This window comes from Staphylococcus sp. GDY8P131P (assembly GCF_017891975.1).
Lineage (GTDB): Bacteria > Bacillota > Bacilli > Staphylococcales > Staphylococcaceae > Staphylococcus > Staphylococcus nepalensis.
In genome coordinates, this window is record NZ_JAESKF010000002.1 from 461370 (window position 1) to 519040 (window position 57671).

The 57671-nt window shown below is 32.2% G+C and carries 47 protein-coding genes and 2 pseudogenes (2 of these 49 cut by a window edge); 18 read left to right on the plus strand and 31 right to left on the minus strand.

Annotation, left to right across the window (positions count from 1 at the left end):
* A pseudogene (locus KA894_RS02840) lies at positions 1-1270 on the plus strand (solute:sodium symporter family transporter); it begins 458 nt to the left of the window's first position.
* 244 nt (positions 1271-1514) lie between these two features.
* Here KA894_RS02840 and KA894_RS02845 read toward each other — a convergent pair.
* On the minus strand, positions 1515-2222 hold the full coding sequence (locus tag KA894_RS02845; protein ID WP_096809803.1) for a peroxiredoxin: 708 nt from the start codon (positions 2220-2222) through the stop codon (positions 1515-1517).
* A gap of 307 nt (positions 2223-2529) precedes the next feature.
* Between KA894_RS02845 and KA894_RS02850 the strand changes: the two genes are divergently transcribed.
* The 7 genes and pseudogenes from KA894_RS02850 to KA894_RS02880 form a co-directional block, all read left to right on the plus strand.
* Entirely contained in the window at positions 2530-2967 is a 438-nt protein-coding gene (locus KA894_RS02850; RefSeq protein WP_115342171.1) for a cytochrome P450 family protein, read from the plus strand.
* Positions 2930-3274: a cytochrome P450 family protein gene (locus KA894_RS02855; protein ID WP_115342172.1), complete on the plus strand. Its 345-nt coding sequence runs from the start codon at positions 2930-2932 to the stop codon at positions 3272-3274. Before KA894_RS02850 ends, KA894_RS02855 begins: the two co-directional genes overlap by 38 nt.
* Positions 3275-3295: 21 nt before the next feature.
* Positions 3296-3775 carry a cytochrome P450 gene (locus KA894_RS02860; protein ID WP_119488090.1) on the plus strand — a complete coding sequence of 160 codons (480 nt, stop codon included), beginning with the start codon at positions 3296-3298 and terminating at the stop codon, positions 3773-3775.
* Between the two features lie 90 nt (positions 3776-3865).
* Entirely contained in the window at positions 3866-5185 is a 1320-nt protein-coding gene (locus KA894_RS02865) for an MFS transporter (protein ID WP_096809809.1), read from the plus strand.
* A 174-nt stretch (positions 5186-5359) separates the two neighbouring features.
* Positions 5360-6787, plus strand: a complete 1428-nt coding sequence (locus tag KA894_RS02870; protein ID WP_096809811.1) for an aldehyde dehydrogenase family protein — start codon at positions 5360-5362, stop codon at positions 6785-6787.
* A 256-nt stretch (positions 6788-7043) separates the two neighbouring features.
* Positions 7044-8123, plus strand: a complete 1080-nt coding sequence (locus KA894_RS02875; protein ID WP_115342174.1) for an aldo/keto reductase — start codon at positions 7044-7046, stop codon at positions 8121-8123.
* Between the two features lie 182 nt (positions 8124-8305).
* A pseudogene (locus KA894_RS02880) lies at positions 8306-8742 on the plus strand (BCCT family transporter); the annotation flags it as partial.
* Between the two features lie 250 nt (positions 8743-8992).
* Here KA894_RS02880 and KA894_RS02885 read toward each other — a convergent pair.
* From KA894_RS02885 to KA894_RS02895, 3 genes are read right to left on the minus strand one after another with little or no spacing between them, the layout of a single operon-like run.
* Positions 8993-9271, minus strand: a complete 279-nt coding sequence (locus KA894_RS02885) for a hypothetical protein (protein WP_207606216.1) — start codon at positions 9269-9271, stop codon at positions 8993-8995.
* A gap of 34 nt (positions 9272-9305) precedes the next feature.
* Positions 9306-10094: an MFS transporter gene (locus KA894_RS02890; protein ID WP_210133688.1), complete on the minus strand. Its 789-nt coding sequence runs from the start codon at positions 10092-10094 to the stop codon at positions 9306-9308.
* A gap of 20 nt (positions 10095-10114) precedes the next feature.
* Entirely contained in the window at positions 10115-11215 is a 1101-nt protein-coding gene (locus KA894_RS02895; RefSeq protein ID WP_115342176.1) for a hypothetical protein, read from the minus strand.
* Between the two features lie 152 nt (positions 11216-11367).
* Here KA894_RS02895 and KA894_RS02900 point away from each other — a divergent pair, with 152 nt between their 5' ends.
* Positions 11368-11994 (plus strand): flavodoxin family protein, encoded by a 627-nt coding sequence (locus tag KA894_RS02900; protein WP_182478050.1) that lies wholly within the window; start codon positions 11368-11370, stop codon positions 11992-11994.
* Positions 11995-12299: 305 nt separating this feature from the next.
* Complete coding sequence (locus tag KA894_RS02905; protein WP_119488087.1) at positions 12300-13448, plus strand: alcohol dehydrogenase catalytic domain-containing protein; 1149 nt, start codon at positions 12300-12302, stop codon at positions 13446-13448.
* 1208 nt (positions 13449-14656) lie between these two features.
* Here the strand turns inward: KA894_RS02905 and KA894_RS02910 are convergent.
* Positions 14657-15853 carry an SAM-dependent methyltransferase gene (locus KA894_RS02910; RefSeq protein ID WP_269668774.1) on the minus strand — a complete coding sequence of 399 codons (1197 nt, stop codon included), beginning with the start codon at positions 15851-15853 and terminating at the stop codon, positions 14657-14659.
* Between the two features lie 185 nt (positions 15854-16038).
* Here KA894_RS02910 and KA894_RS02915 point away from each other — a divergent pair, with 185 nt between their 5' ends.
* A complete protein-coding gene (locus KA894_RS02915; RefSeq protein WP_115342179.1) occupies positions 16039-16560 on the plus strand; it encodes a DUF308 domain-containing protein in 522 nt (173 codons plus the stop codon).
* 338 nt (positions 16561-16898) lie between these two features.
* On the opposite strand, the gene KA894_RS02920 is transcribed toward KA894_RS02915, so the two are convergent.
* The 10 genes from KA894_RS02920 to KA894_RS02965 form a co-directional block, all read right to left on the minus strand.
* The gene (locus tag KA894_RS02920; protein WP_096809830.1) at positions 16899-18158 is read right to left on the minus strand and encodes an aminoacyltransferase; all 1260 of its coding nucleotides are present in this window, start codon (positions 18156-18158) and stop codon (positions 16899-16901) included.
* A 30-nt stretch (positions 18159-18188) separates the two neighbouring features.
* Positions 18189-19451, minus strand: a complete 1263-nt coding sequence (locus KA894_RS02925) for an aminoacyltransferase (RefSeq protein ID WP_096809831.1) — start codon at positions 19449-19451, stop codon at positions 18189-18191.
* A 419-nt stretch (positions 19452-19870) separates the two neighbouring features.
* Entirely contained in the window at positions 19871-20530 is a 660-nt protein-coding gene (locus KA894_RS02930; RefSeq protein WP_096811215.1) for a type 1 glutamine amidotransferase domain-containing protein, read from the minus strand.
* A gap of 127 nt (positions 20531-20657) precedes the next feature.
* Entirely contained in the window at positions 20658-21386 is a 729-nt protein-coding gene (trpA, locus tag KA894_RS02935; RefSeq protein WP_096809833.1) for a tryptophan synthase subunit alpha, read from the minus strand.
* Entirely contained in the window at positions 21379-22593 is a 1215-nt protein-coding gene (trpB, locus tag KA894_RS02940; RefSeq protein WP_103373029.1) for a tryptophan synthase subunit beta, read from the minus strand. Before trpB ends, trpA begins: the two co-directional genes overlap by 8 nt.
* 2 nt (positions 22594-22595) lie before the next feature.
* The gene (locus KA894_RS02945; protein WP_096809837.1) at positions 22596-23225 is read right to left on the minus strand and encodes a phosphoribosylanthranilate isomerase; all 630 of its coding nucleotides are present in this window, start codon (positions 23223-23225) and stop codon (positions 22596-22598) included.
* Positions 23222-24004, minus strand: a complete 783-nt coding sequence (gene trpC / locus KA894_RS02950) for an indole-3-glycerol phosphate synthase TrpC (RefSeq protein WP_115342180.1) — start codon at positions 24002-24004, stop codon at positions 23222-23224. The genes KA894_RS02945 and trpC overlap by 4 nt, the downstream gene beginning before the upstream one ends.
* Complete coding sequence (trpD, locus tag KA894_RS02955; protein ID WP_103373028.1) at positions 23988-25004, minus strand: anthranilate phosphoribosyltransferase; 1017 nt, start codon at positions 25002-25004, stop codon at positions 23988-23990. The genes trpC and trpD overlap by 17 nt, the downstream gene beginning before the upstream one ends.
* On the minus strand, positions 24973-25569 hold the full coding sequence (locus KA894_RS02960) for an anthranilate synthase component II (protein WP_115342181.1): 597 nt from the start codon (positions 25567-25569) through the stop codon (positions 24973-24975). Before KA894_RS02960 ends, trpD begins: the two co-directional genes overlap by 32 nt.
* On the minus strand, positions 25566-26975 hold the full coding sequence (locus KA894_RS02965) for an anthranilate synthase component I (RefSeq protein WP_115342182.1): 1410 nt from the start codon (positions 26973-26975) through the stop codon (positions 25566-25568). Before KA894_RS02965 ends, KA894_RS02960 begins: the two co-directional genes overlap by 4 nt.
* A gap of 814 nt (positions 26976-27789) precedes the next feature.
* Between KA894_RS02965 and KA894_RS02970 the strand changes: the two genes are divergently transcribed.
* The 3 genes from KA894_RS02970 (at position 27790) to KA894_RS02980 (ending at position 31005) form a co-directional block, all read left to right on the plus strand.
* Positions 27790-28332 carry a TetR/AcrR family transcriptional regulator gene (locus tag KA894_RS02970; RefSeq protein WP_096809849.1) on the plus strand — a complete coding sequence of 181 codons (543 nt, stop codon included), beginning with the start codon at positions 27790-27792 and terminating at the stop codon, positions 28330-28332.
* Positions 28325-29455, plus strand: a complete 1131-nt coding sequence (locus KA894_RS02975; protein WP_115342183.1) for an MFS transporter — start codon at positions 28325-28327, stop codon at positions 29453-29455. The genes KA894_RS02970 and KA894_RS02975 overlap by 8 nt, the downstream gene beginning before the upstream one ends.
* 458 nt (positions 29456-29913) lie before the next feature.
* Positions 29914-31005 carry a prephenate dehydrogenase gene (locus KA894_RS02980; protein WP_096809853.1) on the plus strand — a complete coding sequence of 364 codons (1092 nt, stop codon included), beginning with the start codon at positions 29914-29916 and terminating at the stop codon, positions 31003-31005.
* Positions 31006-31311: 306 nt separating this feature from the next.
* Here KA894_RS02980 and KA894_RS02985 read toward each other — a convergent pair whose 3' ends face one another.
* A complete protein-coding gene (locus KA894_RS02985; protein ID WP_103373099.1) occupies positions 31312-32574 on the minus strand; it encodes a Y-family DNA polymerase in 1263 nt (420 codons plus the stop codon).
* Positions 32575-32722: 148 nt separating this feature from the next.
* Between KA894_RS02985 and KA894_RS02990 the strand changes: the two genes are divergently transcribed.
* Positions 32723-32908, plus strand: a complete 186-nt coding sequence (locus KA894_RS02990) for a 2-hydroxymuconate tautomerase (RefSeq protein ID WP_096809857.1) — start codon at positions 32723-32725, stop codon at positions 32906-32908.
* Positions 32909-33036: 128 nt separating this feature from the next.
* Here KA894_RS02990 and KA894_RS02995 read toward each other — a convergent pair whose 3' ends face one another.
* Positions 33037-34014, minus strand: coding sequence for an LCP family protein (locus tag KA894_RS02995; RefSeq protein WP_096809860.1), 978 nt, complete (start codon positions 34012-34014; stop codon positions 33037-33039).
* A 140-nt stretch (positions 34015-34154) separates the two neighbouring features.
* On the opposite strand from KA894_RS02995, the gene msrA reads away from it, so the two are divergent.
* The gene (gene msrA, locus KA894_RS03000) at positions 34155-34655 is read left to right on the plus strand and encodes a peptide-methionine (S)-S-oxide reductase MsrA (RefSeq protein WP_115342184.1); all 501 of its coding nucleotides are present in this window, start codon (positions 34155-34157) and stop codon (positions 34653-34655) included.
* A 69-nt stretch (positions 34656-34724) separates the two neighbouring features.
* Here the strand turns inward: msrA and KA894_RS03005 are convergent, their stop codons facing one another.
* From KA894_RS03005 to parE, 11 genes are all read right to left on the minus strand, one after another.
* Positions 34725-35639 (minus strand): D-ribose ABC transporter substrate-binding protein, encoded by a 915-nt coding sequence (locus tag KA894_RS03005; RefSeq protein ID WP_115342185.1) that lies wholly within the window; start codon positions 35637-35639, stop codon positions 34725-34727.
* 16 nt (positions 35640-35655) lie between these two features.
* Positions 35656-36603 (minus strand): ABC transporter permease, encoded by a 948-nt coding sequence (locus tag KA894_RS03010; RefSeq protein ID WP_096823809.1) that lies wholly within the window; start codon positions 36601-36603, stop codon positions 35656-35658.
* Positions 36590-38080: a sugar ABC transporter ATP-binding protein gene (locus tag KA894_RS03015; protein ID WP_103373102.1), complete on the minus strand. Its 1491-nt coding sequence runs from the start codon at positions 38078-38080 to the stop codon at positions 36590-36592. Before KA894_RS03015 ends, KA894_RS03010 begins: the two co-directional genes overlap by 14 nt.
* A gap of 13 nt (positions 38081-38093) precedes the next feature.
* Positions 38094-38483, minus strand: a complete 390-nt coding sequence (gene rbsD, locus KA894_RS03020) for a D-ribose pyranase (protein WP_096809870.1) — start codon at positions 38481-38483, stop codon at positions 38094-38096.
* 54 nt (positions 38484-38537) lie between these two features.
* Positions 38538-39527, minus strand: a complete 990-nt coding sequence (locus KA894_RS03025) for a LacI family DNA-binding transcriptional regulator (RefSeq protein ID WP_119488199.1) — start codon at positions 39525-39527, stop codon at positions 38538-38540.
* A 132-nt stretch (positions 39528-39659) separates the two neighbouring features.
* Positions 39660-40226, minus strand: a complete 567-nt coding sequence (locus KA894_RS03030) for a hypothetical protein (RefSeq protein ID WP_096809874.1) — start codon at positions 40224-40226, stop codon at positions 39660-39662.
* A 422-nt stretch (positions 40227-40648) separates the two neighbouring features.
* On the minus strand, positions 40649-43174 hold the full coding sequence (gene mprF, locus KA894_RS03035; protein WP_096809876.1) for a bifunctional lysylphosphatidylglycerol flippase/synthetase MprF: 2526 nt from the start codon (positions 43172-43174) through the stop codon (positions 40649-40651).
* Between the two features lie 237 nt (positions 43175-43411).
* Complete coding sequence (locus KA894_RS03040) at positions 43412-44638, minus strand: AI-2E family transporter (RefSeq protein WP_096809879.1); 1227 nt, start codon at positions 44636-44638, stop codon at positions 43412-43414.
* Positions 44639-45045: 407 nt separating this feature from the next.
* Entirely contained in the window at positions 45046-46491 is a 1446-nt protein-coding gene (alsT, locus tag KA894_RS03045) for a glutamine transporter AlsT (RefSeq protein ID WP_096809881.1), read from the minus strand.
* Positions 46492-46742: 251 nt separating this feature from the next.
* On the minus strand, positions 46743-49145 hold the full coding sequence (gene parC, locus KA894_RS03050) for a DNA topoisomerase IV subunit A (protein WP_210133689.1): 2403 nt from the start codon (positions 49143-49145) through the stop codon (positions 46743-46745).
* Entirely contained in the window at positions 49142-51136 is a 1995-nt protein-coding gene (parE, locus tag KA894_RS03055; RefSeq protein WP_170006944.1) for a DNA topoisomerase IV subunit B, read from the minus strand. The genes parC and parE overlap by 4 nt, the downstream gene beginning before the upstream one ends.
* A 202-nt stretch (positions 51137-51338) precedes the next feature.
* Here parE and plsY point away from each other — a divergent pair, with 202 nt between their 5' ends.
* Together plsY and KA894_RS03065 are read left to right on the plus strand one after the other, a co-directional pair.
* Entirely contained in the window at positions 51339-51947 is a 609-nt protein-coding gene (gene plsY / locus KA894_RS03060) for a glycerol-3-phosphate 1-O-acyltransferase PlsY (protein WP_210133697.1), read from the plus strand.
* Positions 51948-52347: 400 nt separating this feature from the next.
* Positions 52348-52644 (plus strand): HesB/YadR/YfhF family protein, encoded by a 297-nt coding sequence (locus KA894_RS03065; protein WP_096809887.1) that lies wholly within the window; start codon positions 52348-52350, stop codon positions 52642-52644.
* Positions 52645-52935: 291 nt separating this feature from the next.
* Here the strand turns inward: KA894_RS03065 and menI are convergent, their stop codons facing one another.
* From menI to KA894_RS03080, 3 genes are all read right to left on the minus strand, one after another.
* On the minus strand, positions 52936-53397 hold the full coding sequence (gene menI / locus KA894_RS03070; RefSeq protein ID WP_096809889.1) for a 1,4-dihydroxy-2-naphthoyl-CoA hydrolase MenI: 462 nt from the start codon (positions 53395-53397) through the stop codon (positions 52936-52938).
* Positions 53398-53686: 289 nt separating this feature from the next.
* Positions 53687-56392, minus strand: a complete 2706-nt coding sequence (gene acnA / locus KA894_RS03075) for an aconitate hydratase AcnA (RefSeq protein WP_096809892.1) — start codon at positions 56390-56392, stop codon at positions 53687-53689.
* Between the two features lie 308 nt (positions 56393-56700).
* Positions 56701-57671, minus strand: partial view of a BCCT family transporter gene (locus tag KA894_RS03080; protein ID WP_318270804.1) — the 3' portion only. The gene runs 673 nt beyond the window's last position; 971 of the gene's 1644 nt are visible here — the last part of the coding sequence; its start codon lies off the right edge, out of view — the gene reads right to left on this strand; its stop codon occupies positions 56701-56703.

Here is a 57671-nt window from a genome sequence, read left to right on the forward strand (position 1 = left end):
TTCTATGTTAGGTATCACCTTTGAACAATCTATGTGGTTATCCGTTTGGGTAATAGGAATAATAGGATCTATGTATGCAATTTTTGGCGGCTTACGTGCAGTTGCTATTTCCGACACGATTAATGGCATTGGCTTACTTATCGTTGGGTTAATCGTGCCTATATTAGGATTCATCACGTTAGGAAGCGGGGATTTCTTAGTTGGTATAAAGACGGTCATTACAGACCACCCAGAAAAATTAAATTCGATTGGCTCGAAAGAAGACGGCGTCCCTTTTGGAACCATTTTCACGGGTATGATATTTGCAAACCTATTTTATTGGGGTACAAATCAATATGTCATTCAGCGAACGTTAGGGGCTAAAAATCTTGCTGAAGGTCAGAAAGGCGCTTTATTTACTGGTTTTTTGAAAATTTTAGTTCCATTTTTAATGATGGTGCCTGGTGTTATTGCATTTCATTTATACGGTTCTAATTTAAAAACCATGGACTTGGCGTATCCAACATTAATTAATGATGTTTTTCCTAAATTTTTAAATGGATTCTTTTTAGCAGTATTACTAGGTGCAGTATTTTCGAGTTTTAATTCACTATTAAACAGTGCTGCCACTATGTTTACTTATGACATTTACAAAGTTATTTTTAACAAAAAAGCTAATGATCAACAAATGATAAGGGTTAGCCAATGGTTCGGTATTACTTTATCATTGATTACATTCTTTATATCTCCACTTTTAATTTATGCACCTGATGGTTTATGGACAGTAATTAGAGAATTTACAGGTTTCTTTAATATACCAATTATTGCAATTGTGTTAATCGGTATATTTTCTAAACGCGTCCCTGCTATTGGGGCTAAAATAGTTATAATCTCTCATGTATTTATTTATTATTTTTTGATGTGGGGGATGCCAACTTTTCTTAATGTGACGCTTCCCATTAATTTCATTCATATTCAAGGCGCGCTTTTCCTAGCAGAAATTATATTTTTATTAGTTATGGGCAGATTCAAACCACTAAAACAACCCTTTGTTTTTATAAATAAGTCTAGGGTAGATCTTACGCCGTGGAAATATGCAACACCGGTTTCAATTTGTTTAGTAAGCACTATGATTTTTACTTTTACTTTATTTTCTAAAATCGGCTTAGCTATAGAAGATGGCATCGTATCCATCTGGTTTTGGCCTTTTACATTAGTGTTGGTAATCGCTACTTTGATAGCATCTTTAATTGCTGTGCAATCATGGAAAAGAAAATACTTAAGCAAATAAACCCAATTAAAATAAGACAATGTCTTATTTTGTAGTGAACATTTATGAGCATAACATGTAATTATAGTATTGATTACCATACATCTGCAAAATAGCATCTCTCTTAAGATTACAGCCTCAATCCATGTTCATGACAAGAAAGCAAATTGCTACAAAATATTGGCATAAAACGTGCCCCCAAAATTTCTTTAATTAGAAACCTTTTGGGGGCTGAATTTTGAAATTTATACGTTAGACACTTAAATTACTTATCTTGTAAAAAAGCATTATAAATACTTTTTGAATGATCGTCACTATCCTTTTCACAATAATACCAATTCTTGCACTCGTAATCTGGGTTCTCCATTCGGTTTTTAGCATCCTTAATAATACTTGGAGAGGGAGCTAATATTTTATCTCCTGTTTCCCAATTTGCAGGTGTAACATGTTCTGTTTTATCTGTTGTTTTTAAAGCTTTGATTACACGTAGTATTTCATTTATATTACGGCCTATAGTAGCCGGATAATCTATAACTGAACGTACCACAGAATCTTCATCAATAATAAAAATAACTCTTGAAGTTTCTGAACCGTTACTTTCTTTAGATAACATGCCGTAGTCTGTTGATATTTGTTTATTTAAATCAGCGATTAAAGGAAATTCTATTTGTGTATCGAAAGTTTCTTCTATACTATTTAACCACGCTACATGTGAAGTTATATTATCTACGCTAATACCCACAACTTCAACGTTCAGTTCTCTTAATTTTGAAGAAGCAACTTGTAAAGCTACAAATTCTGAAGTAGAAACCGGGTCAAAATCAGAAGGATGTGCAAATAGAATAAACCATTTACCCTTATAATCGTCTAAAGATATATTTCCTTGAGTCGAATTCGCGTTAAAATGAGGCGCTTGTTCACCAACATACGGCATACTGTTCATTTTTTGATAATCGTTCGTTTCAAAAGCCATTGATACCACCTCGTGTATTTATAAAGTTTTAATCAAAAGTGAATAATGTGAAACCTAGATTTAAACAAACTAAATTTCTACTTAAACTAAGGATGAGTGAGTAAACCATTTATTTTTTTCGTAATGAATTTAAAAAATTCTGAAATTCACTTTTTTACTTTTATTCCCAAGCATTATGTCATTAAACATTTAAAAAAATTAACGAAATAGATTTTCTAAATTAAAACGATAAAAAATTTATATTGCCGTGTGTCGCTGTTTTAAATTTACATATAAGGTAATAACAGATGTGGAAAGGGGATATAGAATGAAAAAGATACCTAAAGAGCACGGTTTAGATCACACTTTAAGTTTATTAAATGAAGGTTACTATTTTATAATTAATAGAAGCGAAAGACTAAATACGAATATATTTGAAACAAAATTGTTAGGCGAAAAAGTATATTGCCTAAGTGGAAGTAAAGGTGCAGAACTATTTTATGACAGCCACTTATTCAAAAGAAGTGATGCTGCGCCTATCAGAATCCAGAAAACACTTTTTGGGCAAGGTGGCGTTCAATGTCTCGATGGAGCAGCGCATCGCCAAAGAAAAAATATGTTTATGCGATTAATGAACGATAACGCGATGCAGGAAATAAGCACCTCAATTCATAAACACTGGAAAAAATATTTTAATCATATTTCAGAATCAGAAAACATTAATATGTATGAAGCTTCAAAAAGTTTTTTTACAAACAGCTTGTGAATGGACAGGAATCCCTTTAAAAGAAAATGAAATCGATAAAAGGGCTGAACAATTATCTAAATTATTCGAAAACGCGGCATCTGTCGGATTACAACATTGGAAAAGTAGAAGGGCGCGAACAAATGCAGAAACATGGATAAAAGATATAATTCATGACACTAGATTAGCTCGTTTAAACCCATGTAAAAACAGTGCTTTATATCAATTTACTTGGCACTTGGATATAAATAACGAACTACTTGAAGAAAAAGTAGTCGCTGTTGAAATTTTAAACTTATTAAGACCTATGATAGCTGTGTCTGTTTAGGTAACTAATATAGGGTTAGGGATGCATCAATTTCCTGAAGCAGCAAAACAATTACAAAATGGGGGTAATCAATATATAGAAATGTTCTTACAAGAAACAAGAAGATATTATCCGTTTTTCCCTTTCGCAGTAGCGAGAGTACAAAAAGATTTTGAATACGAAGGCTTTAAATTAAAAAAAGCCACGCTAACGCTTTTGGATTTATATGGAACAAACAGACATCCAAAAGACTGGTCTCAACCAGAAACGTTCCTACCAGAAAGATTCATTAATTGGAAACAAACACCATTTAATTTTATACCGCAAGTTGGAGGTAATTATGATTTTAGACATCGTTGTGCTGGAGAATTTGTCACAATGTCTATGATGAAAGCTACAATTCACTATCTAATTAAATATATTAGTTATGACGTACCCGAACAAAACTTTGATTTTAATTTTAATGATATTCCAGCTGTGCCTAGTGACGGTTTTACGATTAATAACATCCATTATTTATAAAACTTAATTAATTTTTAATAAACGGATACATTGACTTTTCGAAAACGATATATTAACACTACTACTTTAATTTGCAAAAGGAGGAGAACCATGGAAAATGCTCAAAACTCAGTCAAAACTTCAGAAGTAAGAAAAAAAGTAGTTGTAACATCTATGGGGAATGCAATTGAATGGTTTGATTTCGCATTATATGCGCAATTGGCAACTTATATTAGCCATAACTTTTTTGGAGATGTGGCAAGCCAAAATCAATTACTTTTTACTTTTGGAACATTTGCTATTGCTTTCTTAATGCGCCCAATCGGTTCACTCGTCTTTGGATACATTGGGGATAAACAAGGTAGAAAAGTAGTGTTAACCATTACAATTACGATTATGTCTGCCTCTACATTAGCCCTAGGTTTACTACCTACTTCGGATCAGATAGGGATATGGGCCCCTATACTCCTATTAGTGGTAAGGATGGCTCAATCCTTTTCTACAGGGGGCGAATATAGTGGCGCTATGACCTATATTGTTGAAAGTTCTCCAGATAAAAAAAGGGGACGACTTACGAGTGGACTTGAAATGGGGACTATGATAGGAAATGCTTTAGCCGCAATTACCGTAGCTACACTTTTATATTTTTTAACTACAAATCAAATAGAGACATGGGGTTGGAGAATTCCATTTTTACTAGCAGCGCCATTTGGCCTTGTAGTCGTTTACTTAAGATTTAAATTAGATGAAACACCATCGTTTAAAAATAAAACAGAGGACTCAGAAAATAACATTTTAAAAGCTTTTAAAGATTATAAAAAAGAAGCTGCCTTAATGGCTATAGGGGTTATATTTTTAAATGTAAATAATTTTATGTTCTTAACCTATTTACCTTCCTTTTTAAAAAGTAACATCGGCATAGATGCTCAATATTCTACGATTCTCAATGCAATAGCATTAATATTGATGCTGCCATTTATTTTTATGTTTGGTGTATTGAGCGATAAATTTGATAATAAAAAAGTGCTTACATTTGGGCTGTCTAGTTTCGTTTGTTTTTCAATACCCGCATTTCTTCTTATGGACACCGGCCACCATATCTTTGTCATTTTCTTAGGTATAATGCTACTTGCAATCATGTTATCTGTTTTTAATGGTGTTATGCCCTCTACATTGCCTGCAATCACGCATACAAATGTACGAATGAAATTCCTGTCTATTATATACAATCTTGGAACAGCTATATTCGGTGGGATTACGCCATTTATTTTATCAATACTAGGCAATTTAAAAAATGGCGCTTTAGCTCCAGCATTTTATTTAATATTTATTAATTTAATTGGATTAGTTGTTTTTGGTATTTACTTTAAAGCTACTTCTAATAAGCCTCTCAAGGGTTCTAACCCTAACATTGATATAGAAAAATCATAAACATTATTAAAATAGTAGCGTTATTAAACCGTATATCCCATGTTTAATTTATTAACAAAAAGGAATCCCCATTAATAAGACCAACAAGAATATAAACATTGCCGTAAACACTTAGCATTTAAGTTCAACATCCAAGATAGTGCATAATAAATTTTTAAGAGGATGTGTTGAAAGATGAGAATGCAAGTTAAGCAATATATAAATGGCGAGTGGATTGAAAGTACGAGTGGTGAAACCATCAACGTTATCAATCCAGCAACTGAAGAAAAAATGGGCGAAATTGCTAAAGGTAACAAGCAAGATGTAGATAAAGCAGTAGAAGCTGCACATAATGTTTATCTTAATTTCCGTCATACTTCAGTACAAGAACGTCAAGATTTATTGTCGAAAATTGTTGTAGAATATGAAAATCGTAAGGAAGACTTGATTGAAGCTATGACAGAAGAATTAGGCGCACCTGTCAAAGTATCAGAAAATGTACATTATCAAATGGGCTTGAATCATTTTGCTGCAGCAAGAGATGCACTAGATGACTTTGAATTCGAAGAACGACGTGGCGATAATTTAATCGTAAAAGAAGGTATTGGCGTAGCTGGATTGATTACACCTTGGAATTTCCCAACAAATCAAACTTCACTTAAACTCGCTGCAGCTTTTGCAGCTGGTTGTCCAGTTGTTTTAAAACCCTCTGAAGAAACACCATACGCAGCGATTATCCTAGCAGAAATATTTGAAAAAGTAGGCGTCCCTAAAGGCGTTTTCAATTTAGTAAATGGGGATGGCGAAGGAGTAGGCAATCCCTTAACGGAACATCCTAAAGTACGTATGATGTCATTTACTGGTTCAGGAGGCGTTGGCGCTAAAATTATGGAAAAAGCAAGCGAAGATTTTAAAAAAGTTTCGCTTGAATTGGGCGGAAAATCTCCTTATATTGTTTTAGCTGATGCTGATATAAAAAGCGCAGCAGAAGCAGCTGTGGGCAAAGTAGTAAATAATACAGGGCAAGAATGTACAGCTGGAAGTCGTACAATCATACCGAAATCTATGAAAGAACAATTCTTAGCAGCTGCAAAAGAAAAAATGTCAACGCTAAAAGTGGGTGACCCACAATCCGAAGAAACAGATTTAGGGCCACTGATCAACCAAAAACAATATGACGGTGTACAAAATTATATAGAAAAAGGAATCGATGAAGGTGCTTCTCTTATATATGGCGGCGCTGGAAAACCTGAACAACTTGAACAAGGTTACTTTGTAAAACCAACGATTTTTAGTGACGTCAATAATCAAATGACGATTGCCCAAGAAGAAATATTCGGCCCAGTAATGTCAGTGATCACTTACGAAAATTTAGAGGAAGCTATTAAAATCGGAAACGATACAAAATACGGACTAGCAGGATATGTATACGGTGAAGACAAAGAAACACTCCATAAGGTTGCTCGTTCAATTGAAGCAGGTATTATAGAAATTAACGAATCAGGCCAAGCTTATAATTTACCGTTCGGTGGCTATAAACATTCTGGTATAGGAAGAGAATGGGGAGATTATGGTATTGAAGAATTTTTAGAAGTTAAATCAATTGCTGGATATTATCAATAAATTGGTAGTACAAGAGGAAATTTAGAATGTAACATTTGCATGTACTTTTCAACTAGTTGCTTAAATATATAAATGTGTGGCTGTTTTCACACTTGAGAAGTGGGAACAGCCCCTTTATTTGTAATAAGGACTTTTGAAATATATGGTATTTGTAACGCTTATATTACTAAAAACTTATACATTCTTAGTTTTGTTTCAATCTAATTATAAACTAGAGTATCAAACGCCCATACAATTTATTCTAGGAGGCTAAATTATGGATTATACATTATTAGGCCATTCAGGGTTAACTGTTTCAAAATATGCTTTAGGCACAATTCCGTTCGCAGGTACAAATGGTTTCGAAAATGCTGGTGGCATGACCCAAGAAACCGCAAATTATATGGTAGATTATGCGTTAGAACAAGGTATTAACCAATTCGATACAGCTAATTTATATTCAAAAGGTGAGTCAGAAATTACTTTAGGAAAAACTATCCGAAATAAACGCGAAGAAATGATTATCAGTAGTAAAACTGGCGTACAATTATCAGAAAACCCTAATGATGGCGGGGCGACTCGTATTAATATTGAACATTCCATCGACAAAACATTAAAACGTTTGAATACCGATTATCTAGACTTATATTACGTACATTTATGGGATGGACAAGTCCCTGTGGAGGAAACTATCCAAGTGATGAATGACTTAATTAAAAAAGGAAAGATACGTTATTGGGGCGTTTCTAATTATAGTGGATGGGCATTAGCGAAAACCCACACGCTAGCGTCAGCCAACAATATGGCGCCACCGATTGCTCAACAAATTTACTATACTCCAGAAGCAAGAGAGGCAGAATATGAATTATTGCCTGCAGGCAAAGAGTTAGGCGTTGGCAATAGTATTTGGTCTCCTTTAGGTGAAGGCTTATTAACTGGAAAAATTAATAGAACTCAATCTGGAGAAGCTGGCACAAGACAAGGGGATGGTTGGCCAGAACCTTATATAAAAAATAAAGCATTATTTTATCAATTGATTAATGTCATGCAAGAAATTGCTTTGAACCATAACGTGTCTGTAGCACAAGTAACGCTTGCTTGGTTAAGAGATAGACCTAATGTAGATTCTATAGTCTTAGCCGCAAGAACTAAAGCGCAGTTAAAAGATAACATCGCGTCTTACCATCTACAACTAGCAAATAGTGAAATTGAAGCGATTAGCAATTTAACGACACCAGAACCGATTTATCCGTTATGGCATCGTGCGATGAACGCATACGATAAAGCTTCAGAAGCGGAAAAAATATATCTTAGTGAGTATAATAAACTTATGAACGACAAAAACAATTTATTGTAAGTTAAAAGCCAAGAAACTGGTACATTAAAATAGATAATAAAATTAACAATATCATAAATAATAAATAATGGTTAATAGTTAGGCTGTTTTCATAAATATCATATGAGAATAGCCACTTTTAATGTTTCAAGAGGTTCGTTAAAATTTCTGTATAACTATTAAAATGTATTATGTGTTTACGAATAATATGCTTTCTCTTCTTTACTGTTTTTGGCGCTTCAGCCATTTATTTACAAAATAACAACGTGGAAAACATAACTAGATTTGCTACCGAAACAGCAACGTTTGCTACCTTACAACATTATCCATTAGGCTTTATTTTAAGCATGCTCACATTGATTGTTATAGCTATATTCTTTATTACTTCAGCTGATTCAGCGACTTATGTTTTAAGAATGTTAACTACGAAAGGTTCTATCTCGCCACCTAGTTTTGTGAAGGTTCGTTGAGGGTGATTTTAGCCTTATTTTCTATCATCATGTTTTATACAGGTGTTATACAGTCTATACAAAATTTGCTAATCATTACTGCTTTAACTTTTTCTATCATTATTATATTAATGATTTGTTCTTTTTTTAAAGCTTTGCATGACTATCACAAATTAAAAAATGTATTTTGAAAATTATAAATCACACTTAAGATATATATTATTTTATAAAAAGATACATATGCGTAGTTGCACATGTATCTTTTTATTGTTTTACACTTGCGTATCAGTTTTAGTTCATATAAAACAACTATAAATTCCAATCATTATTATGCGAAATTTCAGTGTTTTCGTTTCTTTTTAATATGTTTCTCTTACCAAATTCAAGACTTCAAAATTCTGAAAGAAAACACCCTCGAAATATTATTTTTTAAGATAATGATCAACGTTTTTTTCTATTTCTTAAAACTCTATACCTATTTTTTTGTCGATAACCATATGTGCTTTCTAATACAAGTTTTTCATCAGATAACCCAATTCCAATAGCGCCGACAACTGTGGCTAAAGAAGAAGCAAACCATGCAATATCCAGATAACGTGTAAAACCTATACCTTCTTTAATGCCTAAAGTTTGCCCTAAGAAACTGGGTGGTAATAAAGTTACAGAAAGTAATAAAAATAAAAGGAACAAAATGAAATAAAATATTAAAATAGAACTCATTAAAGTTGATAACGTGGTTAAGTTATATAGTTTCCTAAATTTCTTTCTGTTTTTTTTTAGATGGCACTTCCCATAAATTATGGGAAACAGTGATCCAAGCGAGCATTCCTAGAATGGAAGATACAGAAGCAAGTAACAGTCGCCATCCATTAAATAAATAACTTAATTGCCACATTGTAGTAAATGCCATACAAAAAGCACCTGTAGTAAAACCGATAGCTAGTACGCCGCTTAGTGTTTGTAGCATATTAAGTGGGTTATTAATAAATGTCATACCCGTAAGTATACGCATATAGCCCTTTATTTTAGAACCTAATATAAAACGTGTATGGAAGCTATCCGTTTCTTTAATTTTCAACCTTACACTTTTATAATTTCGGGGAAATATATTTATGAAAGAGGGGCTTCGTTTATTATTAGAATCATTATCACTTTCACTTATAGTTAAGGCCATTTTAATAATTAACTGTTTTATAACGTTCTTTTTAAGTTTCCATCCTAAAGAAGGGAGCGAAATTAAAATAACATCATTTTTTTCATTTATATCAGCGTTAACTACTTTGCCTTCATGAAATATTGGTAAGTCTGTGATTCCAATGGTAACGTCCCAAGCATTTTTTTTAGTATGCGCATTTATTTTTTGGAATATCTCATTAATAGATTCAGCAGATCCTGTTAAGGAATCAACGATGGTTTGAACCTGCCATTCTTCTGTGTTTTGACTTACTTCTTTTAAAGCACAAGGAATCATATCAATTAATGTGTTCACCTTTTTTTCGGCCTCTCCAGGTGAAACAACTAGGCCTAAAATTTTTTTATTCACTATGAACACCTCACTTTATATTATTTCTTATTTGAAGATTTGGCTCTATAGTATCTATTTAATTGTCTATAAGAATAAGTGATTTTTCTGATTTTTTCTTTTTTCTGCATTGTAGAACCGAAAGCACCCACTATCACGCCCAATGAAGTAATAAACCAACTTAACTTTAAATAATTGAGGACTGAATGCTCAGGGTTAGCTTTTCCCCACATAGTGAACAACGTTTCTGGTATAAAAAATACAATCATTAAAGTCAACATTATATATAATATTAAATAATTTGTAATGGTTACGACACTTAATGTTGTAAAAGTAGTGATATTGTATATAAATCTGTATTTACGCTTATTAGCTGAAGCTTTAGGTTCCCATAAATTATGGGTATACATTAACCAAACAACCATACCAATAATAGCTATAAGTGTAAGCATGATAAAACGAATTAAGGAGAAATTATCACTTAATTGCCAAGGTGTGGGAAAAATAGATATATAAGTACCAGTAGCAAACGATAAGGATAATATCTTTGTAAAAGAAGTTATCGCTTTCCATGGTTGGTTTAAATATGTCATCCCGCTAATAGTCTGCATTTTCCCAATCATTCTAGAATTTATAATATAGCGTTTGCTAACATGTTTTTTATTTTTAAAATCTAATTTATTAACCTTTGATAATAGGTTTGTTGTTATATGCATTTTTTTAATGTGCTGAGGATTATATTGTGCTGTTTTTGAAAGCAAATCATTGAGTATGTCTTTAATGATATTATGTGCCTTGCTTGTCATATTAATTGCACCTAGACTCGGGAGGAAAATAAGCGCAGAATTTTGGCTGATGTTCACGTCAGAGATAATCGTCTTCTTTTTTGAAAACCTAGGTAAATCTGTTAAACCTATTATATAATCCCAATTTTTCTCTTCTCTAATACGATTAATGATATGCATTGCTTTATTTATATGCTCAGAAGAATCAGTTATTGGGTCTTTTTTTATTTCAAACTTTAAATTTATATTCCAATTGTTTTCTTCTTTGATATTTGTAGATAATTTATTAACAATCTTAGACGTGATTTTTTCTGGCATCCCTGGTGAAGGGACTAAACCTACAACGATGGCATCCAATGTATCCCTCCTTTACTTTACGACTTCTTCAATCTATAAATTTTATATTCCCTTAATTGTTAGATAAAAACTGCGAAATAATTAATAGCATAATATATGTTGTCAATTTACAATTTTAGGGTAAACAAATCGTAATATAGAAAGGAGTTTATATGATGAAGTTAAATGCAATTATTTTAAACGGCTCTTTGAAACATGGAGATGAAGGTTCTAATACTGAAGCTTTAGCAAAAGAAGTTATTGAAATTTATCAAAAAGAGAATGTAAACAGCGAAATCATTCGTTTAAGTGACTATCACATTTCATATGGCATAGCTGATGATATGGGCGAAGGAGATGAATGGCCTGAAATTTTTAAAAAAATTGCAAATGCGGATATTTTGATTATTGGAACACCTTTATGGTTAGGAGAAAAAAGTAGTGTTGCTACATTAGCGATTGAACGGTTATATGGCAGTAGCAGTTTAACAAATGAGCAAGGTCAATCAATTTTCTATAATAAAGTAGGCGGCGCCGTAGTTACAGGTAATGAAGATGGCGCTAAACATGCAGCAACTTCCATATTATATTCGCTATCTCACATCGGGTTTACTATACCACCGAACGTCGATGCATATTGGGTAGGCGAAGCTGGTCCAGGCCCTTCATATATGGATATTGATTACGAAAATGACTTCACAAAAAAACATGTAGAAATGTTAGCATATAATACCATTCATTTAGCTAAAATTTTCAAGGAAAACCCTATACCGAACAAAGGTAATCTATTAAATGACTAAAAGCAAAATTTGAAATCATTTTATAAACGTAACAAATAAGGCTCTTGGGCAACATCCTTCTACAAACTACCACGCTAACGATGACACTTGCCTAAGTGCTCAATTTAAAATTGTTTATTAAAATTAGCAAAACGTATTTTCAAAACTAAATCGAACGGTAATAAAGAAGACATTATAACGAAGACAACTCTTATTATCGTAGTAACCAACCAATCTATAATAAACAAAAGTAACCTAAAGTTTATTTATTACAATATAAGGGAAAAATTTATGTGACACAGTAAAAATTAGAAAGAGGTGGCAATATGAAAGCAGTTACTTTTCAAGGACAAAAACAGATGGAAGTAAGACAAGTCAAAGATCCTAGCATTGAGGCAACTACAGATGCAATCATTAAAGTTACAGCATCCGGTATTTGTGGATCGGATTTGCATTTGTATCACCAAGGTGATTTAATGATGGATCCAGGATTTGTTATAGGGCATGAACCTATAGGCATCGTTGAAGAAGTGGGTAAAGACGTTAAAAAACTTAAAAAGGGCGATCGCGTTGTCATACCATTTAATATCGGTTGTGGAGATTGTTATTATTGTAACCATGATATGGAATCTCAATGTGACAATTCAAATCAAGATCCAATAAACTGGAAAATGGATAATGGCGGTTTGTTTGGTTTTGGTAGTATGCACGGCAATCACTGGGGAGGCCAAGCCGAATATCTTAGAGTGCCATATGCAGACTTTTCTTCTTTCGTAGTACCTGATAATGATAAAAAAGATGAAGAAGTACTTTTTTTATCTGACGTAGTGCCAACTGCATATTGGAGTGTAGAACATGCTGGTGTTAAATCAGGTGATACTGTAGTTATACTCGGTTGTGGACCGATTGGTTTAATGGCCCAAAAATTCTCTAAAATGAAGGGGGCTAAACGCGTAATCGGTATAGATAATGTAACGCATAGACTGCAACACGCGAAACAATATAATCAAGTTGAAGTTTACAATTTCGACGAAGAAAAAGAAATCGGAAAATTACTTCGTGAAACAACGCAAGGCGGCGCAGATGTCGTTATTGATTGTGTAGGCATGGACGGTCAAGTAAAAGAATCTGAACGTAATTTAAGTTCAAATTCAGCGCAACGTGGAACGATAAGTCCAATTGATACGGCGGCTGAAGCAGTAAGGAAATTTGGCACAATTCAATTAACAGGTATATATGCCAGCCCAGCAGACGATTTTCCGTTAAATTTAATATTTAACCGTAACGTTCAAGTAAAAACAGGCCAAGCGCCAGTCATCCATCTCATGCCAAAACTATATGACATGATTCAAGATGGCACTTTTGACCCAACTGATATTATTACGCATACGATGCCTTTAGATGAAGCAGCTGAGGCTTATGAAATATTTGATCAGAAAAAGGATAACAATATTAAAGTCGTGTTAAAACCTTAAATACGCTACAGCAAATCTATCATAACAATATTTTGAACAACAAACACTATAGAGCCTTATCTAAAACTCAAGAGAAATGTTATAACAATTCAAATAGTAAACACAAAAATCTCCACGTAAATCAGATATTTATTAATGGAGATTTTTTTATGAGGAATTCAATTATATATTTAAAACTAAAATAAAAAAAGCAATCATTGTAGTCATATAGTAATTTAACTTAAAATTCAACATAATAAAATGACTCATATTATCTGATTAGCTTATAGAGATAGACATCAAATAATCTAATCAGATAAACTAGTATTCAAAAAGTGATATAAAACTTTAAGTAATTAAGTATCACAAAGTGGAGAAGCATCTCAAATCGTAAATACAACTATAAACCTAACTTTAATATAACTTCCTATAATATATATTATGTAAACTAAAATATGAAAATAAATATAGTAATTGAATGATATGTCTTTAACGATACGTTTCATCAAGTTACTATACGTGTATACGTTATTCAATTGTAATTTAAACTTTAAGTACATACGTTTATATATAGCCATCGTTATCTATTGAATATCAATTTAGTTTTAAATATTTCATATCATAAACTTTATATTGACTAAGCAATTTAAATACGCTTAAATTGCTTAGTCAATATATATACTTATAAGTATGCCAATACATCTTAATTAAACTGATAAACTGACGTTATAATCTAAACAAGCAATAAGTTGCTATATACTAATTATAATTATTTACTTAAATTAATTGATAGTTTATTAAGTACAGCGCTTTGTCTATAAAGTGAACTATCTATAAAAATGTCTGTGATCTTATCTATTGCAGTTAAATCATTTACAATAGCATGAATATCAACACACGGTAATACAATTTGATGCTCAAATATAGGAACGTCAGCGTCATAAATCATTAAAAATAGTGCATTCGTAGTAAAATGGCTGCTATAAGTTTACAAATGACAGTTTTTGCTATAAAAATATATAATATTTTAGTCTTTAACTGATGGTTTTGAAATAGTATATTAAACTATAAAGTTTACATAACATAAATAAAGTAAACTAATAAAATATTAAGTCTACTTCTTATAGCAATAAATCGCGCTTTGTGCACATATTTCACGTATTTTCATCAAAAAACCCAAAGAACCGAGACATTGTACATATCCCGGTTCTTTGATGAATGGCTATTTATTACTCATCCTCTTGGTATAAATAATCTCTTGTCATCGGTAAATCATTGTTTACACCTTTTGTAATCAAGAATTGATGTAAATCCGACACACCATAAGTGAAGTTTGCAGCACATGCATTTAAATATAAACGCCACATTCGAATAAATCGTTCATCAAATTGATCACGAACTTTATCTATATTAGATTCAAAGTTTTCTACCCAATGACGTAACGTTAATGTATAGTGTCTTCTTAGGCTTTCCACATCAACAATTCTTAAATTATTTTGTGACATATGGTCAATTAATTCTCTAATCGATGGAATTGCGCCTCCTGGGAAGATATATTTAGTAAGGAACTCATTACCTTCTACTTCCTCCAGGCCGGTAATACAATGCAACAGGGCTACTCCACCCTCTTTTAATAACTTGTGTGTATTATCCATAAATGTTGGGATATTCTCATGACCGACGTGTTCCAGCATACCTACGCTCACAATGCGATCAAAGGTTATATTTTCATTCATAAGGTCTCTATAATCCATCAATTTCACATCTACTTGCCCTACTAATCCTTCAGCTTCAACACGTTCTAATGTTTTTCTATATTGCTCTTCACTTAGTGTGATTCCCAATGATCGAACATTATATTGCTTTGCAGCTTCAATGATGAGATGTCCCCATCCTGAACCAATATCTAACAGACGTTGCCCTGGCTGTAAATTCAATTTTTTTAGTATATGGTTCATTTTATTGACTTGTGCTTCGTACAATGAATCATGTTCTGATTTAAAATATGCACATGAATAGTTCATAGTAGGATCTAACCAAAGACGATAAAAATCATTGCCTATATCGTAATGAAACGAAGCATTTTCTTTAGATGTTTGTTTGTTATTCCCTTTTTTAGTTGATTTGCTTAATTTTTTCTTAGGTTGATTTATAAAACTACTTTGTTTAGAAAATATCGTTTCCATTACATATTCTAAATGACCTTCTACTTCAATATCTTTATCCATATAACCTTCAGCTAAGGCAATCATAGGATTTTCTTTTAAAGATTTTCGATTTAATGGTTTATTAAAAGTCAAACGGAATTTCGAAATTCCGTCATTATAATGGATTGTTGAACCATCCCAAAACGTCACATCAAACGGCTCCGTTGATAAATTTTTCAATAACTTTTTGTATATCACTTTTTTAATTGACATAGCCATTGATTAAACACTCCTATACATACTTTCTAATAACATACTATATATATAGATTGAACTTAAATAGAGATTAAATCAAATATTACAATTTAGCTTTCTATAAACAATTAACATAATAATATTATTGAAAATAAACGTGTTGAAGGCTATGGTTTGGGGTAAATATTACTTAGAATGGGGTGAAATAGATGTATCCAAAAACAGGCATCAAATGGTCTAGCTTATTAATTGGCGTTTTTTTCTTAATTATTGGTGTATTTATCGTTAGTTTTCCAGAAGAAAATTTATTTGCTATTACTTGGTTGATTGGTATTTTATTTATTATTAATGGTTTTATTGAAATATTTATCAGACGTGTTATGAAACAAGCGACTCAAAATGGTTCCAATATACTTATTGTATTGGGCATTATTAATATTATCATCGGTGTACTTATATTATTTAATGTAGTAACAAGCACGACATTTATCGTTTATTTATTCGCGATTTGGTTTATTATTAACGCACTTTTTAATATGTTTACTGTGACACCAGCAGAAAAATCAAATAGAAGTTTCCATAGTTTATCTATCATTTTAAATATTATAGAAATCATATTTGGGGTTATTTTACTATTCAACCCTCTTATAGCAGCTGTTATCATTGCTATATTTATGAGTGCTGTTTTCTTTATTATTGGCATAACTTATATTATAGACGCCTTACATTAATAAGTTTCAATATATATTAAATATTGAAATATTTCTTTTAGTAATTTAACAATCAAAGAAGCATATTCCTGAAATATAAGGAATATGCTTCTTTGATATATTTTTAATTTTATATTATAAAATTATTTTTTACTATTCTGTTAATAGAATGAATTGATATTGCAAATGATATGCGTTGTACTTTATACTAAAAATGTGGAAGACAACTAGAATTTACATTACATGATAATCCACTCAAAGTTCACTGTTATATGAAGTGTGTGTCTTTATATAACCGACTTTTGAACATAAGAAAACATACTGGATTGGGGCTTATATTTACCAGTATGCTTTCTTTTTTATTTTTTGATTTTTTTTCTAATATTATTCAATGTATTAAATAACCAATATTTAGATTTCTTAATCGGTTTATAAAAATCACCAATTAATTCTTCTATTTGTACTCCAAAACCACGTTTAAATCGATATACGCCATAATCTTCACTATTTTCAGTAAAATCACCTGATAAACCGTAGAAGTTGTAACGGCCGTATCCATGATCAAAACAATAATTAATCATATGCCAATGCATCATATAAGGGCCCATATATTGGTTATATTTTTCAGATGAACCACCTGAAAAATAATTCACTTCATAAGCATTAGCAAAATACACGCCTGCCGCAAGATTTAAAATAGAACCGTCTGTTAACCTTAACTCACTGGCATGTAACAATTCTTTTTTGTCATGCTCAATTTGTTTATCTATTTCAGCAATTTTTTTTAGTTGTTTATCTGATTTATTTTCTTTTTGCATCATTTGATCTCTGCGTGCTTCTTTATCATTAATACTTTCTTGTGTATTAATGATATATTCGTCTAAATCTATATAGGCTAAAGGAAGTAATGCTTTGTCTCCATAATTGTCTATAAAATTATAGAAATATTCATCCGTTTTAGATACAAACCCAGCCCGCTCTTCTGTTTCACGGTAAAGCGATAAAAAGAGATCAAATTCATCTTTTTCTAAAAATCTTACTTTTACCCCAAAATTAATTGCCTTATTAATATTACGCTTTCTTTGACTATCAAATTGTTTTTTTAGTGATGCTGGCGTTTGGCCATCCAAATTCAAAACGCCCATCCATCTTACTTGACTTGATGTATCATATTCAGTTGTAAATCCATGGTGTGTATAGCCATGAGACTTAAATAAATTAACAAGCGCATCACTTTTTTCATGATTGGGTAATGGATTAACGTCTTTATCATAGATTTGATATATCCAATATGGATCCATTTTTACATACAAACAGTTTTGTTTTTGAAGATAAGTATCTAATTCCCGTAAATAGAAGTCCACTAAGCCTAAGTCTTTATAATCCATTACTGGACCTCGATTTGAATAATATACATAGCTACCCATCGTTGGAATTTTAGAGAAAAGACTAGCAGCAATCACTTGATTATCATCATCTTTTAAGCCCAATAAAACAACTTGAAAACCATCTTCTTCTCTAGTAGCTATATTTTCCTTTACTTGAAAATAATGACTCTCTAATGCTGGGTTTTGTACAAAATTGTCATATTCTTTGACAGTTAACTCTGTAAATTTCATTGTAGCTAGTTCCTTTCTAAATTATATTGCTTATTTCTTTTTATCTTTTAGCGTTTTTAATGTTGTATAAATTTTGTACATTGGTTTATTTATTGGCTTGATAAAGTCTCCAACATATTCAACGACGTTGGCGTTAAAGCCTTTTTTAAATTTAACAACACCTGCATCTTCAGCATCTTCTGAAAAATCTCCACTAATCCCATAAAAATTATATCTATCAATATGATGATCAATAGCATAATTTATCATTTTCCACTGTATCGCATAACTCCCTGCAAAATGCCTAAACTCATTAGATGTGCCTCCAGCATAATAAACTACTTCGTACGGGTTAACGATAAAGAACGCCGCAGAAATTGGTAATTCATTACCATGCGTTTCTTGTAATGCTTTCGCTTCATCAATTTTTTGTTGATTTGCAATGAGTTGTTTTTCTAAATTTTCTTTTTTATTATATGCTTTTTTATTTTCAGGGCGTTTTTCAATATCTTTAAGCGCTTTATTTATATCTTTGCTGAGCACTTCACGTTCAGATTTTAATTCTTCAATATATTCATCAAAATCCATATAAGCCAATGGAACTAAGACGCGACCTTTGTAGTATTTCAACCTATTGTAATAGAAGCTATCCTCTCTATCGTCAAAATCTTTCGTTTCTGAGGTATCCTCCATAAATGAACGGAAAATAGGTAATTCATCTTCATTTAAAAATCTTACTTTTACGCCGTTTTTTTGAACTTTTTTCGTATTACGTTTACGCAAACTATCCATATTATTGAGAACATCTTTTGCAGTTTTATCTTTTAAGTCTAATACCGAATGGAATCTAATTTGAATAATTGGATCAAAACCAGTTAAAAAACCTTGATGTTTATAACCAAGTTGTTTCATTTTATCAAAGAGCCAATCATGGCCTGCATTTTCTAATACTTCTCCATCATGATTACGGTACTGGTATGCAACATACGGGTCTACTCTTAAATATAACGCGTTGTGTTTTTTAACATATTTTGATAGTTCATTGAAAAAATAATGGACTAGTTCCTTATTTTCAAAATCAATAACTGGCCCACGATTAGTGTAAAAGTATTTGAATAATTTCATTACTGGTACAGCAGTTAATAAACAAGCTGCAACCACTTCGTTGTTGTTATCTTTTACACCTACTAAGTGTGTTTCAGTACCTTCTGCAATTTTCAGCTCATAATTTCCAACCATTTGTGTAAAATGACTGTTTGGCATATGATCAACAAATGCCCCAAACTCTTTAGCAGTTAAATTCGTAAATTTCATTTTATATACTCCTATTTGTCTATAGTTCTTTTTTCGAGTTTAAACTTCAATCTTGATTATTATACAATATTCATTTACAAAACTAAATCGATACCCTAGATATATTTGCTAAATGCTACAATTAGGTTTTAATCTATGTATTTTATATTATAGCACTATATTTATTTTAACAAAGAATACTCATTTAAACACAAATCTAAATTGAATAATAAGCATGTTCTATAAAAGACATAGATATAAATATATTTTCCTAAAATTATAGATTTTGTGCTTGTAAAAATGATTAGAGCAATAAAATAATAAGCTGATGTAAGCCTTTTTTCGAACTTGCTTCACTACTTGCGATAATAAAGAAGGATCTGGGATATTTCACTATATCCCAGATCCTTCATAAAATTATATATAATTTATCTTCTATATTAATTTAAAGCATCTCTTAGTGCTTTACCTATTGCTACGCTTGATTGAGGATTTTGACCAGTAATGAATTGATTATCTGTTTCAATATGCTCTGTAAAGTCTTCATTTGTTATAAATTGAGCACCTTGTTGTTCTAATGCTGTTTGTGTTAGGAAAGGCACTTTATCCTCTAGACCCATCGCACGTTCTTCATTATCTGTGAATGACGTTAAAGTAACGCCTTCTACTAGGTACTTGCCATTTTTATCTTTTGCACCTACAAAGGCACTTGGACCATGGCACACAGAGGAAATGAACTTGCCTTCATTTTTGAAGTCAGATAAGATATTAGCTAATCTTTGGTTGTGCGCAAAATCGAATACCGTACCGTGGCCACCCGGTAGATAGACTGCATCATATTCTATAACATTAACTTCATCTATGCTCGGCACATTTTTAATTTTTTCTACAAATTGCGCATATTTATTCAACTCGTCGTTTTGAGTTGAATTTGGATCTAAAGGAATTTCTCCTCCCTCAATTGAAACTATATCAACTTGTATACCATCTTCCGTTAGAATATGATAAGGTTCACTGGCCTCTTCTAACCATAAACCTGTTGGTGTGCCATCTTCATACTGTGCTCTACTTGTTATAATGAATAAAACTTTTTTACTCAACATAGTCACCTCTTCATTCGTTTGACTCTTTATTTGAATTAAATTGAATTCAATTTAACCATCTATAATTGATTTCTATTACAATTAATACCCGTCTCATACGAACTTCACACATCTAATATGTTTTTTATTTATCTAACGCTTTTCTGATAGAATTTAGATAATTTACTGTTTGTTGGTTCTGATCGCGATCAAATCGTTTAACAATTTCGCTGCCAATAACTGCACCATCTGCTACTTCAACAATATCTTCTACATGGTCAGGTGTACGAATACCAAATCCTGCAACTACTGGTACGTTTGCTTTTAATTTGATATTGTTTATTCTTTGTTTTAAGTCCGGATGAAACTTACCATTTTCACCTGTAGTAGCGTTCATAGTAACTGTATAGATAAACCCTTCGGCATTTGCAACAATTTGATTGATACGTTCTTCTGAAGTAGTCATAGCGATTAGAGGGATAAGGTTCACTTTCCGGTTGGGGTGCCTGTCTTTTAATTGTTGTACAAGCTCATGTGGTAAATCAGGTATGATTAAACCATATACACCAGCTTTTTCACACGCATCAAAAAACGCATCTTCCCCATAATAATTTATAATATTAATATATGTCATTAACACATACTTACTAGATAATTTTTCACGATGAGCGGTTAACGCATCCAAGATGTATTGTATATTTACACCTTCTTGAATCGCTTTATTGCCAGCTTCCATAATCACAGGCCCATCAGCGACAGGGTCAGAAAAAGGGACGCCTACTTCTATAATATCAGCACCTGCATCGCTTAACGTTTTCATGTTTTCAATAAAACGTTTGTTACCCATAATATATGGAATAAATAATTTACGCATCTTTGTCACCATCCTGTTTCATGTAATTTCTTATTGTTTCCATATCTTTGTCGCCACGTCCAGATACAGTTACCACGATTATTTGATCTTTATCCATAGTTGGCGCTATTTCTTCAACAAAACTTAATGCATGTGCACTTTCAATAGCAGGAATAATACCTTCTGCTTTCGTAAATCTCACCAATGCATCCATCGCCTGTTTATCACTAGCTGTAGCATATTTTACTCTTCCAATATGATGATAATATGAATGTTCTGGCCCGACGCCTGGATAATCTAGCCCTGCAGATATGGAATGTGCTAATTCAATCTGACCGTGATCGTCTTGAATTAAATACATTTTAGTGCCATGTAAGATACCTTCTTTTCCTTTATTAATAGCAAGTGCATGTTTATCGCTATCAATACCTTCACCGGCTGCTTCAACGCCATACAATGCAACATCATCTTGTATAAATGGATAGAAAGTGCCAATCGCATTCGATCCACCACCTACGCAGGCAATAATCGCATCTGGTAATCGTCCTTCTTTGTCACTAATTTGTTCTTTAATCTCAGTACCTATTATTTTTTGAAAATCTCTAACTATAGTTGGAAACGGGTCTGGTCCTAGCGCCGATCCCAATAAATAATGCGTTTCATCCACATGACTGACCCAATATTGTAAAGCTTTATTTACAGCATCGGATAAGGTCCCCTGACCTTCAGTCACGGGTTCAACCGTTGCACCAAGTAATTCCATTCTAAATACATTTAACGATTGGCGTTTAATATCTTCTTCACCCATAAATACTACTAGTTCCATATCAAACAATGCTGCAGCTGTTGCGCTTGCCACACCATGTTGTCCAGCACCAGTTTCTGCTACTAATTTATTTTTCCCCATTCTTTTAGCCAAAAGCGCTTGCCCAAGTGCGTTATTAATTTTATGTGCACCTGTATGGTTCAAGTCTTCTCTTTTTAAATAAATTTTTGCTCCACCAAGTGATTCTGTATAGGAAGCTGCGTAAGTGAGTGGTGTTTCTCTGCCTACATAATCTTTTAAATAACCATTAAGTTCATTTTGGAATGAAGGATCATTTTTAGCTTCTGTATAAGCTTGTTTCAGTTCTTGAATTGCTGGCATTAATGTTTCAGGAACATATTGACCGCCAAAATTACCAAAGAACCCAAATGCATCCACTTCAGTTTGTATATGCTTAACCATAATTAATTAACTCCTTTTACAAGTTCTATAATTTCGTTCATTTTTTTACTATCTTTGGTGCCGTCGGTTTCAATACCACTTGCGATATCATAACCGCTATGTTTTAAGTCGCGCTCTTGCACACTTTGTATATTTTTATAATTCATACCACCCGCTATTAAAAAATCTACATCTTTAATTGCATTGAGCATATCCCAGTTGTATGATTTACCAGTACCGCCGTAAGAAGTTGACGGGGTGTCTATAATAAATTGATCTACAAAGTCTTTATAAAACTGGATAGCTTTTATCAATATTTCTGAATTTTTTGCTGGCAACGCTTTGATGATTTTAATACTTTTCTTTTTTTGACGAATAAATGCTATTGTCTCAAGTGATTCATTTCCATGTAATTGAATCGTTGTCATATCTGTACCATCAATAAGTTTTGATAAAGTTGGGTTGTTTGGATTTACTACAATTACTACTTTTTCTTTATCATTTGGTACAATCTTGGTAAGTGTTTGAATTTTTTCAATATCTACAAAACGTTTACTTTGTGGAAAATGGATAAACCCTATAGCATCGATATTTAAATCTTTAGCTTTGTTTACATCTTCGAGTGTTTTAAATCCACAAAATTTTAATTTCATACTTTCACCTTTTCTAATTTAAGTCCTGGTAAAAATTGGCTTAAGTCACCACACTTCATTAAAGATTCACCGATGAGCAAACCATCTATACCAGCATTCACAATATTCTCAACATCTTGCTGATTGCGTATACCACTTTCAGAAATATAATAATATCCATCTTTTTTATTTTCTAAAATTTCATTTGTATGCAAAACATCAGTTACAAATCTTTTTAAATCTCTATTATTAACGCCTATTAATTTAGGATTTAATTTATAAGCACGTTCTAGTTCTTCTTTATCGTGGACTTCTACTAATACTTCTAAATTTTGTGATGTCGCGTAGTTGTATAGCGTACTTAACTGTTCATCATCCAATACATTTACAATTAATAAAATGATTGAGGCACCAGCTTTTTTAGCAACATCAATTTGGATAGGGTCCACTACAAAATCTTTACATAACACTGGTAAATTCGTTAATTTTGTCAGCATTTGTAGACGTTCATAACTGCCACCAAAATAATGTTCATCGGTTAAAATTGAAACTGCGTTAGCACCATGAGCTTCATAATTTTTGACTTGCTGTGCTAAGTCTCTACCAGGAAGTTCATTTAATGTCGGACTTTTAGACTTAATTTCTGCAATAATGGCTAATTGATTCGATTGTTTTAATTGTGTTTCAAATGTTTGTTTATGAGATACATCTACCTCATTAAGTTCTGCTAATTTTGCTTTATAATACCCTTCACTTAATAAATCCTTTTTATATGCTACAATTTCATCCAATATAGTCATACGTTTTGCCTCCCATTTTATTATATTGTTTTAAAGCTTCGCCGTTTTCAATTAATACTCGAGCTTTATCAACACCTTTTTGAATTGTTGTCGCTTTATTTGCAACATACAAAGCAATACCTGTGTTTAATAAAACGACATCTCTTTTAGCACTGCGATCTTTGCCATTTAATATTTGTTTCGTAATTTCCAAATTGTCTTGTGGTGTGCCACCATACAAATCGCTATTAGGCGCATAATCTAAACCTAAATCTGTTGCATTCAATGTGTAAGATTGAATTGTTTTATCTTCTGTTACTTCATATATTATATTGTCTCCAGATAACGTGGCCTCATCCATACCATTTGCACCATGTAATACGATAGCTTTTTTTCTTCCTAAATCTGCTAATGTTTGAGCAATCTTACTTAAATTACTTGGTTCATATACACCCATAACTTGATAATCTAATTTAAATGGATTAATCAATGGACCAGTAATATTAAAAATAGTTGGATTGCTAATCGCTTTTCTCAGAGGTTGTATATTTTTCATTATTGGGTACGTTTCGGTTGCATTTAAAAATACTAATCCAACGTCTTTTAATTGTCCTTCTGTTTCCCTAACGCTGCGTGTCGCAATATTCATCTCATTTAATAAATCTGTGCTTCCTGATGAAGATGTCACGCTTTTATTACCATGCTTTATCACTGGTACACCTGCACTTGCTAACACAAATGAAACTGTGGTTGAAATATTAAAACTGTTTGATTTATCTCCGCCTGTTCCACAAACACACATGCTATCAGGACAATAGGGTTGTTCTGGGTACATAGAGCTAATGAGACTATGTGAAATATAAGTCAATTCATCTTGAGTTAGCTCTCTTTCTGAAAATGCTTCTAATAATTCTAATTTAACTGCTTCTTCTAAATCGTTCGCAATCAATAGTTCTATAAATTCATTCATTTGAGTTTGATTAAGTGGTTTATACTGTTTTATATGACTTTGTAGACTCATTATAATTGACCTCCTTAATGATATTTAAAAAGTTTTTTATAATTTCTTCACCATATTCCGTTGCAAATGATTCAGGGTGGTACTGAATTCCATAATGCAAGCCATTTCTGTGTTCAAATGATTGAACGCAATCATTTGTTTTAGCAGTTATTTTTAATGGTTTAGGTAACGTCTCAGGGTCACTGATTAATGAATGGTACCTCATTATTTCTGAATATTCAGTAATATCTCTATATAATTTAGAGTCACTTACAATTTGCATCGTATCTTTTTTACCATGTTTTATTTTTTTATTTTGTATTACATCGCCACCGTAATAACATGTTAATGCCTGTGACCCTAAGCAAACACCTAATATTGGTTTCTCTTTATAATGCTCAATAATATCCATTAAAAGATTTGTATCAAGAGGGTGGCCTGGACCAGGAGATATAATTAACCCATCAATTTCTAAACCAAATATTTCAGGGTCATCTGGATATTTAATCACCATATCTTCTGTTTTGCCTATAATATTCACTAAGTTATACGTAAAAGAATCATAATTATCAACGACTAAGATCATGGTGACACCTCCAGTAAACTTTTCGCTTTAAGTTTCGTTTCTTCTAATTCTTTCTCAGGTATTGAATCATATACAACACCACAACCTGCTTCTACATTAATATATGTTTCATCGATCATCATTGTGCGTATGGCTAATGCAAAGTCTAAATCATGATTGCAATTGATGTATCCTATACCTCCGCTATACACACCGCGTTTTTGAGGTTGTGCTTCATAAATTCGTTGAATTGCCCTTAATTTCGGCGCACCTGATACTGTACCTGTTGGCAATAAACTTGCAATAACTGTCATTGGTGAATAGTTAGATTTTAGTTTTCCAGTTATTTCACTCACAATATGCATTACATGCTCATAACGTTCAATTGCCATTAACTTTTCAATTTTAGAACTAGCTATTTCACTTACTCTGTGAATATCGTTTCGGCCTAAATCAACAAGCATGCTATGTTCACTGATTTCTTTTTCATCGTTGATTAATTGTTGTTCATTTTTATAATCTTCTGCTTCAGTAGCACCTCTTTTTATCGTTCCAGCTATGGGATTAGTAACAACAGTTTGTCCTTTTACCTTCACAAAACTTTCTGGTGAACTACCTACGATAATCGGTTCGTCTAAATTTAAATAATACATATAAGGGCTGGGATTCTGGCGTTTTAGGTTTTGATAAAGTTGGTAAGATAACAATTGTATATTTACACCAAACTGATGCTTATATTTATAAATAATTGAAGGGACAACTTGGAACATATCACCTTGTTGTATTAATGACTTCATATCGCTCACTGTTTTTATAAATTGTTCTGGTGCAATATTCGATTCAATTTGTTTTTCATTTATCTCATTCTTTATAGGAGAAGGGTAAATATTGATATCCTTTAATGCTTCAACACGATGATTTACACGTTGTGCTAACTGTTGTTCACTATCATTAGAAAATAAGTCTGTTGCTATGACATAGAGATGTTCTTTGTAATGGTCAAATACATAGACGTCTTCGACCATATAAAATTTTGCATCGTGCTGTGGATGGTCATCTAATGCAATCTGTTTCAATATTGGAAATTCATGTCTAACTAAGTCAAAACTACATGAGCCTACAAACCCTGAAACAAATGGTAATAAAGCTAAATCTTCATCTTCTACAACAGCTTTATATTGGTCTATAAATGCTTTTAATTTATCATAGGGTTGCTCAGTTTCTATTAGCGTCTCTTTATCACTGTAATGTATCATCATATTTTCATTATCCAATGTAAGTGATCCATATACGTCAAATATCACAATTGAATAACGTCCTTTAAGTTTAGATTGGTCTGTGCTTTCTAAAATAATTTTGTGTTGCTTCAATCTTGCTAGTGCTTCTGGAGTTACTTCAGCATTTATTTTTTGATATTGCACCTTCATTTTATATTCCTCCCCATAAAAAAATCAGCGTCCTTAAATATTAATTAAGGACGCTGACGCGCGGTACCACCTAAATTAGTAGACATATGTCATAAACTATCTACCCACTCATTTGAATCTTCACTTGTAATCCAACAAAACCCAATTTCAGTATATGTAGGTGTTAGTTTTCATCAGCCACTAACTTTCTGTACGCTACCTTTCATAACTTACTTCATTTTGTTTTCTTTTTTAAATATAAAAAACACCACACTAACGCATGCTGTAAGGACGCGTTACCGTGGTGCCACCTTAGTTAACAAATTTATTGTTCACTTTAAATATATTAATCTGTATCAACATTTAAAAGCCCAATTCACAATATATGTTGTGCTAATTTTCATCGACCATTAGCTTTCTAATTGCTACAAATCACATACGCTACTCTATCTTTCAAATGACAACTTGTGTTTGTTGTAAAATGAATTAATTTAAATAATACAAGTATCATTTTCATTTGTCAACTTATAATTTAAAAACGCTCTTATTTTTAAAATAATATGCTGAGTTAACATTGTAACTAAACTGGTGTAATTAAATTTGTAAGTTTAACTTTAAATGGCAACTTAATCCAAATTATATTATAAAAATCATTCTAAATAAGCAATACTTGGATGTCACTCATAGTTGCTTATACTACGATGATTTAAACCGTTATTGAATAATCATTAACATAAATTCTCATAAATTTTTACTTATTTTAATAAAAAGTATTGAAAATAGCACATATTATTTTAAAATGAGAGTGAACGTTCTCTTTTAAAGGTGGGATATAATGACAAAATTAACTAAAAAACAGGAGCAATTAATCTACAGTGCCAATCAACTTTTTGATAAGCAAGGTTTTAGCGCAACAGGCATTGATCAGATTATCCAAGCATCAAATGTTGCAACGATGACTCTATATAGAAATTATAAATCTAAAGATGATTTAATCGTCGCGGTTTTAAAATATAGAGAAGATGTGTATATGAACTTCTTAGAAAATAACAATGATAAAAGCTTAAACCATATGATCGAACAGCATTTAGAATGGTTAAAGCGCAAAAATACAAACGGGTGTTTATTTTTAAAAGCTATGGAAGAATTTAGACATTCCAATCAAGATATTGTAGATATAGTCAGTCACCATAAAATAAAGGTGGCAAAATTAATAGAAGAAAAGTTAGAAAACGAAAATTATCGTAACATAAAAGATTTAGCTAAAAAGTTACTATTCATATTGGAAGGCAGTACATCAATGATAGAACATATGGATTTTGCAGATGTTAAATCTATTACGATGAGTCTTTCAAAAGGAGTGCTAAACAATGAATAATAAAATAATTATTTCTGGGACTTTAATGATTGCCGTTACTTACGGTTTAGCAAGGTTCGCTTTCGGACTATTATTACCCAATATTTCAAATGACCTCAAATTAGGTAGTGGTACTATGGGTATGATAAGTTCCGCAACTTATATTGCTTATTGTCTCGCTATTGCGATTTCTACTTACTATTCAAACCAAAAAGACCCAAAGATGTTTGTTAGTTTAGCTGGTTTAACTTCTATTTTAGGTATTTTTATCATATCCGTATCTCATGAAGCAGTTCTATTGTTCTTAGGTGTTTTTATTGCTGGTATGAGTACAGGATTTGGTTCACCTGCTTACGGTGAGGTGGTTCAAAATAATTTGGATAAAAACACGCAAAACAAAGCTAATACGTGGATAAACGCCGGTACTGGTTTTGGTATCGTAATCTCTGGACCTATCGCTTATATATTGTCTGATAATTGGAGAGTTGTTTATTTAATATTTGGAATTATAGCAATTATCGTTTTATTAATAAATTATCTTTATATACCTAAACATATTTCTTCTATAAAAAAATTCAAAACTCAAACACAGCCTTACAGTTTGAAACCATTACTACAAAAAAGCATGTCTATCAACATCGCTTCTTTGATTTTAGGTTGTGCGTCTGCTATTTATTGGACTTTCTCTAAAGATTATATTGCAACCGTACCTTCTAATTCAGATTTCATTACATCTTCTTTTTGGATATTGGTTGGAGTATCAGGCATCATCGGAGGATTTTCAGGTGGTTTAATTTCTAAATTTTCAATTAAAACTTTATATATTATCGTAGTATTAATGATGGCAACCTCTATTTTATCTTTAAATATTGATAACACTAACTTATTTATTATATTCTTATCCGCGCTATTTTTCGGCAGTTCTTATGTGTTTCTAACAGGCATTTTAATGATATGGGGTATTAAAATTTTTGAAAAGGCGCCCTCTTTAGGTATAGGTGTCCCATTTTTCACACTAGCTTTTGGCCAAATCATAGGTGCCATGGTTTCAGGGAATGTAATTCAATTTTCTTCTTATACCTTGGCTTTTTCTATATTTGGTGCCTTCTCTTTAGTCTCAATTGTATTTAGACCTAAAATTTAATTATTTTCTTTTTTGTAAAGTTTGCAATTTAAAATAAATTGATATCTAAATTATTTAAAAAATATGGCTAGCTTTCTTTTTACAAGTTTTATTGATCATGGAAAGTAGTAGTTTTGCTGACATAGTCTGAAATTCATGTATGCTAGGCTTACACTTAATATAGTTATTATATCATTATACAGAATGGTAGTACAAAATCATATAAATGGTTTACTCCTGCTTTTGTTGCATAATTTCATTACTATAAATATCACAGCTTATTGTTATAAATTGACTGCATTCGAGATGATTAACTATGTGATTATAATAACTATTATATATGTTTCAATACCATAGATAATTAAACAGATAGTTTTGTTATCTATTTCATGTTTTAAAATCAAACACGTATTGCGAATTAGCTTTTCCTACTATACAATGTTACTATTCTGAAAATTTTGATAGAGGTGGTCAGCAAAATGCAACAAATACTTTTCGTAGGTTTAGGTTTAATCGGCGGTAGTCTTGCGAGTAATTTAAGATATTACCATAATGATATTGAAATCACTGCTTATGATGCAGATGCCTCCCAACTAGAAAAAGCGTTATCTATTGGGATTATTGATTATCAATCTACCGATTATAAAACTTGTGTGGAAAATGCAGATATTATTATTTATGCCACACCCGTACAACAAACAATTAAATATTTACAAGCACTACCAAACTATCAAACTAAAAGCAATGTGATTGTTACTGATACTGGCAGTACTAAATCAACTATATTACAATATGAGCAGTACCTTTTAAACCATGATATTCACTTGATTGGCGGTCATCCTATGGCTGGAAGTCATAAATCAGGCGTGCTTAACGCAAAAAAACATTTATTTGAAAATGCTTTTTACGTGTTAGTACATGATGAACCAGGCAATAACCAAGCATTTGACGAAATTAGATCATTACTGGATACAACAAAAGCAAAATTTATTGCAACAAATGCAAAAGAACATGACTTTGTTACAGGCATCGTCAGTCATGTCCCCCATATTATTGCTTCGAGCCTTGTGCATTTAAACGCAAACCATGTCAATCATTCTTCATTGGTGAAAACTCTGGCTGCTGGAGGGTTTAGAGACATCACAAGAATTGCTAGTGGCAGTCCAATTATGTGGCGCGACATCACCATCGAAAATAAAAATACTATTGTTGATATCCTGAAAGAATGGAAAACACAAATGGAACATGTCATAAGCCTTGTGGAAGAAAATGACCCTGAAGACTTATATCATTTTTATAATGATGCGAAATTATACAGAGATGAACTTCCACTAAAATCACAAGGAGCGCTATCTATAGAGTATGATTTATATGTTGATATTCCGGATAAACCAGGTATGATTAGCCAAGTTACACATATCTTGAGTTTACATAATATTTCTATAAGCAACTTAAGGATTTTAGAAGTGCGCGAAGATATATATGGAGCTTTACGCGTTAGCTTTAAAAACCCTGAAGACCGTAAAAAAGGTGCTGAAGCGCTAAGTGATTTTGATACTTATATTGAATAGTTAATCAAAAATTTTCTGATTTTAATTTAAGACATAAACGTTATTCAACGATTGACCAAATCATGTCATTTGGCCAATCGTTTTTATATACCTCAGCCTATTTAATCTTATACAGCTTTATTCATTACGTGATAGTAAAATACCAAGGACGCTTCTATCTATATCATAATATTGCGCCATATCACATCATATTTTTTCCCTATGAAATGCTTAGTTATACCAATAGTCACTTGGTTATGGTACATTCTTATATTGCGCTCACTTTGGTACATCCGTATAGAATATGTTTTGCATAGTTTCAATCATTCACATTTTATGCCCTGCCATAAGACCTAATCGACCATGTTTGGTGCCCGCGTCTGTATAAGATATTGCCTTAGATACACTACCTTTACCAAATTTCTGATGTAAAGCGTCGATTGTTTTAGCTAATTTTTCAGTTCTTTTACTTTCATACTCATCTATAAATAAATTTAACTGTTTATCTTTTTCATCTATAAATTGAGTAAGTGAAATACTTACTGTTCTATACAATACTGTGGGATCACATAGTTTATCTGCTAAGCGTTCTACCGCTTCAAAAATAATACGCTCTAAATTTGTGGGTTCTTGTAATGTATATTGTTTCTCCACGCCGCCTTGGTTACTATAACCAAAAGAAAAGTGAATCGTCTTAACTAGTTTATTTCTTGCTCTAACACGGCTTGACACATCTTCAATTAATTCTTGCATCACAACTTTAACTTCATGATAATGGTAATCGCGCATTAATATTTGGCTTTTACAAATTGAAGGGTTCGTTACGTTATATTTATCTCTAATTTTACTTCGGTCAATTCCGTTTGCATGTAAATGTAAATCAACGCCAATAATACCAAAATCTCTTTTTAAATATTGATATGGATAATGTGCTAGATCTCCTATAGTAAAGATGCCTCGCTTATTCATTTTTGCTTCAGTCTTCTTACTAATTCCCCAAAAATCACTTAAAGGTGAAATAGGCCAAAGTTTATGAGGTATATCTTGATATCGCCACTCAGCAATTAAATGATCTGTATATTTGGCTTCTATGTCCATTGCTACTTTGCTCAGTAGCATATTCGACCCAATACCTATTGAACAATGTATACCCGTTTCTTCTAGAATTTCATATTGTAATTTTTGACAAAAAGAATGAACTGTACTGCTAAATCTACGATAACTTTCTGTGACATCCATAAAGAATTCATCAACACTATATTGATGCAAATCTTCTGGAGCGATATAACGTAATGCAATTTTAGATATTGCCACTGAAACTTCCAAATATTTTCTCATACTTGGATTAATAATATAAATATCGTTTCTATGCGGTATCTCGAATAACCTTGAACCTGTTTTAATACCTAACGCTTTTAATGGCCCTGTAGCAGCTAACACAACTGAACCTTGTTTCTTAGTATCTGCAACAACTGCCAACTTTTCTTTCATAGGGTCTAGCCCTTTTTGGATACAAGAAACGCTTGCAAAAAAACTTTTTTGATCAATACATAATATGACCCTTTCCTCTAACAGATTGTAATCATACATATGACACTCCCCCTTAGTCCTTTTTATTATATAAGAACACGTGTTCTATTTCAATATTTTTAAGAACAATTGTTCCTTTAACTATTTTTATAGTTTTGAGGATTTTCATGATATAATATAAAAAATAGACATATTAGGAGGAACTTAAATGCCGATTGTAAATGTAAAACTATTAGAAGGACGTTCAGATGAACAACTTAAAAATTTAGTATCAGAAGTGACTAAAGCTGTAGAAAAAACAACAGACGCCAATAAAGAAGCTATACATGTAGTCATTGAAGAAATGAAAGCTTCTCACTACGGCGTTGCTGGTGTTAGAAAATCAGATCAATAATTTCTTATAGTATAGAAAAACAGGACAAAAATCACATTTTCATCCCATTCCTTACTTCCCGCATACTAGAAGAGACCGAGACATGATTAATGTCTCGGTCTCTTCTTTTTTAAATTTTAAATATATTATTATTCATTTAAAAACTTTTGTACTTCTTCCTTATTTTTCGCTTTATCTATTTCTAAAGCACTTCCATCCATCGGTGTTTGAATATCTTGGTATGTGTTTTGTAATGGCAACGTAATAGAATCAACATTTTTATCTCCACGTATACCAAAATTCAAACCAGTTTGAATCAGCGCAGAATCTGGCATATTAGTATTTAAGTAACCTCTTAGTATACCTGCAACACGAGGTAATTTAGGCAATGTATCTAGACTCGCTAATTCTTGTTTAAGTGATTGCATGACTTGTTGCTGACGTCTTACACGACCAAAGTCACCTTCTTCATCGTGTCTAAACCGAGCATAACCTAATAATTCTTTACCATTTAATCTATGGTGGCCTTTTTTAAGGGAAACACCAATATTTTTGGACATATCTTTTTCAACGTCAATTGGTACACCATTAGGTTCCAATTCATCAATCATTTTTTCAAATCCAGTAAAATCAAGAATGGCATAATATTCTGGGTCAACACCTAAATTTTTCTTTAATGTCTGTCGTAATAACTCAGGACCTCCAATAGAATATGCTGAATTAATTTTATGTTGCCCATTACCTGGTATATCCGCATAAATATCACGCATCACAGACATCATCTTCATTTTTTTATGAATATAATCATACTGTGCAATCATGATAGAATCAGTTCTAGAAATACCACCTTGTTCTTTATCAGCACCTAAAACCATAATTGTAATCTTACCATCATTTTTTTTGGCACCGTTAAATTTGTGTTTTTTAAGTGTCTTACCGTGGTCTTCTGCATATTCAATCCCTGATTTATAACCATGAATAGAATATCCGACAATAATCGCTAAAATAATAATGATTATTAAAATAATAAATGGAAATTTTTTTAGCCGCTTCTTTTTGCTTCTACGCATTGTAGATTGTTTTTCTGTGTTTTCACTTTCTTTACTTCTTTGTTTATCCTCATTCATATGTAATCAACCTTATATCTTCAAAATTGCACTGCTATGTACTATAATTAACATATATTAAAGTTATATAAAAACTGCCTAAAAATCAAGTAATATCTTAATATTTGGTACTAAGGTCTAATATGGAAAGGATGTTAAGCATGAATATAAATAAAGCATACTTCGCTGGAGGTTGCTTTTGGTGTATGGTCAAACCTTTCGACACGTTTGAAGGCATTGAAAAGGTAACTTCTGGTTACATGGGAGGACATAAAGATAACCCCTCATATGAACAAGTTAAGACAGGTGACACCGGACATTATGAAACAGTCGAAATAGAATACGATGTTGCTCTGTTTTCATATAATAAATTATTAGAGATATTCTTTTCTGTAATAGATCCAACAGATGAAGGCGGTCAATTTCAAGATAGAGGTTCACAATACAAAACAGCTATCTTTTACACAAATGAAGACCAAAAAGCAGTAGCAGAAGATTATGTAGAAAAATTAAAACAAACAATAGATAAAGATAAAGCAATCGCTACAAAAATATTACCTGCTTCTACATTTTATGAAGCTGAAGCTAAGCATCAAGATTTTTACAAAAAAAATCCTGAGCGCTATGCGCAAGAGCAACAAGAACGCCAAAAATACAAATAAACAAATATTAAAAACCGGGTACATCTTAAATTTCAAAATGGCCCGGCTTTTATATATTTAAGATATAATTTACTGTTGACGTTTCATTTCTAAAGGGATTTTATGTTTTTTCTCTACCTTATTACCATTATATAAATCCATAATCGTCTTGATACTTTCTTCACCCATTAAATTAGGTTGTTGCGCAACTGTAGCAAATAATTTACCGCTTTCCACAGATTTAATAGCATCTTCATTACCATCAAAACCAATGACTTTGATATCTTTGTTTCCTATGGCTTCTACTGCACCTAAAGCCATTTCATCATTTTGTGCAAAAACGGCTTCCATATCAGGATGAGCTTGAATCATATTTTGTGTTACGTTTAACCCTTCAGTCCTGTTGAATTTAGCACTTTGTTTAGACACTACATTGAGTGATTTGTCAGCAATATTATGGAAACCTTTACCACGTTCTCGCGTAGCACTGGCGCCTGGAACACCTTCAAGTTCAGCTACTTTTGCGCCTTCGCCTAACTCATCCACAATCAACTCACCACCCATTTCACCCCCCTTGATGTTATCTGAAGCAATAAATGAAGCTACTTCGCCTTTTGCTACATCTCTATCTAATGTGATCACTGGTATGCTTTCATCATTCGCAATTTGAATACTACCAGATATTGCGTCTGAATCAGTTGGATTTACGATTAAATAATCAACTTTTTGTTGAATCAAATCATCTATATCATTAGCTTGCTTCGCCGCATCATCTTGTGCGTCAGCAAATTTAACTTTAACACCTTGTTTCTTAGCTTCTTTTTCAATACCGTCTTTAACTTTTACAAAAAAAGGATTATTTAGTGTAGAGATACTCACCCCAATAATGATATCCGATTTTTTCTTATCTGATTTACCGTTATCATTTTTTTCCAATGGTGATTCTAGTGAACAACCAGCTAAAAATAATACTAAAGCTAACGCGCTTATAAATAGTCTTTTCAATATCAGCACCCCCCAATTACTTATTTTTTCTATCAATTAATACAGCAATAATAATAACGATACCTTTAACAACTTGTTGATAAAAAGAAGATACCCCTAACAAATTTAAACCGTTATTCAATACACCAATGATTAATACCCCTATTAACGTTCCAACAATACGACCTTTACCGCCTGTTAAAGAAGTACCACCTAGCACAACAGCTGCAATAGCATCCAATTCATAGGACATCCCTGCGGTTGGCTGCGCTGAATTTAAACGAGAAGTTAAAATAGCTCCCGCCATAGCTGACATTAACCCTGCTAAGCTATAAATCATTATTTTAATTTTGTTGACTTTGATACCGGAAATAAATGCAGCTTTTTCATTTCCTCCCATAGCATACGTTTGTCTACCAAATACTGTTTTATGTAACAATATATATAAGATAATAAAGGTGATAAACATGGTAACTGCTGGTACTGGTATACCTAGGAAATAGCCTCTACCAAACAATTGAAAAGCATAGCTGCCATTTAAATTCGTAACAGGATTACCATCTGTAATAACAAGGGTTAAACCTCTAAAGACAGTCATCGTCGCTAATGTTGCAATGAACGGCGCCATCTTGCCAATCGTTATTAATAATCCATTAATAGCACCTAATATAGCACCAAAAAGGCACCCGATTAACAGTGCTAAAATTGAGTCTATGCCAGTAACCATTAAAATCGCAACAACAGCACTAGATAATGCTAATGTTGAACCTACTGATAAATCAATACCTCCCGTTAAAATGACAAAGGTCATCCCAAACGCAATTAAACCATTGATTGAAACTTGTCTTAATAAATTAAATAGATTAGAAGGCTCTAAAAAAGCACTATTTAGTATACTTATAATAATAACCAATAAAATCAAACCAATAAAAGGTATGATTTTTTCTAAATACGAATAAGAAAATGATAATTTAGACTGTTTCATTATTTTCCCCTCCTGTAGCTAAAGTCATAATATGTTCTTCAGAGATAGACGCGCCCTCTAATATACCTGTAATTTTTCCTTCGTGTATCACTGCTACTCTATCGCTCATACCTATAATTTCTGGTAATTCTGATGAAATCATAATTATAGACATGCCACGGTCTGTTAGTTCGTTCATCAATTGATATATTTCGCGTTTAGCTCCTACGTCAATGCCTCGTGTTGGCTCATCTAAAATCAAAACATGTGGTGCTGTTGCAATCCATTTAGCTAAAACGACTTTTTGTTGATTACCACCTGATAAATTAACGCAAGCGTCCTCTTTTTTACCTTTAATATTCATGCGTGCAATCATTTGATCAGAATATTGTGCCATCGTACTTTTAGTTAAAAAACCTGTTTTTGAAAAACTTTTTAAAGCAGGTAACGTAATGTTTTCTAGAATTGAATCTTGTAGCACTAATCCTTCTTCTTTTCTATTCTCAGTGATAAAAGCAAGTCCTTGTGAAATAGATTGATTGGGGTTCTGAATTTGAATTTGTTTATCATTAAGTTTGACAGTCTTATTTCCCTTATCTAAGCCGAATAAGACACGCATAATTTCTGAACGACCAGCGCCCATCAAACCACTAAATCCGAGTATCTCTCCTTTGTGTAAATCAAAATGGATAGGCTTTAATTGATGCTCTACTGAACTTAAATCTTCTACAGAAAGGACAATATCTTCTTGGTGATAATGCCTATCAGGATACTGATTGTCTAGATCTCTTCCTATCATGGATTTTACGACTTCAGCATGAGTGGTGTCTTTTGTCTTTGTTGTTAAAATAGATTGGCCATCTCTCATAACAGTAATACGATCTGAAATACTAAATATTTCTTCCATTCTATGAGAAATATATATAAAAGAAACGCCTTCATTTTTCAAACGATTAATCTGTTCAAACAGAGTAGCTATTTCATTATTCGTTAAAGCAGCAGTAGGCTCATCCATAATGATAATTTTTGGCTTTTCCATCAACGCCTTACTAATTTCTAACATCTGTTGCATACCGACTGATAAAGTACCTGCCATTCTATTTAAATCAATATCAATATTTAATTTTTTGAAAACTGACAAAGCACGTTGTTTCATCTTTTTATTATCTACAACACCTAAAAATTTGGTTTCCTCTTTTCCTAAAAATAAATTTTCAAGCACAGTCAAATTTGGCCAAATATTTAATTCTTGTTGGATAAAGGATATACCATTTTGTTCAGCATCCATCGTATTTTTAAAATGAATCGGTTTCCCATCTTCTAATACGCTGCCACTATCAGCCTTATACACGCCGGTAAGTATTTTCATAAGCGTACTTTTACCAGCTCCATTTTCACCCATTAGTGCATGAATTTCAGCATCATTTATTTCAAAATCAACGCCGCTTAATACATTATTTTGCCCAAATGATTTGTATATTTGATTCATGTTTATCATAACTGCCCCCCCCTTAAAATAAAACACCGCTTGTTAAAATTACATTGGCATAAGGTTTAGCTTCGCCCGTTCGGATAACTGCCTTAACCTCGTTACTTAACGTTTTTAAAGATGCATGCGATTCAGTTGTGATATCAATGTTCCAAGATAATAGCTTTACATATAATGCGCTGTTTTGTTTTATCATTTCATTAGCAATGATTAATTGTTCGATTTCCATGTGTTCTTTAATTAAATCGAATACTTCTTCGAATGAAGGTTTTCCAAATGTTAATGCTAAATCTATCTTTTTCACGCCTTCTGGCACCGGAAGACCACAATCAGCAATCATTATTTTGTCAGTATGTCCCAAATCACTCAATACTTTAGATATTTCACTGTTTAGAATACCTGTTTTATACATTTAATCTCCCCATTCGTTATATAATATATTATGTAACGGGTTACATAATTGCAGTTAAAACCTTATGCTCCCCCTTCGTTTAGGTGATAATACAAGTTGCTTATCATAATCATTCGTTTTTAAATTCAATAATTTTGATACAGCTTTTTGGCCTAAGACATATGCAGATTGATCAATTGTTGAAATGTTTGGAAATGTCATTGTCGAAAATGGTATATTATCATAACCTACAATTTGAATATCTTCAGGTACTTTAAACTTAAATTGTTGAATAATCGCCATCGTTTCAATCGCTAAAATATCATTGCTACATATGATACTATCAATTTTCAAATTTTTAATTAACGAAATAAATGCCTGCTCATTTGTTAGCTTTTCAGATTCATAATAAAAATACTTCACATTATATTGCTTCAATATTGATTCAATACCGTTGATTCTTGACTTAAAGGTATTAATTTTTAAATCCAAATGGATAATCAATATATTTTGTGGTTTGCCTTCTAAAATAAGTTGCGCTTGTAATTCTCCTCCTTCGAAATGGTTTGCAGAAACGCCACTAATGACATCATTAACGCGATCTACAAATACACATGGCATATTTTGAGATTTTAATAATTTTTCAACTTGCTTATCAGCAAATGCTGTAGTAATCACTCCAACACAATTATAAGAATTAAAAGTAGAAAGATAATCTCTAGCTTTATTAGCATTATTATCACTATTACCAATTAATACTTGAAAGCCTTGTGATAATGCTATATCTTCAACGCCTCTCGCTATTAATGTAAAAAAAGGATTGCTAATATCTGGCAATAATAGACCAATCATTTTTGACTTACGTTTATACAACGTGCGTGCCGCTTCATTAGGTTGATAGTTAAGTTCACTGATGGCACATTCAATGCGCTTTTTCGTTTGTTCTTTTACATATCCATTATTATTTATGACTCTAGACACCGTTGCTACAGAACAACCTGCTAAATTTGCTACTTCTTTAATTGTCGTTATAAAAATCACCTCTATTTGTGTAACCGCTTTCATATTATCACAAATTTTTCTGTTTTGATAGTTTATTCTAGTGATTAATTATTATATTAATAAGAGATGATTTAAGTCATTGGTTATGAAATAAAATAAAAAGTTATGTCTAACATAGCATTATTTATACGCTATTTAATAGGATAAAGAAACTTGATTCACATTTTCTATAGCCTTAATTTGTCCGTTTGGATCAAAATATACTTTGACAGAGAATTGGTTAAACGGATTATCATCATATATCATCGTACCATTATTATAGTTTTTGTCTCTATTTCCATGCACTTGAGTAAACGCTTGAATATAAACATTGTTAGGAATAACAAAAAATCGTTGCACTTTATCGTTTTGATAATAAATTGCTATATTCCCATATTTTTGTGTTTTAAGGTTATTAATTTTTAAATGTTCTTCACTATTTCCATAATATCGTTCCACTTTACTTTTACTCATGCCTTTAGATATGTGCATATATTGATTTCTAACATCACGATTCATAAAATTTTCACTAAATGCTTGTGATAGCACATCAATTTGAGGAGAAGGATATTGTGAATTGTGTTTATTTTTAGTTTCATTATTTTGAGATGGCTGATTAACGCTTTGATAATTTATCTGCTTTGTCTCATATAATGATTTAATTGAAAGTACTAACGCTACTAAGAGAACTATTAATACCAAGCTAATTATAATTTTTTTCATTTTTTCACCCCACTGCACCCTTTGCAAATAATTAATATTTATATATTACTATATAACTTTAAAACCTTAAATGTATTTTCATAATTTTATAAATCATGGCTACAATAGTATGTTTTTAAATGTAAAAATACTATTTAAATTCAAAAAGAAATAAAGTAGATAAAATGTCAATTATTATTCAAATAATATCGAATCACACTGTTGAAAGCGTTTTCTGTTGATGCTATTATATATATATACCTTAAACAGAGGGTAAAGAGAAATTCATATATAGTTAGGATCAAATGATATTTAGAAAGTAATATAGTTAGTTTATTAAAGTAGTTAATAACTTCTCCGGCGTTAACTACCAAAACCATTAAAAACTATAACTCCTAAAAACAACCAACCATCATTAACGGGATGCGTTGGTTGTTTTTATTTTATTCTTTTTTTCTAATTACACGCATAACTTTTATCATACTGAGCCATAGTGAATGTCTTTTACGATAGACTAAAAATCTCGGTTGCCAGCTAGGATTAAATTTCTCTTTATAACGTCTTAATCCTTGAAATCTATATAAACCATTAAAATGTTCAAAAATTCTGCCAGCCAGTCTTTCACCAAAGAATGAAAACGGAACTTTACCTACATTAGATAATGTGGCCATACCCATATTAAAATATTTATAATTATTGTTTTTAGACCACAACAACATATGAATATATAAACTATCCATCAAAGGCAATGTTACATCTGATTTCCAACGTATTAAATCAACAGAAAGCGTTGCGTTATAATTTGTAGGCATAAAAGTACAGAAGCCAAGTATAGCACCGTCCATATCTTTAATCATTGCTATAGGTGCCTGTGAAAGATAATGCTCATCAAAATTACCAACAGAAAATTGCATTTCTGTTGATCCAACTAACCAATCGTCACTTATTTGTTTTAATTCATCTAAAAACGCTTGCGAAAATGGAGGATCTAGTATTTCAAATGTACAACCTGAGTCCTCTAACTTATTTAATGTAGCTCGTAAGCCACGCTTTTTTTTGCCTGAAATAGTAAAAGCTGATAAGTCTATGAGCGCTTCTTCACCTAATTTGAAAAATTGATTCCCAAAATCATGATAAATAGACATATATCTATCAGTAACTTGATAGAAAATGATATCATAGCCTAAATAGTGCGCTTCACTATATAATTTTTCAAGCAACTTATGAAACGATGTAGCATTTCCAATTGGGTCTCCTAAAACAATATATGTGTTGCGCTTACGCTGATACATCACGAACGCATCTTTAGTATCATTAAAGAAAAACTTTTTATCGCCGCTATATATGAGGTGACTTAAGTAATTACCGCCATAATTATCAATAATGGCTTTACATTGTGCTAAACCATCATCATTGCTTGAAGATTTAAACTTCGCTTCAAACCACCATACAATCACACTCACAATAATGACTACTGTGATAATCGTAAACCAAAAGTAATACCTTAATATTGATGAGTCCATTTCTAAGTGATAAATATCCAAAGTATAAAATGTACTTCTTATAATATTGTGATTCACAAATAAAACGAATGCCCCTATTAATAAACTGACCAATAACTTAGTATATCTAAATTGGCGTTTAATAACACGTGACCTTTTATAAAATACGACTAACATAATGAACATAGTTGTTAACCAACCTAGTAATATTAAAGAAGGATACGTATAAACCGTTACACAGAATATAATAATGATTGAAATAATAGAAAACAAAATGGCTCTTTTGGATAAATAGTAAACGCCTATAACGTTTAATAATAATAATAAACAAGCACATGTATGGATAGAGACAGTGATATAGTAAATGGCATGATAATCACTATATAGTCCATCATAAATAATTGTAATATTATTGAAGAAAAACAATAGACTTGTAAACGTAAGTAATATCGCAATCGAAAATGCTGGTATTCTTGCTAAAATATCTTTTTGATATGACGCTAATAATGAAGACATATCTTTAATAGGAACCATCAATTTAGAATCATCCCAATAACGTTTAGCTGTATCTCGGAATTCAAAAGTTGCTAAAATTAATGCAATTAATACTGGAAACAGATAATACACTAATCTATAAAGTAATAACGCTAAGACAATTTTCTCTTCTGGAACGTTTAAACTTTTTAATCCTAATAATACGACCAAATCAAACGTACCAAACCCTCCAGGTATAAAACTGATTAGCCCTGACAGTGCGCTAATGACAAATATACCTATAAACACAGATAAGTTCACTTGAACACCAACAGTATATAATGACATATATAATACTAATGCCGCGATAATCCATTCAATGCTAGAGACAATTGTACAATATAAACCTATCAATTTATGCTTTTTGTTTACTGGTCTTATAATTGTAGAAATTATAAATATAGGTAAAAACAAGGCAGCAATATACATTACCCATTTAATCCAAGGGAACGGATTAAATATGTGCTTCACATCAAACACATGAAATACTACTAATATTGAGAGCATACTTAAACCGGTCAACATAGATATTAAAACAACAGAAATAGAATGCAATAACTCTTTTTTATCTTCAGCAGTATCTTTATACAAAATAAATCTTACACTAGCCCCGATAACACCACCAAACCCTAATACAGCATTTAAAGCATTGACAATATAGCCAATGCGAATAGCCTTAGGTAATGAAACCTTCAGATTTAATGATCTAGCTAAAATCACATCATACATAGATAATATAAGTATAGCCGTACCGCCACTCAAAAATAGCACGATCAACCAAACACTATTAAGATCTCTAATAGCGTATATCGTTTCTTTCAAATTGATATGAGCTAACTCTCTATATAAAGTAAATACAACAAAAATAAATAGTGAAATTGCAAAGATTACTTTCAAAATAGACAATACTTTATTTCTTGATTGCTTTGACATGTGTTCACATCACTTTTCTATATTCATATATTATTTAAAATATAGCACGATTCTTATTTTTAATAAATAATTTATATAGCAAATACATATTACAATATTGTTAGTTTTAACATATATACTTATAGCAACACATCTTTAATAAAAGTACTTTGATACTGTGATTTAAAAACGACAAAACTGCATTGGAAATTGAGATTTCCAATGCAGTTCTTTTTCAAATATTTTCTTAATTTTAACTTAACGTATTTCTTCATCCGAAGTGATTTCGTACTCGCCTGCATCATCACCATAATATTTGTTATAGCGACGTTTATACATTGTATATAAATGAGATACAAGTACTTTTAATATTGCATACGCAGGTATACCTAAAATAACACCAACTATACCTAATAAATTACCTGCACTTAATAAGATAAAAATAATCGTAAGTGGATGAATTTTTAATGTTTTGCCCATAATATTTGGGGAAATAAAGTGACCTTCAATAAATTGAACTGCTGTCCATACAATTACTAATTTTAATAACATGAATGGTGACGTAATTAAAGCAATAATAATAGCTGGAGATATCGCAATCGTTGGGCCGATGTACGGTACTACACTTGTTACAGCAGCAATTGAAGCTAAAATTAAACTGTAATCTAAACCGATGATGCTATATCCAATAAATAATAAAATACCAATACAAAATGACACGATAATTTGACCTTGGATATAAGAACCAACTTGGATACTCATTTTATCTAATAAGTCATGAAAATCTTTTCTAAACTTAGGCGGCATTAAATTTGTTGAAAATTCTTTAAAGCGGTGACCGTCTTTTAACATAAAGAATAAAACAAAAGGTGTTGTTGCAATAACAACGCCAACATTAACTAAAGCCTCAGCAAAATTTTTAACTTTAGAACCAAAACCGTTAAAGTAATCAGAAACCATCGAAGGTAGCTTTTTAGCTAATGAATCTAACTGATCTTGTATTTGAACATAAAAATTAGAAATTAAAGAATACTTCGTTACACTATCAATAAATTTATTTACTTTATCAACATAATACGGAAAATTATTCCCAAAACTTTTAAACTGTGCTCCGATTACTGGTATTAATAAATTAATAGCTAGTGCAATGACACCAACAATAACTAAAAATAATATAATAACTCCCCAAAGCCTTGAAATATTATAGCGTTCCATTAAATTCACTAAGGGATTAAATAAGTAATATAAAATAATAGATACTATGATTGGTGCGATAATCGTATTAAAAACAATAATAAATGGTTTGAAAATATAAGAAACTTGGTCAAAAATAAAAATTGCACAACCGATAAATATTAATATAAGTAAGGCAAAGGCTAAATCTTTTCCACCTATAAATTTCATAAAACGCGATTCAGGAAAACTTAAATTCAATTTTCTTTTTTTTGAATGATTATCTTGCTTTAATTGCTCTTCATTCGACATAAAATCACCATACCTTAAATTTTTTCAAAATATACAAATCATTTAGAACATAATGATGAAACTATGTATCTTTATACCTCTATACATGTAGTTCCATATTTAAAATAACTAATTTTAATCATAACACAATGTACATTTTTCAAACATATATATTTTGTCACATTTGATTTACAACTAATCATATTCTTAATAAGCGTAAAAACTATAAAGTATTTTATAAACGCATTGCTTTATTTTAAATGATTGAGAAAAATAAGCAAATATTTAAGTATTCAAAAAAGCAGTAATACGAAATCATAAAGTACTACGGATTTCATATTACTGCTCATATATGGATAAAATTTCACAAACATACAATAAATGCATTAAGAAAATAGTTTTACGCACATTCAAATATGATACATGAATTATTTCTTTTTCATGCCCCAACTCTCGATGCCGAATAAATTAATTTCCAACTCTTCAGGTTTAAACACAGGTTTTTTGCCTGCTTTACGTTGACGTTGATAGTCGTTCATTACTGCGAAAGCTATATTAGACAAACCAATAATAGCAACTAAGTTGACAATTGCCATTAGACCCATAAACACATCTGCTGTACCCCATACAGTTTCAGTTTTAACCACTGATCCTACAAATACAAGTACTACCACTAAACATCTAAAAATGAATAACACCGATTTATTTTTCCATAAGAATTCCATATTAGATTGGCCATAATAATAGTTACCAATAACAGAAGAAAAAGCAAATAAAGTAATTGCAATTGTTAAGAAAATACCCCCTGCATTACCTAAATGTTCATTTAGTGCTGATTGTGTTACTGCCACACCTTGTGCTGCATTTTCACCAAATTCTAATCCTGTATATAGTAAAATCATAATTGCCGTAGCGGTACACACTAGCATAGTATCAAAGAATACACCTAATGATTGAATTAACCCTTGTTTAACTGGGTGAGGCGCAGCAGCTGTGGCAGCGGCGTTAGGTGCCGAACCCATACCAGCTTCGTTTGAGAACAAACCACGTTTAATACCTTGAAGAATTGCTGCACCAACAGCGCCTCCAGTTACTTGTTCAAATCCAAATGCACTTTTAATGATTGTTCCAATCATCGGGATAATTTGATCATAGTTAAGTATTAAAATGACAGCAACTAAACCAATATAAACAATTGCCATAACTGGCACAATGATTGATGATAATGTCGCGATACTTCTAACACCGCCAAATATAATAATCGCTGTAACAATAGCTAATATAATACCCGTCACTATAGGACTTATATTATATTGCGTTTTTAATGACTCAGCAATGGTATTAGATTGCACTGTATTAAACACAAATGCAAACGTTACAGTAATTAATACTGCAAAGACGATACCTAACCATTTTTGGTTGAGTCCTTTAGTTATGTAATATGCAGGCCCACCACGAAACCCGCCATCTTCATCAGGTACTTTATATACTTGTGCTAAGGTTGCTTCGATAAAGGCACTCGCTGCCCCAATAAATGCAATGACCCACATCCAAAACACAGCACCAGGTCCACCTAACACAATCGCAGTGGCAACACCTGCAATATTACCAGTACCAACACGAGAACCAGCACTTATTGCAAACGCTTGAAATGGCGCAATACCTTTTTTTCCATTATCTAATGTTTCAGGTTTTTCTCCAATCGCTCGAAACATTTCTGGTATCCATCTTAATTGTACGAATTTAGAACCAATAGTAAAAAATATACCAGCTGTAATTAAAAGTCCAATTAAATATTGTGACCAGATTAAATCATTTCCGACTTGAACAAACGTTTTGAACCAATCCGGAATCAAACTATCAAAATTGCTCAATTTAATCCCTCTCATCTATCAAATAAATTTTTATAATAAAATCAAGAGATTTATAGCATATGTTCTGTGCACAGAAAACGATAAATTATTTATGTACACAGGAAAATGAATGAATAAGTTAAGTACAAATCGTAAAGCTTTGTGCAACACTATTTCACGTTACTATAAATCTCTTGTTTTATTTTTATGGCAACTTAATGGTATTTTATCATTATATTGTTGTATTTACTAACAGAAATTTTAAAATTACCTTATTTGATGATTAAGTTTTCCACTTCACCAAATTCTTTTACATCGACGATAAAACTACCATTTGTATATTGTTCTGATAAATGAATGTCTTTGATATTGCCACTTTCTTCGTGTCGTTTAGAAGTTATGGTATAAGTCGTATCATCAGGATGAATTATATGAGCTGCGACGATACGATGTGGTAATTTTTTAAGTTCTTTTAAAAGTGTAATACCACGTTGTGCACGTTTCGCTTGTTGTAATACTTTAAATCCTATACGTTTTAATGATCCACGTTGCGTCGCCATTAATATAGAACTACGTTCATTAATAACTTGCGTTAACACGACATAATCTTCATCTTTAAGGTTGATAGATTTCACCCCAGCTGCTCTAAGACCAGTGTCTGATAACTCATCGCTATTATAAGTTAATGACATACCTTTATATGTTATAGCAGTAAGTATTTGGGCGTCTTCTATTCTCATTACGTCTATGATTTCATCATCACCTTTTAATTTCATGGACACTAACGGCTTATTATAACGTGATGTTTTGAACATAGAAACATTACTTTTCTTAATCATGCCATTGCGTGTAGCTAAAATATAAAATGCTTCGGGCTTGAAATCACTTTCGCAGAAAGCATCAATGACATGTTCATCTTCGTCTATTGGGACGATTTGTGAAACGTGTTGCCCTAAATCTTTCCACTTAATTTCTGAAAGTTTATGCACTGGTATATAAAGGTATCTACCTTTATTAGTGAACACTAACGCGGTATCTAACGTGTTAGCTTCTTGATATTTAAGCATCATATCGCCATCTTTAACCCCAAGTTCTTCTACACCGCTTGCGTTAAAACTACGTAAAGAAGTTCGTTTAATATAACCATGTTTTGTAATGCTCACCATCACATTCTCACTTGGTACCATAACTTCTTTATCAATTTTAATTTCACTGATTTCTGCTTCAATTGAAGATAAGCGTTTTTGTTTATATTTATTCTTAATTTCATTTAATTCGTCTTTGATAACATTTAATAAAGCATCGTGATTATCTAATATATTTTTTAAATACGCTATTTTAGCCTTTAATTCATCATGTTCTTCTTGTAATTGCACGATATCCGTATTCGTCAAACGATATAATTGCAATGTTACAATTGCTTCAGCTTGTGCTTCTGTGAAATCAAATTCAGCTACTAAATTGTCTTTAGCGTCTTTTTTGTTTTTAGAATTTCTAATAAGTTTAATCACTTGGTCTAAAATAGATAGTGCTTTCATTAGACCTTCTACAATATGCATTCTACTTTCTGCATTATCTAACTCAAAACGCGTACGCTTCGTCACCACATCAATTTGATGATTAAGATAACTATCTATAAACTGACGTACACCCATAAGTACTGGTCTACCTTCACTAATTGCAACCATATTAAAGTTATATGAAACTTGTAAATCTGTATTTTTGTACAAATAATTCGCAACCGCTTCGCTGTTAACATCTTTCTTTAATTCAATAGCAATACGTAAACCAGTACGATCAGTTTCGTCACGGACTTCTACAATACCATCAACTTTTTTATCTGCACGTAACTCATCCATTTTTTTAACGAGCGCACTTTTATTAACTTCGTATGGTAACTCTGTGACAATTAATTCTTTTCTACCGTTTCGCAATTCTTCAACGTTTACTTTTGAACGAACTACAATTTTACCTTTTCCAGACTCATACGCTTTCTTGATACCATCTATCCCTTGAATAATACCACCTGTTGGAAAATCAGGGCCTTTAATATATTTCATTAATTGACTTACTGTGATATTAGGATTGTCAATAAATTTTAAAGTGGCTTGTATCACTTCAGCTAGGTTATGTGGCGGTATATCAGTAGCGTACCCTGAAGAAATACCTGTACTTCCATTGATTAACAAATGCGGCAAGCGTGCTGGTAAAACCATTGGTTCCATAGTTGTATCATCATAGTTCGGCATAAATGGCACTGTGTCTTTGTTGATATCCCTTAATAATTCTTCAGAAATCCTGCTTAATTTCGCTTCAGTATAACGCATCGCTGCTGCTGGATCGTTATCTATACTACCATTATTACCTTGCATTTCTATCAATACATGGCGTAATTTCCAATCTTGACTCAGACGGACCATTGCATCGTAAACTGACAAGTCACCATGAGGGTGATATTGTCCGATAACGTCACCAACCGTTTTCGCACTTTTACGGAAGTTTTTATCAAATGTATTACCGCTGGAATACATTGCGTATAAAATACGTCTTTGAACAGGTTTGAGACCATCACGAACGTCTGGCAGTGCACGCTCTTGAATGATATATTTACTATATCTACCAAATCGATCGCCAATAACATCTTCTAGCGACAAATCTTGAATTATTTCACTCAATTTATTTCCTCCTCATCGGAATAATCCTGTTCTAGTATTTGAATTTCATTATTATCTAAAATACTTTGATCTTCTTGAAGTCCAAATTCAACATGTTTTTCAATCCATTCACGTCTAGGAGCTACTTTATCTCCCATTAATGTTGTTACACGTTTAGATGAACGCAATTCATCATCAACTTGAACTCGAATAAGCGTTCTTGTCTCTGGGTTCATTGTCGTTTCCCATAATTGATCCGCGTTCATTTCTCCTAAACCTTTATAACGCTGTAAACTAAATCCTTTACCTAATTTCTTTTGAAGTTTTTCTAATTCTTCATCTGTCCAAGCATACTCTATTTTTTTAGAAGCCCCTTTACCTTTTTCTAGTTTATATAACGGTGGTAAAGCTATAAACACTTTCCCAGCTTCTACTAAAGGTTTCATATATTTAAAGAAAAAAGTTAATAGTAATACTTGGATATGAGCGCCATCTGTATCGGCATCTGTCATAATAATAACTCTATTATAATTGCTATCTTCTATTTTAAATTCATTACCGACACCAGCGCCAATAGTATGAATAATTGTATTGATTTCTTCATTTTTAAATATATCTTCTAAACGTGCTTTCTCAGTATTAATCACTTTACCTCTAAGTGGTAAAATTGCTTGATATTTACGGTCACGACCTAATTTAGCAGAGCCACCAGCTGAATCCCCCTCTACCAAATAAAGTTCTTTTTTCTCTGTATTTTTACTTTGTGCTGGCGTTAACTTTCCTGATAACAATGTATCTTTACGCTTATTTTTTTTACCCGAACGTGCATCTTCCCTTGCTTTACGAGCTGCTTCTCTTGCTTGTTGGGCTTTCAATGCTTTTTTAACGAGGGTTTTAGATAATTGCCCCTTTTCTTCAAGGTAATATGGCAATTTTTCAGATACAACAGAATCTACAGCACTTCTTGCTTCTGGTGTACCCAATTTAGATTTAGTTTGACCTTCGAATTGTAACAACTCTTCTGGAATACGAATTGAAATAATAGCTGTCAAACCTTCTCTAATATCATTTCCATCTAAGTTTTTATCTTTTTCTTTTAATTCATTTATACGTCTTGCGTAGTCATTAAAGACACGTGTCATTGCTGTTTTGAAACCAACTTCGTGTGTACCACCATCTTTAGTACGTACATTGTTAACAAAACTTAAAAGACTTTCTGAATATTGGTCATTATATTGAAATGCTACTTCTACTTCTATGTCATTCGCATTTCCCGCAAAATTGGCCACATCATGTAATACTTCTTTACCTTCATTGACATAGCTTACAAACTCTTTAATCCCATCTTCATAATGGAATACATCTTCTCTTTCTTTGCCCGCTCTTAAATCTTTAAGCGTTATTCTTAAATTTTTAAGTAAAAATGCAGATTCTTGTAAACGTTCACTAAGGACATCGTAGTTAAAAGATGTGGCTGACTTGAAAATCTCAGCGTCTGGTTTAAAAGTTACTTTAGTACCAGTTTTTTTAGTTTTTCCTAGTTTTTCCAGGCCTGTAGCTGGTAAGCCACCATGGCTAAATTTCTGCTTATAGATAGCGCCATCTCTATAAATTTCTACTTCCAGCCATTCACTTAATGCGTTTACTACTGATGCACCCACACCATGTAGACCACCAGACGTTTTATATCCACCTTGTCCAAATTTTCCGCCTGCGTGAAGTATTGTAAATATAACTTGGACTGTAGGTTTCCCTGACGTATGAATACCTGTTGGCATACCACGTCCATCATCTTCTATAGTGATACTCTCATCTTTGTTTATCGTAACTAAAATTTCACTACCAAAGCCGTTTAATACTTCATCGACGGAATTATCGACAACTTCATATACTAAATGATGTAAACCACGTTTATCAGTAGACCCAATATACATACCGGGTCTCTTTCTTACGGCTTCTAACCCTTCAAGAACCTGAATGGAATCATCCGAATAATTATTTTGTTTATTCATTGCCAATCGTTTCGCCCTCCTACAAACGTACGTTCGTTTTTAAAACTATACATTAGTTATTCTTATATAAATCTTGATAAATTGCAAGTATCAAATTTATAATCGAACCGTGTTTTACTACTCTTATAAATTTTATTCGTCTAACTATGGTCTTATGTGGTAAAATAATTCTAATGTCATTAAAGGATGTGGATTATGTATGGTGATGATAATTATCATGTTAATACTAAGTTATCTCATTGGTGCTTTCCCAAGTGGCTATGTAATAGGTAAGTTATTTTTCAAAAAGGATATTAGACAATTCGGTAGTGGGAACACTGGAGCGACGAATAGCTTTAGAGTATTAGGTAAACCAGCAGGGTTCCTAGTTACTTTTTTAGATATATTTAAAGGGTTTATCGTTGTATTCTTCCCACTATGGCTTCCAGTTCATGCAGACGGTGCTATTAGTACATTTTTTACAAATGGACTCATCGTAGGGGCATTTGCGATTCTAGGTCATGTTTACCCGATTTATCTTGGGTTTAAAGGGGGAAAAGCAGTTGCAACCAGTGCCGGCGTTATACTTGGAATCAACCCTATCTTATTAATCATATTAGCAGCAATTTTCTTTGGTATATTATATTTAACGAAATATGTATCACTATCAAGTATTATCGCGTCAATCTGTTGCGTAATTGGTGCGTTACTTATTCGAGATTATATTCTCCTTGTGGTGAGTATGGCTGTGGGTGTGTTATTAATATTCAGACATCGCACAAATATTGTTAGAATTTTTAAAGGTGAAGAGCCTAAAATTAAATGGATTTAACTATTACACGTGTCACGAGCAATCAATAAGTAAATAGTAACAAAATATTACTTAGGCTGGGACATCAACCAATGTCTCAGTCTAAAAATATAATATTAATTAGAAACAACTCATTTGAAAATATGCTAATATCGCACTTTTTAAATTGAGAAGCCAATATCTGAGCGGAACAAGGAAGTCTTATGATGAGATTGGATTTTTGTTCCGCTCTTTTTTAAATCATCATTATAGCTGTAAATGCGTAATAATAAATCAATTTGTTTTAAAGAAAATTAAGATTAAATATGTTATACTACTTTTATTATTACTCAAAATTGGGTAATACAAATAATACTAATTTTTTAAATTAGTAACCAATTGTCACAAGCTATAACTTGTGAAATGAGAGGGGACTTTTATTATGGATATAAAACTTTCAGATAACGCTGTATCTTGGTTTAAAGATGAACTTGATTTACCTGAAGATAACAAAGTCTTACAATTTTTCGTTCGCTATGGTGGAGAATTCCAATTAAAACAAGGATTTAGCCCTGCATTCAGTGTTGATCAAAAAGACGATGTAGAAATTGGTTACGAAAATCATTTTGATGGTTTAGATGTAGTAATTGCAGAAAAGGATTTATGGTATTTTGAAGACCATGATTTATTCATAGACATCAGTGATAGCGTGGATGAAATTTCTTACAGTGCTAAATAATTTTAATAGCTAAAATAAACTCAACACAGTTTATTAATCATATATATGAATTATATACTTAAAAAAGAAGCGGAACAGAAATCATATTTGGGATTTCTGTTCCGCTTTTATATTTCAGCTCTAGTCGTCTACTGTCTATATAGTATGCGAGGTCAAGACGTTATCTATGTCCGGCCTCCTTTTTGTTGATTTGTATAAATTTTTTAGTGTTATAAGTATTAGTGTACATCCCCAAAATACACTCCCGTAAAATTTATGTATATTCATGCACAATTCATATACTTATTTTAACTATGATAAACCATTCACAACCTCTAAATCTTCTCCTGCTTTATTTCGCTTTTCTACTTCTGAATATACTGCATGCCATTCAGGAAAATACTTATCTAATCGAATAGGCTTAAAGTTATCTTTTCGTATACAAGTTAACACTGTAGAGCCAGTAGTAGCTAGTTCTCCATCATTATTATATACTTCATAATAATATATAGATCTTAAGCGTGTATATTTTTCGACCCACGTTTTAATCTTCACTGTTTCTGGATACTGAATTGTTTTAATGTACTTAATATTTAAATCTGTAACTGGTGAAATGATGCCTGAATCTTCCATATCTTTGTAACTAAAACCTAATTTTGAAATATAATCTGTTCGTGCTACTTCAAACCAAGTAGGATAATTACCGTGATATATCACACCCATTTGATCAGTTTCAGCATAGCGTGAAGGAATTTCTGTCATACTATAAATCATTATAAACGTCCTCTTTTCAATTGTTCATATCATACTATATAAATAATAACATAAAAAAGGGGTGGAACAGAAATCACATTTTCTAAAATGATTTCATTGCCCACCCGGTAAGAATGATTGGAAAAGAATATAAGCGCTTAGTCCTAGCATAAGAGCTACGCATCCTTATAAACGACCAAATATTAATTTAATTGTTTCTCATCCCAACCATTTACTATTCAGTCATCCGTGAAGCTAAACTATTTTATATACTAGCCTCACTTATTTATTTGAATCAATAGCAAATCATTTATTCGTTTGCTAATTTATTTCTTAATACCAGTTGTAAAATACCGCCGTGACGATAATAATCAATTTCTACATGTGAATCGAAACGCGCAATTGCTTCAAAATCAATGACTTCACCGTTTTCTTTTTTAGCAGTTACTTTTACTAAATCATGCGGTTTTACATTTTCATCGATATCTACAGAAATAATTTCTGTACCATCTAATCCTAAGCTCTCTGATGAATCACCATCTTTAAATTGTAATGGTAAGACACCCATCATAACTAAGTTCGAGCGGTGAATACGTTCATAGCTTTGAGCGATAACCGTTTTAACACCTAATAAATTTGTACCTTTAGCAGCCCAATCACGTGAAGAACCCATACCATAATCGTTACCAGCTAGCACTACTAATCCAGTACCATCTTCTTTATATTTCATAGCTGCATCATATATAGGCATTTGTTCACCAGTTGGCCAGTAAGTTGTAAAACCACCTTCAGTACCTGGTGCTAATTCGTTTTTAATACGAATATTCGCAAATGTACCACGTACCATTACTTCGTGGTTACCACGACGAGAACCGTATGAGTTAAATTGACGAATCGGTACGCCATGATCTAATAAATATTTACCTGCTGGCGTATCCTTACCGATAGCACCTGCTGGAGAAATGTGATCAGTCGTAACTGAGTCGCCAAATTTGCCCATAACACGTAAATTATTTAATGATTTAATCGCTTCTGGTTCTTTTGATAAATTTTGGAAGAATGACGGGTTCTGGATATATGTTGATTCTGGATCAAAGTCATATAACGGTTGATCTGTCACGTCAATTTCGTTCCACATTTCATTATTGTTGTAAACAGTTTCATACTCTTCTTTGAATAATTTAGGCGTAACGACACTATCTACAGTGTCAGCTACTTCTTTAATTGATGGCCAGATATCTTTTAAGTAGATATCTTCTCCGTCTTCACCTTTACCTAAAGGTTCATTTTGCAAATCAATATCAACCGTACCTGCAAGTGCGTAAGCAACTACTAATTGAGGAGAAGCAAGATAGTTCGCCTTAACTAGTGGATGAATACGTCCTTCAAAGTTACGGTTACCTGATAAAACAGAAGTTACAAGTAAGTCTTCTTCAGCAATCGCTTTTTCGATTTCTTCTAATAGCGGACCCGAGTTACCAATACACGTTGTACAACCATAACCTACTAAGTTAAACCCAAGTTCATCTAAATATGCTTGTAATCCAGAATCTCTTAAATACCCTGTAACAACTTTTGAACCAGGCGCTAATGAAGTCTTAACGTATTCAGGTACTTTCAAGCCTTTTTCAATTGCATTTTTCGCTACTAACCCAGCACCTAACATAACATATGGGTTTGATGTGTTCGTACAAGATGTAATCGCAGCAATTGCTAAATCACCAGTCGTCATTTGCGTTGTAGATCCATCTTTAAATTCAATGGTTGCTGTCTTATCAAATTCACTTTCGTCAAAACCATGCCCTTGGTTACCCGCTGGCGCAGTAACAGATTTTTCAAATTCTTCTTTCATATCACTTAAGAAGATTAAGTCTTGTGGACGTTTTGGACCTGATAGTGAAGCTTCAACTGTAGATAAATCTAATTCGACTACGTCAGAGTATTCTGGTTCATCTTTATCCGCAGTAAAGAACATGCTATTTTCTTCTAAATATTTTTTAACTAATTCAATTTGTTCTTCTGAACGACCAGTTAAGCGTAAATATTTTAAAGATTCTTCATCTACTGGGAAGAAACCGCAAGTTGCACCATACTCAGGGGCCATGTTTGCAATTGTTGCTCTATCAGCTAATGGTAAATGTTCTACACCTGGACCAAAGAATTCTACAAACTTGCCGACAACACCTTTTTTACGTAATTCTTGAGTAACACGTAATGCTAAATCAGTTGCAGTTGCCCCTTGTGGTAACGCATTAGATAATCTAACACCAATTACTTCAGGAATTGGGAAATAAGATGGTTGACCAAGCATTCCGGCTTCTGCTTCAATACCACCAACACCCCAACCTAATACGCCTAAGCCGTTAATCATAGTTGTGTGAGAGTCAGTTCCAACTAATGTATCAGGGAAAGCCACTATTTCACCGTCAACTTCACGTGCATGGACCACATTAGCAAGATACTCTAAGTTAACTTGGTGGACGATACCAGTTGCTGGTGGTACCGCACTGTAATTATCAAATGCTTTTGTAGCCCAATTTAAAAATTGATAACGTTCATAGTTTCTTTCAAATTCTAATTGCATGTTTCTTTCTAGTGCATCTGGATTTGCATAGCTATCGACTTGAACTGAATGGTCAATAACTAAATCTACTGGCACTTCTGGGTTAATCTTGTTTAAGTCTCCCCCAACATCATTCATAGCTTTACGTAATGACGCTAGGTCAACTACTGCAGGAACACCAGTGAAGTCTTGTAAAATAACACGTGATGGCTTAAAAGGTACTTCACCCTCTGTACCTTTATTGAATTCAGACAACGCTTTGATGTGTTCTTCAGAAATAACAAATCCATCTTCTTGTCTTAATTCAGATTCTAATAATACTCTAATCGAATATGGCAATTTTGATACTTTAGTTAACCCTTGTTCTTCTAAAGTATTTAAATCATAATATGTGTATGATTTTCCATTTAGCTCGAACGACTTTTTCGCTTGCTGTTTTAAATTAGAAGCCATATAAATCCCCCTTGAAATTTTTAGTAATTATATGCCGTTAATTAAATTGTATAATTATATGTAACTTAAAACAACTACCTACTATTATAAACATCTATAATTTAGATTTGAATTTACAATCAGTATGTATAAGTAAAACTTATCGTAAGTGTTTCGTGTAATAAGTTAATATTATTAAATGAGAATGATTATCATTGTTTTTAATAAGGACATTGTCTTGGTTTATAAACATATTTATAAAAGCAAAAAGTGGGACAGCAATCACATTTAAAAAAATGTTTTCTGTCCCACTTTCTTTAGATATAACTTTATTTCTTGGATTTTTCCGTATCTCTTAGAGGCGCTCTTCTATTAATCATTTCATCTTCAAAATCCTCTTGTTGATATTGTACATAGTCTTGAAGTCTATGCTTATTAGGCGTCAATGTTAAACCTAAGAATTTACGTTCTTTATTGGCATCTTTGTAGAATGAAGTCATCATCATTATTACTACAAAAGAGAATGGTAACGCACTAATAATGGCCGCACTTTGAATTGCATTTAATGCGTCAGCGCCATTGCCGCCACCTGCAAATAGTAATACAAATGCAATTAGTGATTGCGCAATACCCCAAGTTACTTTAACAACATTTGATGGTTCTAATGAACCAAACGAGGTTTGCATACCTAACACAAACGTTGCAGAGTCTGCAGAAGTAATAAAAAATGAAGCGATTAAAACAAGCGCAATTAATGATAAAACAATGCCAAATGGTATCTCATTAAATACACCAAATAGTTGTGTTTCAGCTGTCATATTGAATAATTCAGGATTCTTTTTACCTGTTTCAATACCTAGAACACCAAATACACTAAACCATACAAAACTTACTAAAGCAGGTACTAAAAGTACACCTGCGATAAATTCACGCACTGAACGTCCTTTAGAAACACGTGCGATAAATATACCAACGAACGGACTCCAGCTTAACCACCAACCCCAATAGTAAAGCGTCCAACTAGACATCCACTCACGTTTTTGAGGGTTTTGGGCAGCCGTGTCAAATGTATTAAATAAGAATGAATTTAATAAGCTACCTGTTGAGCTTGTCATCATATTTAAAATCAAAATCGTTGGTCCAATGATTAAAGCTGCAATCATTAATATTGCACCTAAACTAATATTTAAGTTACTTAAATACTGAATACCTCGACTTAATCCAGACCATGCACTCATAATAAACAGTATTGTAACTACTACAATAATAATTGCTTGTACCCAAATAGTATTTGGAATAC

Excerpts from the sequence above, each read along its gene's own strand:
- KA894_RS02845 (WP_096809803.1), bottom strand. The coding sequence starts at position 2,222 with ATGGCTTTTGAAACGAACGATTATCAAAAAATGAACAGTATGCCGTAT.
- KA894_RS02850 (WP_115342171.1), top strand. The coding sequence starts at position 2,530 with ATGAAAAAGATACCTAAAGAGCACGGTTTAGATCACACTTTAAGTTTA.
- KA894_RS02855 (WP_115342172.1), top strand. The coding sequence starts at position 2,930 with ATGAAGCTTCAAAAAGTTTTTTTACAAACAGCTTGTGAATGGACAGGA.
- KA894_RS02860 (WP_119488090.1), top strand. The coding sequence starts at position 3,296 with ATGCATCAATTTCCTGAAGCAGCAAAACAATTACAAAATGGGGGTAAT.
- KA894_RS02865 (WP_096809809.1), top strand. The coding sequence starts at position 3,866 with ATGGAAAATGCTCAAAACTCAGTCAAAACTTCAGAAGTAAGAAAAAAA.
- KA894_RS02870 (WP_096809811.1), top strand. The coding sequence starts at position 5,360 with ATGAGAATGCAAGTTAAGCAATATATAAATGGCGAGTGGATTGAAAGT.
- KA894_RS02875 (WP_115342174.1), top strand. The coding sequence starts at position 7,044 with ATGGATTATACATTATTAGGCCATTCAGGGTTAACTGTTTCAAAATAT.
- KA894_RS02885 (WP_207606216.1), bottom strand. The coding sequence starts at position 9,271 with ATGAGTTCTATTTTAATATTTTATTTCATTTTGTTCCTTTTATTTTTA.
- KA894_RS02900 (WP_182478050.1), top strand. The coding sequence starts at position 11,368 with ATGATGAAGTTAAATGCAATTATTTTAAACGGCTCTTTGAAACATGGA.
- KA894_RS02905 (WP_119488087.1), top strand. The coding sequence starts at position 12,300 with ATGAAAGCAGTTACTTTTCAAGGACAAAAACAGATGGAAGTAAGACAA.
- KA894_RS02910 (WP_269668774.1), bottom strand. The coding sequence starts at position 15,853 with ATGGCTATGTCAATTAAAAAAGTGATATACAAAAAGTTATTGAAAAAT.
- KA894_RS02915 (WP_115342179.1), top strand. The coding sequence starts at position 16,039 with ATGTATCCAAAAACAGGCATCAAATGGTCTAGCTTATTAATTGGCGTT.
- KA894_RS02920 (WP_096809830.1), bottom strand. The coding sequence starts at position 18,158 with ATGAAATTTACAGAGTTAACTGTCAAAGAATATGACAATTTTGTACAA.
- KA894_RS02925 (WP_096809831.1), bottom strand. The coding sequence starts at position 19,451 with ATGAAATTTACGAATTTAACTGCTAAAGAGTTTGGGGCATTTGTTGAT.
- trpA (WP_096809833.1), bottom strand. The coding sequence starts at position 21,386 with ATGCGTAAATTATTTATTCCATATATTATGGGTAACAAACGTTTTATT.
- trpB (WP_103373029.1), bottom strand. The coding sequence starts at position 22,593 with ATGGTTAAGCATATACAAACTGAAGTGGATGCATTTGGGTTCTTTGGT.
- KA894_RS02945 (WP_096809837.1), bottom strand. The coding sequence starts at position 23,225 with ATGAAATTAAAATTTTGTGGATTTAAAACACTCGAAGATGTAAACAAA.
- trpC (WP_115342180.1), bottom strand. The coding sequence starts at position 24,004 with ATGACTATATTGGATGAAATTGTAGCATATAAAAAGGATTTATTAAGT.
- trpD (WP_103373028.1), bottom strand. The coding sequence starts at position 25,004 with ATGAGTCTACAAAGTCATATAAAACAGTATAAACCACTTAATCAAACT.
- KA894_RS02960 (WP_115342181.1), bottom strand. The coding sequence starts at position 25,569 with ATGATCTTAGTCGTTGATAATTATGATTCTTTTACGTATAACTTAGTG.
- KA894_RS02965 (WP_115342182.1), bottom strand. The coding sequence starts at position 26,975 with ATGAAGGTGCAATATCAAAAAATAAATGCTGAAGTAACTCCAGAAGCA.
- KA894_RS02970 (WP_096809849.1), top strand. The coding sequence starts at position 27,790 with ATGACAAAATTAACTAAAAAACAGGAGCAATTAATCTACAGTGCCAAT.
- KA894_RS02975 (WP_115342183.1), top strand. The coding sequence starts at position 28,325 with ATGAATAATAAAATAATTATTTCTGGGACTTTAATGATTGCCGTTACT.
- KA894_RS02980 (WP_096809853.1), top strand. The coding sequence starts at position 29,914 with ATGCAACAAATACTTTTCGTAGGTTTAGGTTTAATCGGCGGTAGTCTT.
- KA894_RS02985 (WP_103373099.1), bottom strand. The coding sequence starts at position 32,574 with ATGTATGATTACAATCTGTTAGAGGAAAGGGTCATATTATGTATTGAT.
- KA894_RS02990 (WP_096809857.1), top strand. The coding sequence starts at position 32,723 with ATGCCGATTGTAAATGTAAAACTATTAGAAGGACGTTCAGATGAACAA.
- KA894_RS02995 (WP_096809860.1), bottom strand. The coding sequence starts at position 34,014 with ATGAATGAGGATAAACAAAGAAGTAAAGAAAGTGAAAACACAGAAAAA.
- msrA (WP_115342184.1), top strand. The coding sequence starts at position 34,155 with ATGAATATAAATAAAGCATACTTCGCTGGAGGTTGCTTTTGGTGTATG.
- KA894_RS03010 (WP_096823809.1), bottom strand. The coding sequence starts at position 36,603 with ATGAAACAGTCTAAATTATCATTTTCTTATTCGTATTTAGAAAAAATC.
- KA894_RS03015 (WP_103373102.1), bottom strand. The coding sequence starts at position 38,080 with ATGATAAACATGAATCAAATATACAAATCATTTGGGCAAAATAATGTA.
- rbsD (WP_096809870.1), bottom strand. The coding sequence starts at position 38,483 with ATGTATAAAACAGGTATTCTAAACAGTGAAATATCTAAAGTATTGAGT.
- KA894_RS03025 (WP_119488199.1), bottom strand. The coding sequence starts at position 39,527 with ATGAAAGCGGTTACACAAATAGAGGTGATTTTTATAACGACAATTAAA.
- KA894_RS03030 (WP_096809874.1), bottom strand. The coding sequence starts at position 40,226 with ATGAAAAAAATTATAATTAGCTTGGTATTAATAGTTCTCTTAGTAGCG.
- mprF (WP_096809876.1), bottom strand. The coding sequence starts at position 43,174 with ATGTCAAAGCAATCAAGAAATAAAGTATTGTCTATTTTGAAAGTAATC.
- KA894_RS03040 (WP_096809879.1), bottom strand. The coding sequence starts at position 44,638 with ATGTCGAATGAAGAGCAATTAAAGCAAGATAATCATTCAAAAAAAAGA.
- parE (WP_170006944.1), bottom strand. The coding sequence starts at position 51,136 with ATGAATAAACAAAATAATTATTCGGATGATTCCATTCAGGTTCTTGAA.
- KA894_RS03065 (WP_096809887.1), top strand. The coding sequence starts at position 52,348 with ATGGATATAAAACTTTCAGATAACGCTGTATCTTGGTTTAAAGATGAA.
- menI (WP_096809889.1), bottom strand. The coding sequence starts at position 53,397 with ATGATTTATAGTATGACAGAAATTCCTTCACGCTATGCTGAAACTGAT.
- acnA (WP_096809892.1), bottom strand. The coding sequence starts at position 56,392 with ATGGCTTCTAATTTAAAACAGCAAGCGAAAAAGTCGTTCGAGCTAAAT.